The following is a 57,671-nucleotide window of genomic DNA, read 5'->3' as shown; positions in this document are numbered from 1 at the left end:
GACGCTGGTGTTCAGCGACTTCACGACCACGGTGCTGCGCTACGTCGCGCCGTGACCGCGCGGGGCGAGGCGCAGGGCCGGGGTCTCGCACCCGGACGGCCCGCGCCGCGCCCGGCATGTCCGAAGAGACATGCGCCCGTCGCGGGCGGCTCAGCCCGGATCGAGCTGCACGGCCGGGCCGTCGGCGGCGACGACCTGCAGCGACGGGGTGTCCTGCTCGTCGCTGTAGGCGAACACGTGCACGAGCCCGCCGAGCGCGGGGGTGAGGGCGGCGCCGGGGACGTTCCACACCGCGTCCGGGGTCGCGTCATTGTCGATGTCGAGGCCGACCACGAGGTCCGAATCGGGCACGTCCGCGCTGCCGGAGGCCTTGAACGGGAAGTCCGGGCTCGCACCATTCGACGACGACTCGATCGAGTGAGGCGCGCGGCGGCGATTCGCAGGACTGGTCGACCCGACTGGTGGTCGACGGCTTGGCGCTCAGGAGCTCCGGCACCGTCACCGTCCCGGCGGGCGAGTATTCGTTCTCGATCTCGGCCGACGGCAGCCCGATCGAGGACGCGGTGTTCGAGGTGCCCGCATTGTCGTACGAGGCCGGCAAGGTCTACACCGTGGTCGCGCTCGAGGGACGAGTTCGGCACCTGACTCTCGGGGCGGAATGGCTCGGCGCCGCTGACGCGCATGGAACAGGTTTTCCATGTGCTCGCACCGTATTGCACGGTCGCGGCGGGTGGCATGCTCTCTCCTACTCGTCGCCGGCCCCGAGATTGATGTGACCCTAGGGGCGCCGCGCGCGCATTTGCGACCTACAGCGCCGAGTGTCCAATATGTGGGCTCTGAAGCGGAGCGATACCTCAGTCGGTCCAGTGAGCACGATGACGACCTTTGTAACAAGTTTCACTCGCAATGGGCGCGGACGCTCTGTACCCGCATGAGCAGAGCGAGGCGGCCCGGCCGCCAAGCGCCTCAGGTATCGCTGGACAGGTCGTGCGCGGGTCTCGTAACTTCCGGCCAGGGTTTTCATGGCGCTCACCTCGTCGACAGCAACCGATACGCTCACGCCAGAGCTCGCCGTGTGGGCGATGGAGATCGCCGGGGATGGAGTTTGGGAATTGCCGAACTCGATCCGGCGGACCCACTCGAGGATGACGCGCCCGCCATCTACTCGCCGCGCCTGCAGGCAATGCTGCCCGCCGGGGCCCCGCCCACCGTCGGCGCCTGGCTCGCGGCGATTCACCCGGACGACCGCGCCGGGGTCGAGGCCGCGCGAAAGCGACAGATGGCGGCCCCGGACGCGCTCGTCGAGCTGGAGTACCGCGTGTCGGTCGCAGGTGAGACGCGATGGTTGCACGAGCGCAGCCATGCTCGCCCCGCAGCTCATCCCGGTCGATGGCGGCTCCTGGGCGTCGTCCGCGACATGACGGAGCAGCGGCGGGCGAAGGAGCGAGCGCAGCGTGACACCGAGCTGATGCTGCAGACGCAGTCGGCCGCGCAGGTCGGCGGCTGGGAGATCGATCTGGTCGCCAACGAGCTCTACTGGACCGAGGAGACGCACCGCATCCATGAGGTCCCGCCGGGCTATGTGCCCGACCTCGCGCAAGCGATCGGTTTCTACGCCCCCGAGCACGTCCCCGTCATCAGCGAAGCGGTCGCCCGCTGCCAGGCCGGGGAGACGTTCGACGTCGAGCTCGACCTCATTACGTACACCGGCCGGCGGATCAACGTCCATGCGACCGGCCGCCCCTATTACACGGACGGCAAGCTCACGCGGATCTACGGGGCGTTCCGCAACATCACCGACATCAAGCAGCGCGAGAACGATCTGCGCGAGAAGCTGGCCCGCATCGCCCAACAGGACGAGGCCATTCGCGTCCTCTCCACCCCGATCATTCAGCTGTGGGACGACATCATTACCTTGCCGGTCGTGGGGGCGCTCGATCCGGAGCGGGCGACGCAGATCATGGACCGCCTCCTCCACGAGGTCAGCAACCTCGGCGCTCGCTTCGCCATCCTCGATCTCACCGGCGTCGACGCGATCGACACGACGACGGCCGACCAGATCCTGCGGATCACCCGCGCGGTCAGCCTGCTCGGCGCGCGGGGCCTGCTGTGCGGGGTCCAGCCCGGCATCGCGCAGACGCTGACCGAGCTGGGCGTCGACATGGCGGGCCTGCTCGTGTACCGAAACCTCCAGGAGGCCCTGCGAGGCTGTCTGGGCTCGTTGTCCAGGTCGTCGGGCCGACGAGCGCCGGAGACCGAATCGCCAGGCATTCGTCGATGACAGCGAGTCGAGCGCGACCTCGTCGTGGTCCGCCGCGGCGCGTCGCAGCGCCCGCGCCGCGGCAGAGCGCGTGTGGGCCGTAGGTCAGGACACGAGGGCGTAACCGTCTTCGGGGCAATCCTGTGATCGCTCGAGCGTATGCGCGAAGCCGAGGTCGCCCGCGCCCATGCCGCATTCGATCCATCGCACGGGTAGGTCTCGCGCGGGTGCCTTGTTTCGCGCTCGTCGGGGTGGTACCAAGAATAGTGTCGGTAATGTGATACACATCCCAGCGACCTCGAGCTCTACGCGGCAGGCGTGCTCGTGACGGTCTCGGCGGGCGGGTGCCACCCATTGTCGTTCCACTCCGCGGCGTCGACGCCATCGGCGCCTGGGATGACCTCCAAGCGGTTTGGCGAGCCAGGCTGGACAGCTGCGTAGCCTCTCAGCCCTGGGCGAAGTACGGCGGGCGATCGAGGTCTGCGAGCAGGTCCGGTTGTACCGGCGTCCAGCCGAGGGTCTCGCGCGTGCGCTTGCTCGACGCGCGGCAATCGAGCGCGGCGAAGTGGGCGAACCAGCCGAAGTGGGCGGCTGCTTCGGCCGGGGTCTTGCTGATGACGGGGACCTGCAAGCGGCGGCCGATCACTTCGGCGATCGCCTTGAATGGGACGCCCTCCTCGGCCACGACGTGGAACCGCGTGCCCGGGGCGAACGGCTGCGCGAGGGCGAGTCGGGCGAGGGTCGCGGCGTCGAAGCGATGCACCGCGGGCCACAGGTTCTGGCCCTCGCCGATGTAGGCGGAGGCGCCCTGTTTGCGGGCGAGGTCGATCAGCATCGGGACGAAGCCGTGGTCGCCTTCGCCGTGGACGGTGGGCGGGAAGCGCAGGACGCCGACGTGCACGCCGCGGGCGGCGAGCTCGTCGCAGGCCAGCTCGGTGGCGACGCGGGGGAGCGCGTCGGGGCTGGCCGTGGCGCGGTCCTCCTCGGTGACGCCGGTCTTGCGGCCGGGGAGGACGACGCCGGAGGCCACGAGCAAGGGCCGCTGCGTGCCGACGAGCGCGGCGCCGAGAGCTTCGATGACGCGGCGATCGGTGTCGCACACTTCTTTGTATCGAGTGAAGTCGTGGATGAAGCCGGTGTGGACGGTGGCGTCGCTCGCGGCTGCGGCCGCACGCAGCGAGGCGGCGTCCTCGAGGTCGCCGCGATGGGGTTCGGCGCCTGCTGCGGCGACTGCGGCCGCGGCGGCGTCCGAGCGCGCGAGGCCGAGGACGCGATGGCCTGCACGCAAGAGCTCCTGCACGATGGCGGAGCCGATGAAGCCGGTGGCACCGGTGACGAAGATTTTCATGGGACCACCATAGCGAGGCGCAGGTGGCCCTGGCTTGGCGGTTCTTGGCGATTTCTACGAGCCGCGCGCGAACTGCCCGGGGGTCATGCCGACGATGCGGCGAAAGTGACGGTTGAGCTGGCTCTGATCGTAGAGCCCGACGCGCGGGGCGATGTCCTTCGGCTTGGCGCCGGCGGCGAGCATCTCCTTGGCGTGCAGGATCCGCAGCTGGGTCAGGTAGGCGTGCGGCGGCATGCCGACCTGGGCCCGGAAGGCGCGACACAGATGGAACTTGTCGAGGCCGGCTTCACGCGCGAGCTCATCGAGGGTGAGCGGCTCGGCGAGTCGCTCGCGGATCAGCTCGAGCGCGCGGCGCACCGGTCGCGTGTGGGCATGGGCACGCTCCCTCGTCACGGACACGTCGGCGATGGTGTCGATCGCCTCCGCGAGCGCACACTCGAGCGCGAAGCGATCGGCGCCCCCGGCGACCGCGTCGTGCAGGCGATGGAGCGCGGCGGCCCGCGGATCGTCCGGTTCGAGGCAGGCCTGCAAGCGCACGCGCGAGGTGACCTGCTCGACCACGGCGGGCGAGAGGCGGATCATCTGGTACGTGACGACGCCGTGGCGCCGCACGTCGCGGTGGACATCACCGGGCTCGTGCAAGACGACCGCGCCGGGCCGACCTTCCCACGCGCGACCGTGGGTCCAGAACTCCGAGGTGCCCGCCTCGAAGCGGCTGATCATGTAGGTGTCCTTCAGGCCGGTGTAGGACTGATCGCTGTGCGAGCGCAGCGCGACGACACCGGGGACCGCGACCGGCAGCGGCTCGATGCGGTGGGTCGGCGCGGGCGTCATGCGCCGAGTGTACCGCGTCGGCCAGCGGTGACTTGGGCATTCTTGGCGCCGGGGCGCCGACGCCCGGGGCTCTCGTGGTTTGCCGACGGATCTGCCGCGCTGCTCCACTCGCGCCATCGCCTCCGGTGATGCGTCGCGGCGGGTTTTTTCGCCGGGGCGGTTTCGCGGCCCCCAAGGCCACGCCTGCTGGATCCCCTGCGATATCGCTCCGTCTGGGCCGCCTGACGGGGGCGCGAGGCACCTCGCAGGTTGGTGACCGTGGGCTTCGGTGATGCGGGGGCGGCGGCGCTTGCGGGGCTCCGCGGCGGAGGTGACACTGCGGCCGGTCATGCTTCGCTCCTCGCGCGGTCTCGCTGTGCTCCCGCTCGCCTTGCTCGCGGCGTGTCCGTCCAAGGACCAGGATACCGAGACCACGTCCGGGCCAGGCACCGCGAGCGGTGCGCCGGGCTCGACCACGGACGAGGCCATGCCGACGACCGGGAGCACCGGGAGCACCGGGCCCGTCGCCACCACCACGACGGGCGACGCGACGACGGGCGAAGTCACCACGACTGGCGCGACAGGTCCGGTCGATACGACCGGGCTCACGACGACCGGGTTCATGACGACCGGGTTCACCAGCACCGGGCTCACGACGACCGGGCTCACGACGACCGGGCTCGATACTGCTGGCACGACAGAGGATTCGGGCTCGAGCTCCGGCGACCCGGACACTGGCGGCGGTCCGTGTCAGCTCGATCAGGGCGGTAAGGACACCGCGTGGTGCCTCGAGGTCCCGCCGCAGGCTGCGGACATGGATCTGACGCTCACGTGCACGCTCCTCTCCTCGCAGGGAGGCGAACCGGAGGTCTCCGTCACCTTCTCCTGCCTCGTCCTCGGGGTCCAGGAGACCGTCGTGCTGCATTATGCGCTGCTGCCATTTTGGAACTATACGTGGCTTCAGGGCAGCCAGATGAAGATCGTCTATCACACCGAGCCGGCGCCGTGGGACCGCGAGTGGTTGCAGATCACCGGCGGCCTCACCGACTTCTGGGCAGTGCGGGCCGACGAGCTCGCGCCGCCGGGCATCTCGCCCGAGGAGTACTTCGGGCTCGAAGTCTTTTTGGAGATGAACGAGTCCGGCGGGCCGCAGCCCGATCCGTGCGGATCGCGGCAGGCCCTCGACCTGCACTACGAGCACTGGATCGGGGACACAAAGGCCTATGTGAAGGTCCAGAACGGCGAGAAGCACAGCTTCGGCTTCCCGGTACGGACCGACATCCGGCTCGGCCACGCGAGCGAGCTGCTCGAGCCGATCAGCTGCGACGAGGTCGCGCAGCGTAGCATCGACGTGGTGATCGTCCACGACGCCGCCGGCTTCTGAGCTGCGCCAGGCTCGTCGGTGCCGCGAGACCGTCTCCGCGGATGGCGCGAGCGTCGACTGGACGCACTGTGACGGGCCAGGTTCAGGCCGGCGGGATCCTCGCGGCTCGCCGCGAGAGCATCGGCGAGGAGCACGCCGCGGCTTCGCCGTGAGTCGCGGCGGCGGGCTCGTGGCTCGTCTCGAGACCCTCGGTGTCTCCGTCACCTGGGCGGCCGGCCGCGAGTCGATCGGCTTCAGGTCGACGGCGCGGACCCGGGCGCCGGGTCGCGCAGTCAACCTGGTCTTCGGGACAGTTTATTCTGCTCGTCGGAGCGATCTCGCAGGACGCTCACGGCGGACGGGCCGGCCGCCGGGACGTGCGCGGCTCCGCGGAGGCGCCGCGATGCTGGTACATTCGCGCCGCCGCTCCCGCCCGCATGACCCCGCTGATCCTCCCTACACCGACCCGGGCGACGTCGAGGCCGCCCTCCGCCGCGATGGTTACGCGATCGTGGCTGCCCGAACTCTGGCGTCCTGGCTGCCCCAGGGGCTCGGCGGCCTGCAGGCGCTGGCGCCGTCGTGGGACGAGCTCCCGCCCGACACGTACCTGCGCGACGGCGGGCGTTACCGCCGGCGCCGCCACTCGTGCTTCGTCGTCGAGGGGCCGCGGGTCGAGGCCACGCCCCACCGCGCGCACTGGCAGCCGCTCGAGTACAACGCGCTGCACGGCGGTCTGGAGCGGTGGTTCGAGCCGATGCTGCCGCAGGTGACGGAGCTGCCGGTGTGGTCGGCGTTGTTGCAGCGGCTGGGCGCGGTGTGCAGCGCCGCCGCGCCGGCGGTGCCGCGCTGGTACGTCGAGGCGCACCAGTTCCGCATCGACACCGCGGACGGCATCGGCCGCCCGACCCCCGAGGGCGCGCACCGCGACGGGGTGGACTTCGTCGCGGTGCTGCTGGTCGCGCGCGAGGCGATCAAGGGCGGCGAGACGCGCGTGTTCGAGGCCGAGGGCCCGCACGGCCTGCGCTTCATGATGAGCGAGCCGTGGACGCTGCTGCTCCTCGACGACGCGCGGGTGATCCACGAGGCCACGCCGATCCAGCCGCTCGGCGAGCCCGGCGGGCACCGCGACACGCTGGTGCTGACGTTCCGCGCCGGCGGATTTCAGGGCCCGGGCTGACGCGGACGGCTGGCTGGCCGAAAGGACAGATGGGTTCGCGGCCCTTCGAGACAGCAAGTCTCGGCGGCGAGTGATTCGCTCTTGCGGACAGGTCGCTCGGGACATGTCCACAAGAACACGTCAAGGCAGGCGCGGCGGCGTCGCCGGGTTGCGGCCGGTGGCGGTGTCGCGGGCGAGCTGGGCGCGGGCGAGGTCCTGGCCGGGGAGGAGGTCGGGGAGGCGACCCGCGAGGGCGACGGCCTCGGCGTAGTGGCGATGGGCCCGGCTGCGCTCGTCGGCGGCGGCGGCGAGGTCGGCGAGGGCGAGGTGGAGGCGGGCGAGGGCGGCCTCCTGGCCCGGCAGGGCGGTGCGGATCGCCAGGGCCTCGCCGAAGCGGAGGCGGGCCTCGGTCTTCTCGCCGAGGCGGAGGTGCAGGCGGGCCCGCTCCTCCAGCACGTCGGCGACGGCCGGGTGGCGCGGCAGGCCGGCGAGCAGGCTCATGGCCTGGTCGAGGTGGGCGCGGGCCTCGTGGTTGCCGCCCTGGAGGGCGAGCATGCGGCCGCGCAGCATCTCGATGCGGGCGGCGGTGGCCGGGCGGTCGGCGGCGCGGGCGAGGGTGTCGCGCAGCAGCATCTGGGCGCTCGTCGGGTCGCCGTGGGCGGCCAGCAGCTCGGCGCGCAGCAGGGCGACCTCGGTGAGCCGCCTCGGGTCGCGCAGGCGCTCGGCGGCGGCGCCGGCGAGGCGGGCGGTCGCCTCGTCGTCGGTGCACTCGGCGAGGAGGCGCTGGACGTCGGCGACGAGGTCGTCGTCCCGGTGGCTGATGGCGAGCTGGAGGGCGGTGGCGAGCTGGTCGCGGCCCTGGTGGGCGATCCCGCGCTCGCAGGAGATGTGACCGAGGAGGGCGGCCGCCTCGGCGCGCAGCGGGTCGCCGCCGACCTCCTTGAGGACGCGGTCGACCTGGCGGGTGGCGTCGTTGTAGCGGCCGGCGAGGGCGGAGACGCGCGCGTCGTCGAGGGTGGCGGCGAGGTCGGGCGGGGCGGGGCCGGGGCCGACCAGGTTACCGGGGTCGAAGCAGGGGGCGATGTCGGGCAGCGACTCGGCCATCCGCTCGGCGTCGCCCAGCTGCTCGGGGCGCAGGCGCGCGAGAGCGCGCGTGACGACCGCGAGGTCGCGGGTGCGCCGGTCGAGGCAGGCGCGGTGGCGCTCGCGCAGCGGCTCGGCGGCGAGCGGCCCCGAGCAGGCGGCGGCGCGGGCGTGGCCGAGGACGGCGGCGTAGCGGTCGATTTGCGCGCCGGCGCGCTCCGCGGTGGCGGCGGCGAACGGGACGTCGACGCCGGCGAAGGCGCCGGCCAGGCCGGCACCCGGCGGCGGCAGCTCGGCGGCGCCGGCGAACTCGCAGCTGTGGTCGAAGCGCGGCGCGGCGGCGGCGACGGCGACGGCGGCGAGCCCGGCCAGACCGGCGGCCAGGACCACGCCGACCCGGCGGCGCCGCGGCGGGGCGGCCAGGGCGGCCAGGAGCGCCTCCATCGACGGGTAGCGCTGGTCCGGGTCGGCGTGCAGGCCGCGGACGAGCACGGTGTAGACGCCGGGCGGGACCTTGGCGTCGCGCGGCGGCGGGGCGATGAGGCCGGTCATGATCCGGCGCTTGAGCTCGGCGCGGGTCTCGGAGGCGAACGGGTGCCAGCCGTAGAGGCCGCGGTAGACGGCGACGCAGAAGGCGAACTGGTCGCTCTTGTCGGTGGCCCGCAGGCCCTGGAACTGCTCCGGGGACATGTACGAGGGCGTGCCCATGAGCGCGCCGCTCTGGGTCAGCCGCGAGCTGCGCTCGAGGTCCTCGGCGGACACGTTCTCGCCGACGTCGGGCGGCGCGTCGGGGTCGGGGGCGCTGCGGACGAGGCCGAAGTCGACCACGCGGACCCGGCCGTCGTCGCCGACGAGCACGTTCTCGGGCTTGAAGTCGCGGTGGACCATGCCGCTGCGGTGGGCGGCGGCGAGGCCGTGGCCGGCCTGCAGGTAGGCGTCGAGCACCTGCCGCCAGGTCCGCGGGGCCGTCTCGAGCCAGCGCCGCATGTGGACGCCGCGCACGAACTCCATGGCGATGAACACCCGGCCCTCGAAGTTACCGGTCTCGTAGACCTGGACGACGTTGGGATGCGACAGCTGGGCCAGCGCCTGGGCCTCGCGGATGAGCCGCGACGAGGCCCGCTCGAGCCCGCTGTCGCGGTCGAGCCGGACCAGCTTGATGGCGACCTTGCGGTCGAGCTTGTCGTCGTAGGCGAGGTAGACCTCGCCCATGCCGCCGACGCCCAGCGACTGCAGGACGGCGTAGCGCGCGATCTTCTGCGGTTGAGCCCGGGCGTCCTTGCCGAACAGCTTCGCGTGCGCCGCGGTCTTGATCCGCCGGACCTCGCGCGCCGCGGCGGTCTGCGGCGCGCGCGAGGCGTCGTCCGGGTCGTCGCCGGGGTCGGGCATGCGCGGCAGGATAGCCGAAGCAGACCCGAGCGGCCCGTTCGCCGCGCCCCCGGTCCGCGCGTCCCAGCGCGAGCGACGCGGGCGGACCGCAATCGCGGCAAGATGTCTTTGAGGACATGTCCCAAGACGCCGGCGGTTCGCCTCGCGTGGCCCGGCTCGCTGGCGCGCCGCCGCGGCCGAGGCCATGCCCACCCCATGCGAGGGCTGCTCCCCGCCCGGGCCGGGTCGTCGCTGTTCGCGCTGCTCGGGCTCGCGGACTGCTACGGCCGCAGCGCGCCGCCAGGAGCGGCCGTGCCCAGCCACGGGGCGGCCAGCGAGGGGCCGGCGCGGCGCGACGACCAGGGCCGCTGGGCGACGGTCCGCGCGCTCGAAGAAGGGACGCTCGGGCCGCAGGACCGCACGCCGGTCGACCGGCTGCTGCTGGTCCTCGACGGCTACACCCGCGCCAAGCGCGAGGCGGCCGGGACGCCGGGCGACGGCCGACCCGACCGGGCCCTGTTCTACTGCGCCCAGCTCAACGCCGACTTCAGCCAGTGCGTGGTGTTCGACGGCTCGGACGAGGGCGCCCACCTGGCGGGGGTGGAGTACGTGATCTCGGCGTCGCTGTACGCGACGCTGCCGGCGTCCGAGCGCCAGTACTGGCACGCGCACGTGGGGGAGATCGACAGCGGGGTGGTGGTGGCGCCCGGGCTGACCGACGCCGCTCACACGGCCCTGACGGGCGAGCTGCGCTCGACGTACGGCAAGGGCTGGCGCACGTGGAACGCAGAGGCCGATCCGCTGCCGTTCGGGGAGCCGACGCTGATGTGGTCGATCGCGCCGGGCAAGCTCGAGCCGGTGACCCGCTCCGAGATGCGATCGCGGTGGGGCCGGACGAGCCGCGAGGAGTGACGCAGAGGGCGGCGCGTGAGGCCGCCGCGAGGAGCGAGCGAGGCAGCGCCGTGACGAGGCCGGACGATCCGCGAGGAGGACGCCGCAGGTGGCGGCGAGTGAGGCTGCCGCGAGGATCGAGCAGGGCAGCGCCGTGACGAGGCGGAGCGGGCGCGAGGCGGGACGCAGCAGGTGGCGGCGAGCGAGGGCTGCCGGGAGGAGCGAGCGGGGCAGCGCCGTGACGAGGCCGGACCAGGCGCGAGGCGTCCGCGAGAGGTCGTGGGGGTGAGGCCGGGCCGACGGCGGAGCGCGGGAGACTTCAGTCGCGCGAGGCCGGATTCCCCGCGATGCGTGTGCGGGAGAACGCGGGCCGTGCGGCGGTGGGAAACCCGGGGGACGGGTCGAGGCGGATCGAGGAGCCTCGGTCGCGCCCGGGGATGGTGGACCGGGGCGAATCACGATAGTCGGCCGGCATGTCGCTGCGCGCGCTCGCCGGGTGGGTGGTGTCGATCGCTTGGATGAGCGCCGCCTGCGGGGGCGAGCGAGGGCAGGCCGCGGGCGCGGTGCCGGCGACGAGCCCGGCGAGCGCGGAGGCGCCGGCGGCCGCGGAGGCGAAGGCGCCGACGTTGCAGCCAGGGCCGCAGGCGCAGTGGACGTTCACGTTCGCCGCCAAGCCGTCCCGCTTGAAGGTGGCCGGCGACGGGACAGTGCTGGCGCTGGTGAACAGCGAGCTGGTGGCGGTGCGGGCCGGGGCGATCGCGTGGAAGTTCGGGGCGAAGCTGCGGCAGGTGCTGGCGGTGGCCGGCGACGTGGTGGTGGTGGCGCAGAGATCCCGCCGTGCGGCGCGATCGCCTGGTGATGCTGGCGCTCGCCGACGGTCACGAGCTCGGCGCGGCGCTCCTACCCGCCGACGGCGAGGAAGACGAGTTCGCCGAGCCGATCCGGGCGGCGATCGTCGAGCCGGATCAGGACGAGCTGTGGGTCGGCGACAGCGTGGCGCGGTGGTTCCGGCTGAAGCCCGGCCGTTGCGTCAAGAACGGCTGCCTGCGCGCGGCCGGGCGCATGGCGGAGGAGACGTTCGACTCCGACGCGAAGCTGTCCTTCGGGCCAGACAATCGGCGAGTCTTGCGCGAAGGCGGGGCGGTGCGGGTGTTCGACGGCGAGTGGCAGACGCTGCTGTCGGTCCGGGCCCACGAGACGCTCGGCGGGGCGGCGCTCGGACCGGCCGGGCTGGCGCTGGTGGTCGACGACGACGTGGTGCTGCTGGCGCCGGAGGCCTGCGCGGGCCCCGAGTTCGCGCCGTCCGGGTGGCCGCAGCCGAAGCGGCTGTACTCGCGCGAGCTCGACGAGTGCCCCGATTGCCCGGGACCGCCGCTCGGCTGCCGGCGCTGGCGCTCGTACCAGGACGAGGTCCACAACGAGGCGCTGGCGCTGTTGCCCGACGGGGCGGTGGTGGTCCACGTCGACGGCGAGACGCGGGCGATCCGCGACGGCCGCCAGGCGTGGACGACGAAGACGGGGGGCGTGGGGGCGGTGGTGCAGGTCGGCGAGCGCGTGCTCGGTTTCAGCGGCGGGCTCGAAGAGGACGACCCGCCGGCCCTTTACGCGCTCGACCTCGAGGGTCGGCCGCAGTGGCGCACGCCGCTGGCGATGAAGGGGCCGGACGGCTTCTTCTTCACCGACGACGTGCTGCTGGCGAATGCCGGCGCGACGCTGCTGGCCGGCTTCGAGACGAACATCGCAGTGTTCGCCCTGCAGTGATTGGCGCGGACCGTCACGGGTCGACGCTGGCCCACGCGGGGTCGTCGGCGACCATCTGGCCGAGCCAGGCCTGCAGGTCGACGCCGCCGCTCGTGATCGGCAGCGGCGCGGTCAAAAGGACGTGGCCGACGGCGTCGAGCAGGAAGTAGCCGGCGTTTTCATAGGGGGCGACGTGGCTCTGCACGATCTCCGCGATCGCCTGCGGGAACTCTTCCAACGTGAAGCCGAAGTAGATCGGCACGATCCAGTCGCGGGTGTATGACAAGAGGGCCCAGCGCTGGGTGGTGTGATTCGCGCCGTAATAATCGTAGATCGCGCCGAACGTCTCGAGGCATTCGGGGCAGTCGGGCGGCAGCGAGGCGGCGAGGTTCCACTGGGCGCGCCAGGTGTCGGACAGCTCCTTGGCGAGGTACGGCGGATCGAGCGGCGGGCCGGAGTCGTCGACGAGGTCGACGCGCACGTCGCCGAAGGCCTGCTGCACGCGCCACCAGTTGAAGGTGCCGCCGTAACCGCCGGCGCTGGCGCCGACGAGGTAGACGCGCTCGGCGGCGGGGAAGGTCGGGACGAGCCGCGCGAGGTAGGCGACCAGGTTGGCGCCGCCGACGTGCATGGTGGTGCGCTCGCCGTAGGTGACGACGTTGTCGCCGCCGTGCATGTCGCCGGTGCAGTAGGGGACGTAGACGAAGCTCATGTCGCGGAACGGGTTGTTCGGGTCGTCGCGGTCGAAGATCTGCGCGGTCATGACCTTGGGCAGGTGCGGGTCGAATTCGGCGGCGAACTCGGCCTCGCCGTAGCCGTCGGCGACGTGGGCGCTGGCGTTCATGGTGTAGCAGGTGGCCTCGTCCCAGCAGGCGCCGCCGCCCTCGAGGTAGAGGACGACGCGATCGCTGCGGGTGGTGAGGTTGACGCCGATGCCGGTGGTCTCGCCGTTGGCACAACGCGCGTCGGCGAACGGGACCCAGGTCCAGGTCTCGGCCGGGGCGTCGATCGCGGCGCCGTCGGGCTCGCCGGTGGAGGTTGGCGCGTCGGTCGTTGCGGTGGTGTCTTCGGTGGTCGCGGCGGTGGTGTCGTCGGTCGTGGCAGCGGTGTCGTCGGTCGCGGCAGTGGTGTCGTCGGTCGTGGCAGTGGTGTCGTCGGTCGCGGCGGTGGACTGCGAGGCGGCATCGTCGCCGCAGGCGGGCACGGCGAGGGCGAGCGAGGCGGCGAGTGCGGCGATAGGAGAGCGAAGCATGGGCATGGGTTCGACGGTACTGCACACGGCGCCGCTGCGCCTGCGAGGGGCTCTCAGCGGGAATTCCGGGGTCGCACGAAAGTGTGGAGGATCGCGACAGTGGCAGATCGCAACAGCAGGAATCACCGGATGCGCCGGCGCGCGCGGACGAGTGGGCGCGGGTGCGATGCGGGTGTCCCGAGGGACGTATGGTGGCATCGCGGCGCGAGCGCGATGGACATGACTTGAGGGACATGCCATGGCCTGGCGCGACGGCGAACGCCGGGCGCCGAGCGGGCCGGGGCGATGACCGAAGGGACATGTCCCGGGTGCGTCGACGAGCGCGAGGAAGATGACCGAAGGGACATGTCATGGGCGCGCCGACGAGCGCGAGGGGTGTCCGAGGCGGCCGGGGGGCGATCGTTGAACATGTTCCAAGGGACATGCGGAGACCGGGGCGCACCTGGGCCGCGCTCGCTCGCGCGGGCGCTCGCTCACGCGGGCGCGAGCGAGGGGCTGGTGCGCCCGGGGTGGCAGCATGGGCTGGCGATGGCCGAATCGCGGCGCTCGGCACGCGACCCGGGAGCGCGGCCGACCGTGTCGGCGCCCCGGCAACGCCGCGGCGGCGCGCCCTGTCCTTGGGAACAGGCGAAAAAAGCGGCGCTCCGACCGGGTCCAGTGGCTGCGCAGGGCCCGGTCGAAGCGCTCGGGGTCTGTTCTGTTTTTGTAAAAAAAATGATCGGTCGGCGACGCGAGCGGGAGATCGTCCTGCGGGCGAGCATCGGGAGCTCGGCCCGTTTGGGTGCGAAGATCGACCTCGCGGGGCGGGCGAGCGGGAGACCTGGGGTCCGCGCCGCGCCGCCGACCGCCGTGTCACATCAAGTGACGGCGCGAGAACTCGGCGCGCAGCTTGGCGAGCGCGCCCTCCTGGAGCTGACGGATTCGCTCACGCGACAGCGAGTAGCCGGCGCCGATCTCCTTGAGCGTCATCTCTTCCTCGCCGTCGAGGCCGACGCGCTTGCGCAGGATGTCGGCCTCGAGCGGGGAGAGCTGGGAAAAGACTTCTTGAGCTGCTCGTGGAGCCGCTCGCGGTCGAGCACGTCCGACGCGGACTCGTGGTCGGGGTCGGCGACGGTGTCGACGAGGCTGGTTTCGCCCTCGCGCGAGGCGGGCAGGGCGAGGCTCAGCGGGGTCTCGATGAGCGACCAGCCCATGCGGGAGATCCGCTCGGGCTGACGCCGCTGACGGCCGAGAGCTCCTGATCGGTGGGCTCGCGGCCCTCGCGGGCCTCGAACTCGCGGCGGGCCCTGGCGACCTTGTTGCAGGCGTCGATCATGTGGACCGGCAGGCGCACGCTGCGGGCCTTGTCGGCGATCGAGCGGCTGATGGCGTGGCGGATCCACCACGAGCCGTAGGTCGAGAAGCGGCAGCCGCGGGCCGGGTCGAACCGGTCGACGGCCTTCATCAGGCCGAGGTTGCCCTCCTGGATGAGGTCCTGCAGCGGGACGTTGCCGCGGTGGAAGCGGCGCGCCAGCGCGACCACGAGGCGCAGGTTGGCGCGCACGAACGCGTTCTTGGCGGCCATCAGCGCGGCGTGCTGCTTGCGGACCTCGGATGCGTAGCGGGCGAACGGGACGCTGCCGCGGCGCGGCGGGTTGACTGCCAGCGAGATCTCGGCCTTGCGGTCGCCCTCGAGGCTGGTGAGGTCGGCGAGGATCGCGTCGGCCAGCTCGCCGTCGACGTCGGCGGCGATCATGGCCTTCGCCAGCTCGTCGCGCGCGGCCTGGAAGGCGTCGTGGTGGCAGCGCAGGTCGCGGTCGCGGACGGTCCGCGAGCTCTGCTCCAGCGTGTTCACGGCGGCGGCGGGGCACACGTCGACGTCCAGGCGCTGGCGCACGAGGGCGCAGATCGGCTCGACGAACGGGGGGTAGTTGAGGAGCGCCACCCAGAGTCCCTTGCGGAGCTCGTTGATCTTGCGGGCCGCGGCGGTCTCCTCCTCCTTGGTCATGACGTCGACTTCGGAGAGGTCGCGGAAATAAGCGGTGAGGGGGCGGTAGCCCGATCCCTGGGCCGGGGCCTGCGATGAATCAGCGGTGAGGTCGCGCAGCATGGTGGTCTCCGTTTCAGGGCCGGACAGGATCCGCATGGAGGGGCCGTGGACCGTAAGGAGTGTCCGTCCGCGGCTCGTGTCGAAGGGGTCGACGGGTCGGTGTCAGAGGGGGTCGCGGATCCTGCCCGGCTCCGGGCCGCACTGCGGGCCCAGGCGATCGTGCGAGGGTCGATGAGTCCAAGCAGGAGTCGAAGTCAGATCAATTCAAGTCAAGGATCGCCTGGCCGTTACTTGTCGGCCGTCTTGAGGTCGGTGCGCATCTCGACAGCCAGGTTGTAGTGGCTCTCGACGATCTTGCGCACCTCTTCGAGCTCGTCGCGCAGCTCGTCGGTCTGGGCGAACGGGATCATCTTGTTGTCGAGCGCGGACAGCCAGGTGGCGTGCACGTCGACCTGAATGTCGATGTAGGCCTTGTCGAGCGGATCGCCCTTGTCGATCTTGCCCATGGTGTCGAGCTTCTGCCGCGAATCCTGCTCGATGTCGCTGGCGAGCCGGCTGCTGGTGGCCGAGAGGTCGAGGGCGTCGCGGACCTTCTTTTCGCGCTCGCGCACGAACTCGTGGTCGTTGATCATCATCGCCGCGAACTCCTTGACCTTCTGGGTCTTGGCCCACTTCTTCATGTATTCGCCGTGGGCCACCGCCTCTTCGTTGATCACGTCGAGGACGCCGAAGATCTCGTCGTCGGCGGTGTTGCGCTCCGACGGCGCGGTCGCGGCCGGCGAAGGTTCCACGACCGGCTCCGGCGAACTGGTGTCCGGAGAGGTGCGCGAGCAGGCCGCGGCGAACACGAAGGAGAGCATGTAGAGGGTCTTGTTGCGGGGCTGCATGCACCTTGGCTGATCCAGGCCCGCAAGGCCGGCAATGAAAAAATCGTCAGAGGCCCAATGCCGCCCACCGCCCGGAATGTGCAAGGATTTCGGAGAACGCGGCGAAAACGGGGGTAGGAGGGCTTCTGGGGCAACTTGGGGGCCCCAGGCCTGGGCGAGGCCGCGCGCGCTTTTCTCCTGGACAGGTGTCCGAGGCGGTGCGCGAAGTGCGAAAAATGTTGAGACTGCGCACATTCCGCGGGCGAAAGACACCGGGCTCATGGGCTGTAAACGATGTTCTGGACGCGCCAGGCGCCGCAGACGGCAACCAGGCCGCGGGCGGGGAGCCCGAGATGGAGCCGCGGGCGACGACCCACACGCGAGGACGGTGGGCCGTCAACAAATAATAAGTGTGGGTCGGACATCAGCGGGCTCTGCCCGGCGAAATGGGCCGAGCCGGCAAGATGGGCCGGATGAGGCGGCTGATGGCAATGTAGGCAGTCGGAGATCGCGGCGCCGAGCCTCGTTCGTTCCGCCGGGATTGCTGCTGCAAATGATGGCAGGAGACGGCGGGTGCGCTGAAGCGAGGGCGAGGCGAAGGACCCATGTGGCCGTGGCCGGCATCCTGCCGGCGACGGCCGGGAGAGCTCGCGGTTCGGGAGGACGGACACGGACTCCAGCGCAGGGCCGCTGCCGTCGTAGAGGTGGACGGCGCTCCTGCGATGGAAGATCGATCCATGCGGGTAAGGCGATGCGCTCGTCGGGCCCGGCGGCGACATCGACGGAGACGTCGGGGCTGGGGACGCTCCAGGGCGCGAGGTCGGGTCCGCGGCGCTGCAGCGGGACGTCGTTGCTCGTCGGGCGAGCGCCGTCAACGATGTCGATTCAGCGCGATCATTATGTGAAGACGAGGACGCCGAGAGGCGCCCGGGACATGACATTGGCGGCGGCTGCCATCCATACGGCATGACCGATCGCGCCCGTATCGGTGCCCGAGTCGGCGTGCGTCGGAGCACTGCGTGCGGATCGGCTGCGGTCCGCCTCCGGCTCATGAGCGGTGAATACCGCCTGGGGGGCGCCGTTCCGACGATGCCCATGTCGCCGCGCCTGCGCCGCTCGCTCCTCGCCTCCGCCGGCGCCTTCGCCGGCTTCACGATCGCATGGATCGCCGTCTGCCTCGGCAACACCGGCGACGCGTTCCCGCAGGGCCCGGCGCAAGCGATGCTGCCGCTCCTGCTGGTCGGCCCGGGCCTCGGAGCGCTCGCCGGGAGCCGGGCGAGCTCACGCCTGGCCGTGGCGACGCTGCTCGCGCTCATGGCCCTGTCGCTGTCGTTCTGGGCGCTGGTGCCCGACGGCTGGTGGGCAGTCGGGGCGCCGCCCATGCCGGGCGCGAAGTAGCTCGAATGCCCGCGAAGCTGCGAGCGCGCGCTGGAGCGCGTCGGCGCGTCGGCGCATCGCCGTCATCGACGTCGGGCTCGTGGCGTCTTCATGCGGCTGCGCAGGGCGTCGGCGGCCTCGGGGAAGCGCTCGGCCCAGCGCCGCAGGGCGGTCGCGGTCGCGTCCTTCACCGCGGGGAGCAGGGGCGAGTGGATGAGCCTCTTCTTCGTATGGATGGGGTAGAGGGCATCGTCGTGCAGCACGCTGACCGCAGCCACGAGCCCCTCGAGGCCGGGGTCGCTGCGGACGTTTAAAATCGCGGATCGCCGCGAGCAGGCCGGGGACGTGCGGGCCATCCTCGTCGCGCTCGAGGTTGGTGTAGCCGAGGATCTGCGCCGGGCGCCCGTACGGCTCGGTGCGCCAGGCGAGGGCGACCTCGACGGTCGTCGGGCCGGCGTCCGTCACGTACTCGCCCTGGTGGTGCGCGGCGTCCTCGAGCGGTCCGCGGGCCTCGACGCGGACGCGTTCGACGAGCCCCGTCGCGCGCTCACCCGCGAAGCTCCACGTCAGCGCCCGCGGTGGCAGCAGGAATCCGAGGTCCTCGAGGCGCTGCGTCAGTTCGAGCCGGAGCACGCGCGGGCTCGGGAAGATCTGCGGGTCGGGGCGAAACCGGATGCGCGTGCCGGACGGCCGCGACGCCCCGCTCACGCGCAGGGGAACGCGCTGCACGCCGCCGGCGTAGGCGACGGTGGCCTGCTCGCCCGCGTGGACGCTGTCGACCTCGAACGGATCGCTCAGCGCGTTGGCCATCAGCAAGCCGGACTCACGGAGCCCGAAGTGGGCGCTCGAGCGGACGGGCGGGCGCTCGAGGAGGTCGACCAGCGAGCCGGCCGGGATGCCCGGGCCGTCGTCGGCGACGGTGACGGAGTCGTCGGGGTCGACGCGGACTTCGATGCGGGGGCAGCGGCCGGGCTGGCGCGGATCGATCGCATAAGCGACGACCGCGAGCAGCAGCTTCAGCGGGCCGGTGCCGTCGTCGAGCGAGCCGACGTACATGCCGGGGCGCTTGCGCACCGCCGCGCAGCCCGTGAGGACCTCGATCGTGTCGGTGGTGTACTCGCTCGCCATGGGCCGACGTTAGCGCAGGACGTCATCGCCGGTCACGCGCTTCCGCGCGACCGTAGCGTTCGGCCAGCAGGGGAAGATGCGCGTCCGCGAGGGCGACGGACCTTTCGTGGCGCGAGGCTCATGGCTCGGCGGTCACTCGACCTTGATGGGGGCGGTCATGCGGGTGAGCGGGAGGACGGTCCCGTCGTCGAGCGCGACCTCGGTCTGGGTCGGCTCGATGTAGACGAGCGCGGCGTCGTCCGTGCTGCGCTGGATCGCGGCGCCGCGTTGTTCGCCGGCGTCGTCGATGATCCAGCCGCCGATCCAGCCGTCGACCTGGCCCCAGTAGAGGCCCGCCTCGTCGCCGGCGACGGCGGTCCCGGTGAAGTCGTAGGGCCCGTTGGTGACGAGCTCGCCGCGGAGCGCGGCGCTGAATCGGTCGCCGTGGATCTCGAGGTCGACGGTGGCACCATCGGCGTTGGTGAGGGTGCCGGCGCCGTCGTCGAGCGGACCGTGAAACCATGCGCGGACGCCGAGCCAGTCGTAGCTGCCGTCGCAGGCGAAGACGGTGACGAGGTCGTCGGCGGCGACGACGGCGATCAGGACGTCTCCGGCCTGGCCGACGAAGATGCCCGCGGCGGGCCCGGCCTGCTCCGTGGTGTCGCACGCGCCCGCGGTCACGGCCAGCGCGGCCAGGCAGGCGCGGGTGAAGAACGCCCGCGCCGAGCGCAGCGCGGGACGGGTACACAGAGCAGGGAGCCAATGGGTCGTCATGGTCGCCTCGGGTCAGGGCGAGCGCGGCGGCGTCCCGCTCGCCCGTGGAGTCGCCGGGGCGGGCCGAAGAATTGCGGCGGGGGTCAGATTTTCAAAAGACGGCGGCTGGGTGCCTTGCGGCGGTTCCCGCGGGCGCCGGTGCGCTCTCGGGCTCCGACACGGACGCGCGGGGTCGAATCGCCGAAGGATCGCGGAGGCGACGATCTGTGGGGGGCGGAGTATGTTCTTTTGGACATGCCCTTCAGGGCATCTCAAAAATGAGATGTCCTGAAGGACATGTTTAGAAGAGCTCAGCCCGGGGTGAGCACGCGGCCGAACCACAGCAGCGTGTCGGTGCCGCGGTCGCGGATGGCGAAGAGGAACGGGCGGTCGGCGGTGAAGGCGGTCTCGGCGAAGACCCCGCCGCTGGAGTCGAAGACCACGATCGCGGTGGCGGCCGCGGCCTCGACGCCCTTCTCGTCCACCGCGACGACGGTGTTGTGATAGACGTCCGCGATCGCCATCTGCGTCTGCTCGGTCATGCCCGAGAGGTCGGCGGCGCCGAGCTGGAAGGTCTTCTCCATGCCGAGCGCGATCAGCACCTCGCGCAGCGCGAACGCGTTGGCGAACTCGAATCGGGGCACCCGGACCTCGAGGTTGGTCGGCGCCAGACCGCCGAGGACCTCGCCGAGCTTGACGCCGTCGAGGCCCGCGACGTAGGCGTCGAAGGTCCCGGCGTCGGGGAGGATGTACACCAGCGACAGCTCGCCGCCGCGCAGCGGCAGCTCGGCCGCTTCGACGCCGTCACCCTTGAAGTACGACGTACTCTCGAACACCCCGTACATCATCGGCGCCGTGAGCTCGACGCCGTCCTTGTCGTGGAACACGCCGTTCTCGTCGACGTTCTCGAACGGGTGATCCCAGGGAGCCTTGAGGTAGAGCGCGTTGACGAGGACGGCGGTGACGTCGGGGAAGATCGAGCCCGGGGGCAGCAACTCGTCGATCTTGGTGAACGTCTGGTCCGCCACCCAGCCGTTGATCGCCACGCGCGACCCATCGGGGTCGGCGGCGAAGTCGAGGAGGCGCATGCCGCTGCCGTAGTGGATGGCGAGCGCGTCGAGGAACGGCGCCGACCACTCGATGCCGATCCGGCCGAACACCTGATTGACGAGCGAGAGGCGGACCGAGTCGTCGCCCTCGACCTCGCCCGAGGCGGGGAGGTTGCGGGTCTCGAGGTCGAGGTCGATGCGGTTGAACGCGGTGTGGAGGCGCGGCTTGGCCAGCGAGAAGTGCAGCACGTCGGCGATCTCCTGCTCCGAGACCGTGCGCGCCCCCTCGTACAGCATGCCGAAGGCGATCCGCAGGCTGAGCGGCGAGATGGCGCGGTTGTCCGCGCTGGGCGGCAAGGCCTTGAATAGATCGAGGGCGAAGCTACGCTCGTCGGCGGCCATGGTGGCGAGCTCGTCGGCGCTGGCGTCCGGATCGGGGTCGCGGGGCTTGTCCGAGCCGGCCTCCTCGCCCGGCGGCTCGAGCGGCTCGCCGGTGGTGGTGGTGGGATCGCCCGTGGGTTCGGTGGTGCTGTCGGTGGTGGTCGTCGTCTCGCTGGTCGCGGTCGTCGGCTCGGTGGCGGTGGTGGTGGTCGTCGTGGTCGTCGTCGGGTCGGTGGTCTCGGTCTCGCTGCCGGTCTCGGCTCCACCCGGGCCCTGGATGGTGCAGGCGGTCGCGCCGAGGGCGAGGGCCCACGAAGTGAAGTGACGGTAGAGTAAGTTATCGCGCATGGTCTGTCTCCGGTGGCGCCTCAAAGGGCAAGCCATGTGCCAACCACCATTTGCCGCCAGATCGCCGCGTAGCGCCGGATCTGCGGCTCGCCGTGACGCCGGAGGCGCAGCGACGAGGCCGACCGCGACACGCCCGTCGTCGGGCGAATCACGAGTCGGGCCGGCGATGGCCGTATGGCTCTACATGTCTCGAAGGACATGTGACGCGAGGCGGGGGCGACGAGACCCCGAGAGGCGAGACGAAGGGGACACGGGGGCGCCCGTCATGTCGCTCGCGCCCGTCCGTCAGGGAGGCGGGATGATGTTGAGGTTGTTGCAGAAGACGGCGTCGAAATGGCCGACGACTTCACCCGTGAGGGCGCCGACGAGCCGCGGCGGGTCGTCCGGATCGGGCACGTGCCCTCGGTCGCACCCTCCTCCAGGGGCCGGGTGACGCAGGCGACGAGGACGAGCGACCCGACAAGACTGCTGCGCATCACTTGATGCGATACATCGCCGCACGCGACCAGTCAATGACGCGACCTCGCGCCTCGACGCCGCCGAAGATGCCGCGAGGCTCCACGTCGTCGGCAGAGTGCGGTTAGAATCCGCGAGTGCCGGCGACTTGTCTCACCGCTTCGACTCGACTCGGCCTCTTCCTCGCCCTTTCGGCGTGCGGGCCCGGCCCCGACTCGACCACCGGGACGGACGGCACGGACACGGAGACGAGCTCCGGCGCCTCGACGACGTCCGAGGGGATCACGGGCACCGGCGCGATCGAGCAGCCCTACGCCGCGGAATTGGTGTACGCCAGCATGGACTCGATCTCCGGGTGCAGCGTGGACACCAACGTCGCCCTCCGGATCCGCGTCACCGCCCCGGATGATCAGGCGATCGACACCGCTACGTTGACGTCCGTGAAGTTCACGGGATGGTGGAGCTCCGGCGAGCTCGCCGTCACCGCCGAAGACCTCCCGGTCGCCGCGGGCACGACCGCCGAGCTGACCTTCCGCCTGGCGCTGGACGGCGACGTCGTCGGCGTCTCCGACTGCGGCAGCAAAGAACTCCCGTCCCCTCCGGTCGTCGCTGCCTTCACGATCGCCGGCGAGGACCTCGAGCTGACCGCTTCCGGTTCGCTCGGCTGCGGCTTCGACGAGCCCCCCGACAGCGGGTGCTGAGCGGGCGGGTCACGGGGCGCCGCTGCGCTGGCGGAGGCCGCGGATGAGCCAGCCGCCCTTCGCGCGGCTGTCGAGCTCGCGCATGACTGCGGCGGCGCGGGCGTGGCTGATGCGGAGGCAGACGAGGTCGCGCATGACCTGGCGGGCGATGTAATAGCGGCGGGCGCCGTCGAGGAATTCGACGCAGCTCTCGAGCCAGCCGAGCCACTTGTCGTGGCGACCGCCGCGGGCGGGGCCGGCGGACAGGTCGGCGACGCGGGTCTGGTGGAGGGCGCGGGCGCGGCCGGCGGCGAAGCTCTGCAGCTCGGCCTCGCCGTCGTAGGCGATGCGCTGCTCGAGCTGGGCGGCGACCAGGCCCGAGTCGATGAGGCCGGGGTCGGCGGGCTGGGCGAGCCGCTGCAGGGCCTGGCGGCGCACCTCGGGCTCGGGGCTGGCGAGGGCGGCGAGGTTCTGCTGGGCGATGTCGAGGGCGGTCCAGCGGTAGACGAAGTCGAGGCCGGTGCCCTTGATGTTCTGGGTGCCCATGAGGATCGCGCGCACCCCGGGCGGGACGGCGAGGGCGCAGCGGAGGATGACCTGGTCGCCGGTGGTCAGCGGGTCGACGACGACGTCGATGAGGTCCATGAACAGGCTGCGATAGGCGTCGCGCACGGCGGCGTGGACGAGGCCGTGCGGCGTGCCGTTGCCCTCGGCGAAGATGGCCTCGACGCGGGCCTTGAGGCGCACGCACACGGCCGTGCGCGCGAGCTGGCGGAGGAAGTGATCCGCGACCTCCTGCGGGCTGGCGAGGCGCACGCACTCGGGCGGGTCGCTGTCCTCGAGGACATCCGCCGACTCGACCAGGCCGACCAGCCACGGGCTCAGCTCGTTGCGGACGATGGTAAGCACCTCGTCGAGCGCGATGCTGGCGCGCGGATCTTCGCTCAGGTAGGGCGCGCAGCGGCGGGCGATCTCGTCGCGCACGCCGGCGAGCGAGCGGCCGGCGCCGTGGCCGTAGATCACCAGCTGGCCGGGCAGGGCCTCGGGCGCGACCGGGCGCACGCGCGCGAGCAGGCGGGCCAGGCGCTGGTGGGCGCGCGCGGCCGGCTGGCCCATCGGACAGGTCGTCGCGCGACACGATCTCCTGGGCGGCGAGGAAGCCCTCGAGCGCCTCGCGGATGTAGCCGACCAGGCCCTGGGTGTTGGTGCCGATCAGGACGTGGCGGTCGGCGGCGACGTCTTCGACCAGCAGGCGGGCGAACACCTGCGAGCGGGCGACCCGGTCCTCGCGGTTGTTGACGACGGTGATGACGTAGTGGTCGGGCTCCTTCTCGAGGTCGAGGCGGTCGCAGCCGGTGCGGCGCCAGTTCGACAGGAAGCCGGCGCGCTCGTTGGCCGAGCAGCCGTTGATGAACTCGAGCGTGCGGCCGGCCATGCGCGCGGGGCCGTAGCGCTTGAGCACGCCGAGGTCGGGGACGACGTGCTCGGCCATGGTGGCGATCGCCAGGGTGCGGTCGAGGCCGAGGTGTTCGGCGAGGCGGGCGACCAGGGCGACGTTGCGCGGGTGCTCCTCGTAGGGGATGAGCGCGAGCAGGTCGGCCGGCAGCAGGTCGCCGGCGAACTCGTCGATGGCGTCGAGGTCGCTGCCGCGGCGGCCGGCGGCGTCGCGCAGGACCGGCAAGAAGTTGATCTCGCTGGTCACCGTGCGCGCGCCGGTCGGCACGAAGCGCGAGATCACCTCGGCCACGTCCATGCCCGCCGGGCCCTGGATGTCCTCGTGGTCGGGGTAACAGTTGGTGATCGTCGCCGCGTCGTCGCGCATCCAGTGGTGCTGCAAGATCTCCACGTAGGCTGGATTGAGCGCCATGCACTCCCACAGGAACACGTCGCTGCCGGTCTTTGCGGCCAGGTTGAGCAGCGTGCGCTGCTCCCAGATCGTCGCCTTGCCGTACGGGCGGAACGTGTAGATCTCCATGGCCTGGCCGCGCGGCTGGGCGTGGATGAACATGGCCTCGCAGCCGGTGGTCTTGGCGAACACGCGGTAGCCGAGGCCGTGGAACAGGCCGGCCTTGAGGCGCTCGGTGCCCGACTTGCCGCGGGTGCCCCAGCCGCCGATGACGAGCGGGATGGCGGCGCGGTCGCGGGCGATCGCGCGGGTGCGCAGGTAGGTGCCGACGAACAGCATCGCGGCCAGGGCGGCGAGGAACAAGGCGAGCGCGGTCTGGCTGCTGCCGCTCAGGGTGAAGATGTCCGCGAGGACAGGTTCGCCGAGCTCGGGGACCTCGAGCGGGACGCCGAGGAGGAGCGCGCCGAGGCCGGTCATCGCCGAGGCGGCGGCCGGCTGCGGGGCCGAGACGGCGCGCGCGACCTCGGCGGTGACCCGCACCGACTGGGTGACGGGGATGTCGACGCTGGTGTAGATGGGCTCGGCGCGGGCCTCGTTGGCGCCGAACAGCTGCAGCAGCTGCGACGGGGCGGTGCGGGCCAGCGAGGCGCCGGGGGCCGGGTGCGGCACGAAGTAGAGCTCGACGCCGTACTGCTCGCGGAGGACGCGGGCGTAGGCGGCGCGGGCGGCCGGCTCCTGGGCGTCGAGGGCCTGGCGGCGCAGCTCGGCGAGCTGGGCGTAGCGCAGGCTGAGGCGCAGGTGGGCGGCGATCCGCTGCCACAGCGGCCGGTGCCAGCGCAGCTCGGTGGTGCCCTGGCTGCTGACGACGCGGACGAGCCGCGGGCGCAGCACGGGCAGGCCGAGGAGGTCGTCGACCAGCGGGAGGTGACGGCCCCAGCCGCCCTCGCGCTCGCTGTGGACGCGCTCGCCGGGGACCTCGGTGGCGACGACCTCGTGCAGGCGGCCGGAGTGGGCCCGCAGGTCGCCGCGGAGGACCCGGCCGCGCACGTGCGAGAAGCCCTGGCGCTTGTTGGGGCCGGGGTGGCGCAGCTCGTGCCACAGGCGCCACAGGCGGGCGCCCCAGCGGTCGCCGCGGCGCAGGAAGATGCTGTCCTTGCGGACATGTGCGTCGACGCCCCAGTCCTCGCGGGTGAGGGCGGCGAGGATCCGCCCGAGCCAGGCGGCGTCGCCCGGCGGCGGCAGGTCGGGCCGCCGCAGCGACACGCGGACGGCCTTGCCGGGCGGGGTGCGGGCCAGCGCCTCGGCGAACACGCCGGTCCAGGCCCGGCGGGCGGGATCGAGGGCGCTGTCGATCGCCTGCAGCGCGGCGGCGGCGGCCTCGTGGACGACCGGCGGATGATCGTCGCGGGTGGCGATCCGCGCCAGCACGGCGCTGAGCTGGACGAAGTTGCCGGGCTCGGCGTGCCATGTCCCTTCGGCCATCTTGACGATCTCGGCGCAGGCGATCCGCAGCACCAGCGGCGAGGCCTCGTCGGCGAGGAGGGTGGCGAGGGCGGGGGCGTCGGTCGGGCCGCGGAGCAGGCCGCGGAGGGCCGCGGCGCGCACGCGGGCGCTGCCGTCGCTGGCGAGGATCGTCAGGAGGGCGGCGCCGCGGGGGTCGATGGGGCGCACCTCGACGGCGGCGGCGCACAGGGAGATCCGCACGTGCTCGCTGGCGTCGTCGACGGCGTTGAACAGGATGTCGACGCAGCGGATCGGGTCGCGGCCGCGGGCGGCGCGGCGGGCCAGGAACTCGACCACGAGGGCGCGCACGAGGAAGTCGCGCGGGCCGCCGCGCGGGGAGATAAGGCGCGCCTCGGCCAGCTCGAGCGCCTCGGCGGTGGGGGCGTAGCCGCGGTGCTCGCGGCGGGCCCCGGCGCGCAGGCGCAGCTGCGGGATGGCGAAGCGCGAGCCCTCGGGGGCGTCGAGCGAGACGCGGTCGAGCAGGGCGAGCGCGGCGGCCTGGACCCACGGGTGCTCGGCGGAGTCGCCGGCGCGGCCGCGGGCGGCGGTGGCGAGGCGGAGGTCGAGGTCGAGGTCGAGCTCGTGGGCCTGGCCGGCTTCGGCGAGGCGGTCGAGGATCGCCGCCAGGGCCTCGAGGCAGGCCAGGCGCAGGGTGAAGCGCGGCAGCCAGGTGAGCTGGCTGATCAGACAGGGAAACACCTCGGCGCGCTCGTCGTAGGCGACCTCGGCCGTGGCGGCGCCGACCAGGCGCACGGCCAGCTCGATCTGCTCCTCGAGCAGGGCCTGCTCGGCGGCCAGGCGCTCGCGCAGGGCGTCGTGGTCGAGCCAGCGGCCGAGCGCGCGCAGGTCGGCCTGGCGCTCGCGAAAGCCGCGGGCGTGGCGGCGGATCGCCGCGGCCAGCACCGCCTTCTGGGTGCCCGGGTCCTTGGCCGCCAGCGCGGCGGCCACCAGCTCGGCCTCGCGCGACTGCAGCAGCGCGTGCTCGCGGCGCAGGACAGTAATACAAAGACATGTCCTTGGGACAATGTCCTTGAGGGCATGTTCGGCGACGAGGGCGCGCCGGGCCGGGGCGCGGCGCAGGCCGGCGAGCTCGAACAGGTCGGGCCGCAGCTCGGGCGGGACGTCGGCGCTGGCCGCCAGGCGGGCCGCCAGGGCGGCGGCCGCACGGGCCCGCAGACGCGCGGTCAGGGGGTCGAGGGGGCGGAGGATGGCCTCGGTGATCGCGTCGATGATGGCGGTCATGGTGTCGGCTCCTGGCGCCACATGCGGTGCTCGCGGGCGGCGCGGAAGGGCATCTCGAGCGGTCCGAAGTCGCGCAGGCCACGACCGAGGGGCAGGTCGAGGCGCAGCCACAAGTCGAGGCCGTTGCGCGCCGGGTAGAGGGTGGAGAGGTAGAGGTTGTTGCGGACGCCGAAGGCCAGGCGCACGCCGTCTTTGAGCCAGATGCCGACGCCGAGGCCGGCGAGGATCCGGCTGCGCAGGTAGGTCTTGTCGCGGTCGGGGTCCTTGAGGCGGATCGAGGCCTCGTAGTCGAGCGCGAACTCGGGGACGACGCGGCCGTAGAGGGCGAGGACGCCGACGATGCCGGCGTGCATGCTGACCTGGTCGACGCTGCGGAAGTCGCTGTTGGGCACCATGTCGGCGCCGACGACCACGCGCGCGTCCTGCCAGGCGACCACGCGCAGGTCGAGGGTCGGCCGGAACACGAAGGGGTGGTCCTCGACGTACCACTGGTACACGCGCGGGTGCAGCTCGCCGCGCGGGAAGGCGTTCATGCTGTCCAGCGACTGGTAGCGGTAGGCGAGGTCGAGGCCGGGCAGCAGCTGCAGGCGCGGGGCCAGCCAGGTCGGGCGGTCGATGCGGCCCTCGCCGCGCAAGCTCCACGGCTGGACCTGGTGCTCGGTCTGGACCAGGCCGGCGGCGCTGACCCACGCGCGCAGGCCGGCGCGCGGGAAGAAGGCCTGGAAGCTGAGGCGGCCGCCGGCGACCAGGGCGGTGTCCTCGCGCGGGCGCAGCTCCGGGTTGACCTCGATCCACAGGCGGCGCGCCAGCAGCTCGCGGGCGTAGCCGAGGCGGACGATGCCGGAGGCGCGCGGGCGCAGGTCGTCGCTGTCCTCGAGGTCGTCGGTGCCGAGGTGGAGGTCGACGTACGGGGTGCCGAACTTCTGGACCTGGCGGTCGGGCGGCGGCACGGCGGCGGGCGGGTGCGGGATCGGTGCGGGCGGGGCTGTCTCTTCGGTCAGGCGAGGCACGCGTCGCCGCGGCGGCCGCGGCGGGACCGGCTCGGCCTCGGCGTCGAGGCGCTGGTGGACGCGCACCAGGGCCGGGCCGACGCCGGGGGCCAGGCGCATGCGCAGCGGGCCGGAGTCGGCCAGGGTCAGGACCTGGATCGGGGGGTGGACGGCGAGGTCGTCCTTGGTCTTTTTAGACAGGCCCGATGGAACATGTCCCGAAGGACTGCCGAGAGAGCGGGCCGGGCCGAACGGCTCGCTGCCGCGGGCGATGGCGACGCTGACATCGGAGGCGGGGCGGCCGTGGACCTCGATCTGGACGGTGGTGGGGCCCAGGACGATGAACTCGACCGGGCGGCGCGGGCGGGCGACGTGCCAGCGGTCGGTGCGCGCGACCTGGCGGGCCTCCGGGCGGCGCAGGCGGGCCAGGCACAGGTAGGCGTGGCTGGCGTCGTCGAGCTCGAGGGTGACGGCGTCGCGGGCGGGCACCGCGAACTCGGCGAGGGTCAGCGTGTCGGCGGCGACGGCCTGGGTGTGCAGCAGCTCCTCGCCCATCCAGAAGCGCACGGTCGGCGCGACGCCGCCGAGCTCGGGGCGGACCTCGCGGCACCACAGCTCGAAGCCGAGCGCGTCGTGACCGCGGGCGAGGTCGATCAGCACGGGCACGCCGGGGCGCAGCATGAGGGCGCCCTTGGTCGGGAACGGGGCGGCGAGCAAGGCGGCGCGGGCGTCGGCGGTGACGGTGGCGGGCGCGGGCTGCTTCGGCAGGTCGACGTGTTCGCGGCTGCCTCGCTCCTCGCTGAGGATCAGGTGCGACCAGCGACTGCGCTCGCCGGCGATGTTGGCCAGGCGGTCGAGGTAGGGCGTGCGGATCGCGGGGCGGACGCGCAGCGCGAGGCCGTACGCCAGGCCGGCGCCCTCGGGGCTGGTGGTCGGCTCGTCGAGCGCCGCGAGCGCGCTCTTGATGCCGGCGAGGCCGACCTGCCAGCGCTCGGTGGCGGCGTAGACGCGGTGCCAGGCGCGGAACGCCTCGGCCGGGCGGGCGGCGGCGTCGAGCAGGGCGGCCCGCAGCGCCAGCTCGGCCGGGTCGGCGGGGAGCCGCGCGGGTGTCTTGAGGGACAGGGCCTTCGGGGCAGGTGATTGGGGACCGCCGCTCGACGGCTTCTCCGACATGTCGCTTCGGACATGTCTTTCGTCGCCGGGGGCGCGGGGGGACGATGTCTTTGCGGACATGTCGATCGGGACATTCGTTCCATCGACGTGGGCCGGGGTATCGCCTGTCTTTTCAGACATGGCGCTGGGTGCAGGCGCGCCGAGGACGGCGGCCCCGACCGCGGCGGGCGACGCGGGCGCCAGCTCGTCGAGGAGCGCGAGGCCGGCGGCGGGCCCTGCCGCGCGGGCGCGGGCGGCCGCGGGGGCGAGGCGGGCGAGGGCGAGGTCGTCGAGGCCGGCGGCCGCCAGCGGCGGGGCGATGAGGGCGGGGACGTCGGTGGTGACGTCGACGTGGCTCGGGGCGCCGAGGGCCTCGATCCGGCGCCCGAGGGCGACGGCGCGGTCCTGCAGGCCGGGCGGCAGCGGGTGCGCGGCGACGCGGGCCCAGTCGGACAGGGCGTAGGCCCGCTGGTCGAGGTCGAGGAGGGCGCCGGCGCGGACGATCAGCAGCTCGGGGTCGTTCGGGCGCTCGAGCAGGGCGCGGCTGGCCCGCTCGAGCGTGGCGGTCGGGCTCTCGGGGCGCGGGCTGTCCGCGGGGCCGGACGGCATGTCTTTCGGGGCATGTCCTGCGGGGCCCGCGGCGGCGAGCGAGGTGTCTTTCGGGGCATGTCCCTCGGGACCTGCCCCGGCGGCGCTGCCGGTGACGCCGGCCGCGACGGTTGATGTGTCTTTCGGGGCATGTCCTTCGGGACTGGTCGCGGCGGCGCCGCCGGGGACGCCGGCCGCGACGGGTGATGTGTCTTTAGAGGCATGTCCTTCGGGACTGGTCGCGGCGGCGCTGCCGGTGACGCCGGACGCGCCGGGCGATGTGTCTTTCGGGGCATGTCCTTCGGGACCTGCCGCGGCGCCGCCGGTGGCGCCGGTCGCGGAGGGCGAGGTGTCCTTCGGGGCATGTCCTGCGGGACCTGCCGCGGCCTCGTCCGCGGGCACGGGCTCGCGCAGGCCGGGGGCGCGGACGGCCGCGGACACGGCGACGGCGGGGCCGCCCTTGGCCACGAGGACCTCGAGGGCGCGGGCGCGGAGGTCGAGGGGGATGAGGACGCTGGTCGGGGGGCCGACGCGGGGGCTGCCGTCGAGGGGGATCGCCGCCCCATCGACGGGGCGCAGTTCGACGCTGAATTGCCGGCGCAGGCCGGTGTCGGTCTTGAGGGTCAGGTCGACGCGGGTGGGGGTGTCGCTGTCCAGGGCGCGGATGTCGACGCGGGCGTGGGCCGGCTCGCCGGGGAGGGCGAAGCGGGCCGCGTGTTCGGCGTCGGCGCGCCACAGGCGGAGCAGGCGGGCGTCGGGGGCCCGCGGGGGCGTGGGCGCCAGCGACGACCACACCTCGCTGCCGCTGGTCCCGGCGACCGTGAGCGCGTGCGGCCCGGGCGGCAGCGCCAGCTCGAGCAGCTCGAGCCGGGCGAGCGGCAGGGTCCGCCAGCGCTCGTCGTCGACGGTCACGGTCAGGCTGGCGTCGGTGCGGGTGTACAGCCGCAGCAGCGCCGGGCGGCCCGGCGCCTCCGGCAGCGTCGGGGCCATGACCGTTTGCACATGTCCGTTCGGCCAGGCCCACAGCGACGCGCTGGTCGGCGCCCGCAGCGGGTCGGGCGGGAGGTGCTCGATCCACACCAGCGGCGACGGGCCCTCCTGGCTCGGCAGCAGCAGCGACCAGCGCGTCGCCTGCCAGTGGTCGCGGTAGGCCGCGCGCAGCTCGGCGTCGTAGGGGTCCTGCCGGCGGGCCCGCTCGAACAGCGCCAGCATCGGGCTCGCCAGGGGCAGCGGCGGGCCGTCGAGCATGCGGGCCGCGGCCGCCAGCGCGCGCGCCGGGGCCTCGCTCGGGCGCGGGCCGAGCAGGCGGCGGGCGAGGCCGGCGTCACCTGTCCCTTCGAGCAGCTCGATGCCGGCGGCGCGGCCACGGGCGGCCAGCTCGCGGTCCTTGACCATGTCGGCGGCGCGGGCGAGCGACCACGCGAGCTGGCGGCGGCGGGCCGGCGAGAGGTCGTCCTGCTGCGCCTGCAGCCAGTCGAAGGTCAGCGCCAGCGGGGCGAACCGGGGCGCTTCAGGCTCGGCAGCGGGCGGCCCGCGACCTGGGCCAGCAACGCGCCGACCAGCGCGGCCCGGGGCGAGCGCGAGCGGGCGAGGGCGCGGTGACCGGCGCGCAGCAGATCGTCGGCGCCCTCGCGGCGCAGCGCGGTGGCCACCCGCTCGAGCGACTGGCCGACGCGGACCTGCAGCAGCGCGGCGTCGCCTTCGACCTGCAAGCGGTAGGTGTGCTCGCCCGGGGCCAGCGGGATCGCCAGGTCGCGCTCGGGGCCGCCGACGCGGCACGGGGTGGCCTCCGGCGCGCACGGGGTCTCGGGGGCGAGGCGCTCGCGGACGAGCCGGCGGCCCTCGGCGTGCACGGAGATGCTGGCCTTCGGGTCCTGTCCCAGGAGCCTGGCGGAGATCCACGCGACCCCGGGGCCGGTCATGCGCAGGTCCCAGCTGCGGCCGCCGGCGCTGCGCTGGAACGGGCGGCCCTCGAGGTCGACCGCGGCGGCGCCGGGCAGCGGGCGCGGCGCGGTCTCGAGGGCGAAGGCGGGGCGCCCCGGCGGGCGCATGGCGGTGATCCGCTGGACCGCGGCGGCGCCGCGCCAGGCCGTGACGGCTGCCTGGAGGGACATGTCCTTCGGGTCACTCGCGCGCAGGGCCGCGGCGACCGCGGCGTCGGCGAGCAGCTCGCGGCGCAGGTCGGCGAAGCTCGGCAGGTCGGGCAGCGGCGGCGGTGGGCCGCCGCGGTCGATCCACTCGAGCACCGCGCCGATCACGTGCTCCCAGATCAGCTCGCCGGTGCGCGGCGCGGGGGCGAGGGCGGTGATCCGCGTCGGCTCGCCGGCGCTGACCAGCCACTCGCCGGGGCCGCCCGGCGGATGTTCCAAGAGCCATGTCCCCGGGGCCACCTCGAGCGCCGGCTCGAGCACCGCGGCGCGGCCGGCCGCCTCGGCGCCGGAGCGGCGCCAGAACTTCAGCGGCGCCGGTCGCCCGGCGCCGCGGACGGGCTCGGCGCGGACCTGCAGGACCGCGAGGGAGCCCAGCCGGATGATCGCGCCGGCCTCGGGCCCGACGACAGCGCTGGTGGCGGTGGCCGCCTCGGGGGTCGGCGAGGCGATCCACGGCGCGGCGCCGGCCAGCGCCACCGGCACGACCTCGACCGGGCGCCACTCGACGCCGGCGCGCACGGCCGGGTCGGCCAGCGGCGCGGCGGCGCGACCGGGCCGGGCGCTGGCGCCGTGGGGGAACAGCGCGACGGCGGCGAGGAGCCACGAGGCGATGCGGAGAGGGGTGGACACGGTGGTGCTCCTGGAGGGAGGGGCCCAGAGCGACACGAATGATGAGAGAATGATCAATGTCCCGAAGGACAGGTCTAGAGCGGGCGCTCGGGCGGGCCGAGGCCGAGGATCTCTTCGGGGTCGCGGAGGTCGGGGCGGAGCGCCTCGGCCAGGCTGGCGAGGGCCCTGGCGTCGCGCTGGATCCGCCGGCGCAGCTCGTGCGACAGCTCGAGGTGGACGAAGCGGGCCGCGCCGCCGCGGGCGCGGATCAGCCGGCCCTGCGCGTTGGCGGTGGCGCCGAGGCGGGTGCGGTCGTCGGGGAACAGGGCGACCTCGATGCCGAGGGCGCCGCGCAGGCGGTGGGCGACCTCGCGGGTGCGGCCGGTGGCGGCGACGCGGTCGCCGGCGCTGACGACCGCGGCGGGGCCGAGCGGGTCGTCGTCCTCGCTGAAGCCGTGGATCTGCACGACCTCGGCGCGCGGCATGACGTCGAGCGCGGCGGCGGTGGCGATCGAGAACAGGTGCTCGGGGTTGTGGCAGGGGTCGGCGGGGGCGGCGTCGCGTTCGCGGCGCTGGCCGTCGGTGTCGAGGTAGCGGTGGACCGTGTTGACGAACAGGGCGCGCGGCCAGGCGTCGCCGCGCAGGGCCAGGGCGAGGGCGATCCGCTCGGTCCCGAGGTCGTGGAAGGCGTGCGGGGCCTGCAAGATCACCGGGCGCTCCTCGGTCGCTGCGGGGCCGTCGGCGACGCGCACGAGGTAGGCGCCGCCGCCGGTCTGGCCCGTCCGCGGCTCGACCGCGGCGAGCAGCCGCTGGCCCGAGACGTACCAGGCGTGGACCTCGAAGCCGGCCGCCCACGCGACCTCGCCGAGCGCCTCGGGCTCGGGCGTGGGCGTGGCCAGGAGGTCGCGCATCAGCGCCTCGAAGGCGGCCGTCCGCTCGGGGGTCGGGGGGACGTAGAAGGGCGGCGGCGGCTCGGTCCACAGCCGGTATCGGAGCTCGGTGGGGTCGATCATGGTGTAGGCGTCGAGCGGCTGGGCCGGCGGCCGCGGGCGCCCGCCCGTGAGCGCGGCCGAGGCCGGCTGGTCTTCGGGACCTGCCCACGGGGGCATGTCCGAACGGGCAGGCGAGCCGGCGCGGGCGGTGTAGCGGGCGTCGTCGGCCTGGGGGTCGGCGCAGTCGCAGGCGCGGCCCTGACAGCCGGCCGACAGCGCGAGGAGGAGGGCCCAGCCGCGGGCGAGCGAGGCGGCGGAGGCGGGCTCCGCGGGCTGGGCGGCAGGGGCGGCGGGCGGACGGACGGGCTGGGCCGCGGGGGCCGCCGGCGGGCGGGCGGGCCGCGCCGCGGGAGCGGGGGGCGGGCGAGTGGCCTGTCCCGAGGGACATGCAGAGGTGGCAGGCGGGCGGGCGGCCTGCTCGACCGGAGCGGTGGGCGGGCGAGTGGCATGTCCTTGGGGACATGCCGGAGCCGCAGGCGGGCGAGCGACTTTCCCGGCCTGTCCCGAGGGACATGCAGGGACCGTGGGCATGCGGGCGAACACCTGCGAGGGGGCGGCGGGCGGGCGAGCGGCGCTTCTCGCCGGGGCGGCGCGCGCGGCGGCGGAGGGGGCGGCAGGGTCCGGAGGCGCGACGGGCCGCGGCGGCCTGGCGGCGTCGGCAATGATGTGTCCTTGGGGACAGGTGAACACAGGGACGGCGGGCGGGCGAGGGGCGGGTCGCGGGGCCTCGGCGGGGACCACGGCGAGGGCGCAGATCTGTCGCGCGTGCCGGACCGCGGCCGGAGACGCGGGCGGACGAGCGGCGGGTCGCGGGGCCTCGGCGGCGGCGGCCGAAAGGGCGTGGATGTAGCGGGCGTGGCGGGCCGCGACCGGAGGCGCCGGCGGGCGAGCGGCGGGGCGCGCAGCGTCGATGGGGTCAGGAGGGATAGGTCCTGAGGGACATGTTTCGAGCGCGCGGGTGGCCGACTGGGGCGCCGTGGGCGAGAGATAGGGGCGATTCGAGGGCGCTGTTTCGGGCGGGCGTGCGCGCGGTCGCGGGACCCCGGGGACGGCAGGCGCGAGCGGACCGCCGGCGGGACCGTCGGTGGCGCGAGGAGGGATAGAGCCCGAGGGACACGCCTCGCGCCGGCGCGCGGCCGGCTGCGGCGCGGCGGGCGGAGAAGCGATATGTCCTGAGGGACATGTGCTTTCGGGATCGCGGGTGCGGTCTTGATATGACCTGAAGGACATGTGTTCGATGCGTCATCGACATGTCCGTAGAGACATGTGCGACGAGGCGCCGCGAGCAGCGTGTCCTGCAGGGCGTGCTCCGCCAGACAGGGGGCGGCGCCCGGTTCGGAGGCGAGGGGTTCAGTCGTCATGGCCGGGCTCGAGGTCGGTGGCGGCGCCGTGGCTTTTCGGGGCCTCGCGGAACAGCCGCAGCCACACGGGGGCGCCGCTGTCGCGGGTGAAGGTGACGGAGTGGCGGCCGGCCGAGAGGTCGTCGCCGAGGCGGATGGTGAAGGTCGTGCGCTGGGCTTTGACGGGCGTGTCGCGGTCGGTCCGCAGCAGCTCGGCGCCGGAGTCGGGGATCAGGGCGACCGAGAGCTCGGCCTGCGAGACGTTGACGCCGCGGGCCGAGTGACGCTTGGGGGCGCCGCCGTCGATCGCCACCCGCAGCGAGGTCGCGGTGGTCGGCGCGCCCTCGAGCCAGTAGACGACCACGTGCAGCGCCTCGACAACGCCGGCGCGCTTGGGCACGTCCACGGTCATCGAGTTGTCGGCGAGGCGGTAGATCTGGCGCGCGGTGTAGATCGGCGCGCCGGACAGGGTCGGGCGGTTGACGAGCAGGCGCACCGGCTCCGGCCCCGAGTTCCACAGGAGGGACACGAGCCCGCCCTTGGGCCGCGCGATCCGGCGGGTCTCGGCGCGGGCGGTGATCAGCCAGTCGTCGTCGACGTCGTTGATCCGCAGGGCGATGTCCTGGCCGAGCGCGCGCACGCCGGTGCCGATGGCGTGGTAGCGCATGCGCGTCGGGCGGGCGAAGCCGCGGCGGAGGTCGATCTTCTCGACGACGCCCGGGCGCAGCACCGAGACCTCGCCGGGGCCCCAGCGGCGATGAACTCGTCGCGGCGCGACGGCGGCACGAGCTCGAGGATGTCGAGGCGCTGGACCCCGCCGCGCGGGTGCGCGGTGATCCACGGGCCCTCGGTGGTCGGGCGCGGCGGCTCGTATTCGCGGCGGATCTGCGCCTGCAGCGGCATCACCTGGCCGGCCGCCCGCCGCAGCGCGTGGTCCTCGGCGCGCAGCGGGAACCACCGGTCGCGCCGGCGCGGGGCGTAGCGCCAGCGCTCGTCGTCGACCACCACCTGGTCGTAAGGCCAGACCCACGGCGAGCCGCCGACCTCGTCGGCCGGCGGCGGCAGGACGGTGCGGACGTCGAGCAGGGCCGACGAGCCGCCGGTCAGCTGCAGGCGCACGGCCTCGGGCGGAGCCAGAAGGCGCAGCGAGACCGGCTCGCTGACCGGGCGCTCGGCGAGGGCGAGGCCGAGGGCGGGCAGCAGGGAGGGGACCTGGGCGTCGTCCTCGTCGCCGCCGCCGGCGGACTCGGCGAAGAACGACGAGGGCGGGCGCACCCGCTCGAACAGCGACAGGCCGGTCGGCTCGGCCAGCAGCTCCTCGACGAGGATCACGCGGCCGCGGGCGTCGAGGAACTCGAGGCCGAGGCGGACCGGGACGACGGCGCCGAACGAGCGCACGTCGAAGCGCAGGGTGCGGGTGTAGATGTCCTTCGGGCCAGTCAGGTTGAACGACAGCGGGGCGACGTCGGGGCCGATCCGGTAGAGCGGCAGGGTCCGCAGGTCGACGGGGATCAGCGCCGAGGGCGGCGGGGGCGGGGCGGCCAGGGTGCAGGCGGCGCGGTAGGTCAGGCGGGCATTGGCGCAGCCGCTGCGCTCGGTCTCGGCGGGCAGGCGCAGGGCGGCGAAGGTCGACTCGCGCGCCGCCTCGAGGCCGATCTCCTCGGTGGTCGGGTGGCGGGCGCCGTCGCTGGCGACGACCTGGACGTCGGCCGCGCCGACGGCGGTGGACAGCTCGATCGTGGTCCAGCCGGCGGTCAGCGGGACGGCCTGCTCCTGCCAGGCGTCGGTGATCGGGATCGACAGCAGGGACACCGGCGGGGCCGGCGGGGCCGGGTCGGGGCCGGCCGGGAACGGGCCCAGCCAGCGCGTGCGCACGGCTATCTCTTGGGGCATGTCCGTCGAGACAGTCGCGGTGCCGCGCGTGCGCACGGTCGCGGTGCCGGGTCCGAGCAGGTGGACCACCGCGGCCTGGCCGGGGGCGATCGCCAGCGCCGGCGGCTCGGGCGGCGGCGGCGCGGGCGGCGGGCCGGCGGCGACGTAGATGCTCTCGCCGCGGTAGTCGACGCCGGCGCGGCCCTCGGCGGGCATGCGCTCCCACGCCTCGGCCTCGGCGTGGGCCCGGTGGGCCTCGCGCAGCGCGTGCCACGGGAGGAAGGTGGAGGCCGCCAGGCGGGCCTTGCCGAGCGCGGCCTGGGTGGCGCTGCGCCGCAAGCTCTCGCCGGCCAGGCCGAGGTCGACGCGGCGGTGGACGCGGACGAGCGCGCTCGGGTTGTTGAACGGCACGGCGATCTTGTTGCCGTCGCTGCCGAGGATCCCTGTCTCTTCGGACAGCCGCAGCTCGAGCGTGGAGGACGGCGGGCAGCTCGGCAGCGACAGCTCGAGGCCGGCGCTGTCGGACAGCTCGTAGCGGTGGTCGGCGGCGAACGCCGCCTCGTAGATCCACCCGCCCTCGCTGAAGCCGGCCTTGGTCTGATCGGTCCGATCGGACAGGTGGCGGCGCCACAGCACCTCGCCGTCCGGGGCGCGCAGGGTCGCCTCGATGCCGAACGCGTAGCGGCGGGTCGGCACGTAGGTCTGGCCGCTCGGCAGCACCAGGTGGGCGCTGACGCGGACGAGCTCGGGGCCCCCGGGCAGGCGGAAGCGCGGCCCGTGCTCGGGGGTCAGGACGTAGGCGATCATGCGCTCGCTGGTCGCGGTGAGCATGTCGTCGGCGGCCTCGTCCTCGACCGCGGCCGGACCGCGCGTGGCGAGGACCACGGCGGTGAGCAGGGCGACGAGGGTCGGCAAGGCCAGGCGACGGCTGCCGTGGGCGGCGCCGGGGGGCCGCAGGGCGGGGTCGAAGTGGGTCATCGCTCCTCCCCGTCGACCAGGAGGGTCCGGTTGCGCCGCCACAGCGCCGGGCCGACCGCGCGGATCTTGCTCGGCACGACGGTGCGGCCGGGCAGCGCCGGGCCGAGCCAGACGAGCGCGCAGCGGCGGTCGGCCCCGGTCTCGCACAGCGACAGGAAGCCGCGCCCGGTGGTCCGCCCGAGGCCAGCCTGCAGCCGCAGCCCGGGCTCGGCCAGGACCAGCCGCAACCAGTGGAGGTTGTTCGACTCGGCGTAGGCCTCGACCTGGGCCAGCGCGGTCATGAAGTCGGCGGCGCCGGTGGTGACCGTGGCGGTGCCGGGCTTGCCGCGCGCCTCGGCCTCGCGCGCCTCGGCCCGGCCCGACTTGCGCGCCGGCGGCTCTTCCTTGACTGTCCCTTTGGACATGACCGTTCGGACATCCACGACGCCGGGCGCGGCGCCGCCGAGGGCCATCGCCGCCTCGTCGCGGACCCACGCGCCGCTGCGGCCGGTCGGGACCAGGTCGAGCGCCGACAGCCGGCGGAGGTCGAGGCACGGGTCGCCGAGCGCGTAGACGCGGCGCAGCGCCGGCGGGAACCATAGGATCGCCGCGGCGTCGGCGGTGAAGGCGGCCGAGAAGGCGATCAGGGCGTCGCGCACGCCGACCAGCGCGGCCAGCTCGGGGGCGTCCTCGAGCAGGCGCCAGCGCGGCACGAACGACAGCGGGCCGGACATGGTCAGCATGTCCGAGAGGACAGGCGGGAGCTCGCCGACGCCGGCGCGCGGGCGGCCGATCGCCAGGGCGTCGGCGGGCGCGCCGGGGCGGGCCCCGAGGCCGCGGATCTGCACGATCGTGCGCGGGGCCCCGGCCTCGTCGGCCGACAGCGCCTGGTGCAGCGCCTGCGCCGGGGTGAACGCCGACATGCCGGCGCCCGAGCGGCTGATGGCGATCAGCAGCGCGCGGCCGCTGGCGGCGCTGAACAGCTCGGCGGCCAGGCGCCAGGTGCCGGCCTCCTCGGGCACGCGGATCGCCTCGATCACGAGCTTGGACGGACCTGTCCCGAGGACCAGGATCTCGCCGCCGGCCACGAGCGCGCGGCAGGGCCGGCGCGAGCCGCAGTCGCGCAGCTGCCACACCTCGGCGTCGACCAGGCGGGCGAAGCGGGCCGCGAGCGCGCGGTCCTCGGTGAAGCCGTGGATCAGCGGCTCGGCGACGTGGCGCTCGAGGAAGGTCAGCTCGGCGACCGACGGCGCGGCCAGGCCGCTGTCCGGCCGCTCGCTCCACGCCCGCACCTGCTCGGCGAGCCACGGCATCAGCGCGGGGGCGCTGCGGATCTCGGGGGCGCCCTGCAGCAGGCTGGCGCGCATCGTCTCGGGGTGCATGCGGACGACGGCGCGGCGGCCCTCGCCCCAGGCGGCGCCGAGCAGCAGCGGCGGGGCGCCCTCGGCGAGGGCCATCGGCGGCAGGCCGGCGCCGCCGCGCGGGGCGGCCGGCTGCAGCGCGGGCAGGCCGATCGGCGCGGCGGCCTCGAGGTGGACGAGCGGGCGCCCGGGCGGGGCGTCGAAGTCGGCGCGCAGCTCGACCGCGCCTTCGGGGGCGAGGCGCGCCAGCGCGGCGGAGAAGGTCGTGTCGATCACGCCCGGCACCTGATCGCGCCCGGCGACCAGCACCAGGCGGCACGACAGCGCGGCGCACAGCGGACCCGCGGCCTCGGCGGCCGGGGCCTCGGCGACCGGCCGCGGGACCACGATCGCCGGCCCGCTCGCGCCCGGCACCACCAGCGCCGAGGGCCAGCTGGTGTGCACGACGCCGCGCTCGATCGGTGAGATGGCGTAAGAGACATGATGGAAGAGACCGGTCGGAGCGCTCATCGCGTGGATGCCGAGGTCGGCGCGCGCGGCCGCGTCGCGGGCGGTCGCGGCCGCGTCGTCGGTCGGCGCGGCGATCCAGGCGGCCAGCGCGGACCAGGCCTCAGCGTGGGCGATGAGCGCGGACGCGGGGGGCGCTTCGAGGCGCGGCGGGGCGAGTTCGGCGCGCACGTGGCCCAGCGCGAGCGCGCCCGCCTCGCTGCGCAGCAGGCGATCGCTGGTGTTGCGCGGGTTGAAGGCGGGCACCGGGGTCGGCACCGGCGCGGCGACGTCGAGGCCGAGGCCGAGCGCGCTGCCGATGAGCCACCCCGCGAACGCGGTGGTGATCGTCGGCAGCAGCACCCGCCGCGTCGCCTTCTTCGGCAGCATGCGGATCGCCAGCAGGGTCGACAGCAGGTAGCCGAAGCCGAACAGCTCGCGCGCGCCATGCCGGGCATCGTCACGCTGACGATCAGCGACAGCATCCACTTGAGCGCGACGCTGAGGCTGAACACCAGCGCCAGCTTGCGCGGGCCCTCGAGGTTGTAGCGCTTCAGCGGGGTGTAGCGCAGCAGCAGCTTGGTGATGCTCCACAGGATGCAGGCCTCGGCCAGCGTCACCATCATCTCGATCGGCGTGAACCACAGCAGGCCGAGCAGCGCCGGCACGAGGATGCCGCCGAAGTCCCAGCCGAACCGCAGGTTGAAGCGGGCGGCCAGCGTGGCGGTGGTCAGCAGCAGCACGTAGGCGCGCGCGTGGCCGAGGAAGTCGATCGCGCTGTCCTCGTAGAGCAGCTCGAACGACGACAGCGACAAATTAGTCAGCGGCAGCAGGACCAGCTCGAGGATCGCGTAGGTCAGGCCGACGACGACCGCGAGCGGGCCGAGGCCGCGGACCAGGCCCGGCTTCCACAGCATGTTGGCGGTCAGCGGCACCAGCACCAGGCCGATGCTGTAGAACTCGCGCACGGGCGGGAGCTCGGTGCCCATCTGCAGCTCGAGCCAGGACGACAGGGCCGGCAAGATCCACAGCTGGTCGTGCTGACGGACCAGCACGCTGGCGAGGACGATCACGAAGAAGCGGTCGCGGCCGAAGAACGGCGCCCACACCCCGGTCGGCGCCAGCGCGTAGGCGAGGCCGCGGGCCAGCAGGTAGGTGACGATCGCCTCGAGCACGATCACCGCGGCGGTGGTCGGCTGCAGCGCCAGCACCGAGGCCAGGTAGCCCGGCACGACCAGGCCGACGAACACCCAGCCGAACGTCTCGGTGAAGAAAAGGGCGACGTAGACCCCGACCAGGACCGGGATGAGGATCGATTGGTCGAGCCCGCCGTGCGGGAGCACTTCGAAGGGTGTCATCGCGCATCTCCCCGGAGGTCACGTTCCACAAGACAGGCCGAAGTCGACCTGCCTCAGCGCTGCGCGCGGGCTTTGGGCCCGCGCGCGGCCTCGGGGATGGTCGCGGCCAGGGCGGCGACGTCGGGTGCGCCGAGGCCGGTCGGGTAGTCCCAGCCGACGCCCGCCGGCCAGTACTTGGTCGCGCCCTTGGTGATGTCGCGGAAGGTCGCGCGCGTCGGGCCGTGGAGGTAGATGAGCGGGTTGAGGTAGCCGACGCGCGGCTTGCCGTGGGCCTTGCGGTAGCTGTTGATGACCGCGACCATCCCGGCGAACGCGGGCGAGGCGAACGACGTCCCGCCGTAGGCCTCCCAGTTGGTCCAGCGGCGCATCCACATCGGGTTCTCGGGCGAGGCCGAGAGCGCCACGTCGCACATCGAGCGCGTCTTGCTGTCGACGTCGGCCTCCTGCCAGTAGGGCCGCGCGAACGACTTCGACTGGCCCGAGCCGGACAGCGACCACGCCACCTCCGAGTGGATCACGCCGTCGACGCTGGCGACCAGGTTGGTGCCGCCGACGCACGTCACGTACGGGCTGCTGCACGGGGTGTCGGCGCCGGCCGAGTCGCCGCTGGCCGACAGCAGGGTCATGCCGATCGCCGCGCCCATCAGCGCCGATTCGTCGTACTGGTGGCGCAGCGTCTTGGCCTCGGCGTCCTCGCGGTGGGCGAACGAGGTCGACAGCACGTCGACCTTGTTGTCGCCGATCGCCTCGTTCCAGGCGAACAGCAGCGCGGTGTTGCGCGCGTCGGGGCCCTCGTAGACGTACGAGTCGGCCCCGGGCGCCAGTGACGACGACCACTGGGTGTCGAGCACGGTCTCGGTGACCCGCTCGAACACCGGCTCCATCAGGTTGACGCGGATCGGCAGCGCGCGGTCGATGCCGAACGACTTCCAGAAGATCTGCAGGTCGATCGAATGATAGGTGCCGGCTCCGACCACGCCGACCGCCGAGCCCTCGCCGGTGATGCCCTGCTCGAACAGCGGCAGCATGTTGTAGGCGCCGAAGAACGCCGGCGGCCCGTAGGCCTGGTCGCCCGGGTAGTCCTCGATCACCTCGCCCACCTCCTTGACCAGAGAGCCGGTCTCGGCCGGCAGGTCCGCGGTGGCCAGGCCGTTGGTGCGCTCGGCCACGGACTGGGCAGGGTGAAGCTGTCCAGCGTGCAATAGACCGGGAATGGGTCGCCGCTGTGCAGCGGGTTCTTGCGCATGCAGATGTGCAGCTCGGTGGCGAAGGTCTCGTTGAAGTCCTTGACCGTGCCGGAGAAGTGGACGAGGAGACGGTTCTTCGCCTCGAAATTGATGGTGAAATACGCGACTTGAGCCACGCCTTGACGACCTCGACGTCGGCGTCGAGCGGGGCGTGATCGGCCAGCCACTCGTCGACGCTGAGGTAATCGCGGAACTCGGGGCTGTCGGGGTCGTAGATCCGCGCCACGCGCTCCTCGAGCAGCTCGCGCTGGCGGTTCGGGAAGCCCATCAGCGAGCGGAACCCGTTGTCGAGCGGCGCCGGGCCCTGGTCGTCGTAGACGCCGGGGAGGGGCTCGGCAGGCCGTCCGGCTTCGGCGTGGGTTCGTGCTCCTCGGGCGGGATGCCGCACAGCGGGTCGGCGCCGCACGGGCCGACCGGGTCCGTGGTGCCCGTGGTCTGCCAACCGGTGAGGTCGTCGCCCATCGAGCCCGATACCCCTGAATAGGTGGTGGGCTCGGCGGCCGTCTCGGTCGCCGGCGTCGAGGTGTCGCCGGTGCCGGGGCCACCGTCGGTCGCGCTGCCGATCCCGGTGTCGTCGGTGGGACAGCCGCCGACGAACGTCAGCAGCGTCGCCCAGGACACAATCCTACGAGTATACGCAACCGTGCTTCCCACTCTTGACGGCATACAATGCCCCCCTGTACCGCCTCCGAGCGTAGGAAAGGCCGCCGACGCGACAAGCAACCTGTGTCACGCGGGCGGCCTCGTGTGCGGTGGAGCGGCCGAAGTGCCGCGTCCCGGGGCATTGATGGGCTATTGATGCATCTGTCACAAAGGACAGGTGTGCGGTGCGCGTAAGGCGCTACGCACCAGGGCGAATGCGCTCAGTTCAAGTGCGAATAGAGCTGGTGGAGCGCGACCGTGCGCGCCTGCGTGGCGGCGCTGGGGTTGCCGGGCTCGTTCGCCTCCTTCTCGTCGGAGTCGAAGCCGTGGCCGGCGCGATCGTAGACCTCGATGTTGTAGCGGTCGTCGACGTCCTTGGTGGCGGCGACCTCCGCCGACTGGATCTCGCGCTCGCCGCTGGCGCCCTTCACCGAGTCGTCGACGGTGCAGATCTGCGCCAGCTTGTCGCGCGAGGCGTGCAGGACGTAGAGGTCCGCGCTCGGGAAGTACTTGTCCTTGATGTCGACGCCCTCGCCGGTCTCCTTGGGCAAGAAGCCGTCGGTGCCGCAGCCGGGGTAGTAGGCCACGCCGACCTTGAACTTCGGGCGGTCCGGCGAGAGGTCCGGCATCGCGAAGTCGACCACCTTCCCGTCCTCCGACCCGCGGAATCGCGTGAGCGCGTGATCCATCTGCCAGTGGAGCGCGAGCATGGCCATCGTCGCGCCGTGCGAGAAGCCGAGCACGCCCATGCGCTCGCAGTCGACCCCGTCCATCTCGCAGAGGTAGTTCGCGGCCACGTCCATGTCGTAGAGCCGGCTGACGATCGCCTCCGGGCGCTCGTTGAAGCTCTTCGGGATCCGCCCCTCGTCGGTGTGCATGTCGCAGAAGCCGCGCGCGGTGTAGCTCGCCGGCATCAGCACCACGTAGCCGCGCTCGGCCAGCTCCTGGCCCCAGCGGGCGTACTGATCCTCCAGGTCGCGGCTGCACGCGCCGGCGTCGTTGCCGTTCGGCATCTTGTGCAGGCCGCCCGAGCCGTGCATCACCAGGATCGCCGGGCCGGGGCCCACGTCCCTGTCGAACTTCGGCCGGAACACCTTGGCCGGGACCGCCAGGCCCTGCGCGTGCTCGTCCGCCGGGAGGACGATGTCGGCCTCCTCGACGCTGACGAACTTCGGCGCGGCGGCCTCGCCGTCGATCTGGACGACGCTGTCGGTATCGTCGGTCTTGCCGGTCTGCGACGGCTCCGCCCCGTATGCGGTCTTTACACCGGTCATACCGAGCCCAAGCATAGTGGTGACGGCGATCGTGTGGATCTTGGCGGAATTCATGCGAGCACCTCTGCCGTCAAGATTTCGTCAACATCAAGATCATGTCAACGCGGCGAGGCGCCCGCTGCGGACTCGGCTGGTTTGGCGCTCAATGCACATATGTTCTATTAGACATGTCTTTTGGAACATGTCTTTATGTTTCTCTGATGTGTTAACAGAACATCAGGGCGGCTCTGAGGCGGCGGATCGTGCGCCGACTGTGATCCCCATGTGCGCAGGGGGTGAGTAGCGGTTTGCGCAGTGTGCGTTTGCTCGTGAAAAAATCGTCGCAGCGGCGGCGCCGCAGGGTGGCGCCGACGTCCGGGCGCCGGGGTCGCAGTCTCGCGGGCGGGTCGGCGCGGTTCGGGCCGAAAGCGCCGGCGAGGCCGCCGGAGGCCGCTCGGGGCCGGTTGGCACGCACTGTGCTCAAGGGGCCGCATCGCCGCGGAGACCCCCGGCGCCCATGACCTGTCAAAGACGCGGCCGCCCTGGCCGCGCCCCATCTGGAGACCTTCCTTATGTCCCGCCCCTTCGCCCTTGCGCTCCCCGCCTTCCTGTTCCTCGGCGCCCTCGCCACCGGCTGTTCCGACCAGGAGCAGCCCGGCGGCAGCGACCTCAACCCGCGCGTCCTCTACGCCTTCGACAGCTGCGACGACCTGCTCGGCTACACGAAGGGCGAGGCCAAGGCGCTGATCGAGAAGTACGGCAACCTCGACGGCTACGACTACGGCGGCGGCTGGTTCGGCGACCCGGTCTCCGGCGGCGAGAGCACCGGCGGCCTGACCGGCAGCGGCTCCGACGGCGCCGGTGATTCGGGCGGCGACGGCGAGTCCCCCCCGCAGGACGGCGGCAACGGCGAGGGCGAGGGCCCCGGCAACGACTACTCCGGCACCAACGTGCAGGAGGCCGGCGTCGACGAGCCCGACATCGTCAAGACCGACGGCGAGCGGATCCTGGCGTTCGCGCGCGGCAAGCTCCACTTCGTCGACGCGTCGGGCGCCTCGCCGACGCTGCGCAGCTCGCTCGAGATCGGCGCCGACCTCTACGACGTGCAACTGTTCATGCACGAGGACCGCGCGCTGCTGCTGGTGCGCTCCTGGCCCTACTACTACGGCGACTGGGAGGGCGCGCCGCAGCCGTCCGGCGTCGACCTGCAGCAGTACTTCGGCCCCGACTTCTACAACAGCATCACCCGCCTGATCGAGGTCGACATCTCGAACCCCGACGCGATGAAGGTCGTGTCGAACCTCCACATCACCGGCGAACTGGTCAGCGCCCGCATGGTCGAGGGCGTCGCCCGCGTGGTCGTGCGCTCGCAGCCGAACGGCCTGAAGTTCAAGGACCCGTACGAGTTCTTCGACTACGCGGCCTACGAGCAGGGCGGCGCCGGCGAGGCGCTCTACAACCACTTGTGGCAGATCGCGCTGTCGCAGTCCAAGGTGCACAACACCGCGGTCATCGACGGCTCGACGATCGAGAACTGGCTGCCGCGTTATGTCCGAGAGGACCTGTCCCAGGGGCAAGCCGAGGTCAGCTCCGGCGTGCTGCTCGCCTGCGACGACGTCATGCACCCCGGCGTCTACTCCGGCCTGTCGACCCTCGGCGTGCTGACCGTCGACCTCGACGGTCACCTGAACCCGACCGGCGGCGTCGGCGTGTTCTCCGCGGGCGAGACGGTCTACGCCTCGAAGCAGAACCTCTACGTGGCGACGACCCCGTGGAACCCGGCCGACTCGGACCCGGAGGCCTCGGCCGAGGAGCAGGGCCGCACCACGTACATCCACAAGTTCGACATCCAGGACCGCACGCGCGCCGCCTACGTCGCGTCGGGCTCGGTGCGCGGCTGGCTGCTCAGCCAGTGGGCGATGTCGGAGTACGAGGGCGACCTGCGGGTGGCCAGCACCGACATCCTCGGCTGGGACAACGCGACCTCGGAGAGCTTCGTCAGCGTGCTGCGCCAGGAGAGCGACGAGCTGCAGCAGATCGGTCAGGTCGGCGGCCTCGGCAAGACCGAGCAGATCCAGGGCGTGCGCTTCATCGGCGACAAGGGCTACGTGGTCACGTTCCGCCAGACCGACCCGCTCTACACCGTCGACGTCAGCGACCCGGCGAAGCCCGTGGTCGCCGGTGAGCTGAAGATCCCCGGCTTCTCGGCCTACCTCCACCCCGTGGGCGAGGACCTGATCCTCGGCGTCGGCCGCGACGGCACCGAGGAGGGCCAGCTGCTCGGCATCCAGCTCAGCCTGTTCGACGTGTCGGACGACGCCGCGCCGAAGCAACTGCACAAGACCTCGATCGGCTCCGAGTGGGGCTGGTCCGAGGCGCTGTTCGACCACAAGGCGTTCCTGTGGTGGGGCAAGACCGGCCTGGCGATGCTGCCGCTCGAGTGGTCGAGCTACGACGACAACCTCGGCTACACCTGGGAGCAGGGCGCGTTCGGCTTCCGCGTCGACGAGGCCGACGGCATCTCGCTGGTCGGCGAGGTCCAGCACCCCGAGCCGGTCGTCGACGAGTGCTGGGACGAGTACTACGGCTGCTACTACTCGCCCATGCTGCGCCGCTCGATCGTCATCGGCGAGCAGGTGTTCACGCTGTCCGACGTGGGCCTCAAGGCCAGCGCGCTCGCCGACCTGAGCGACGCGCACTGGATCGAGTTCCCGCAGGACTGAGCGCGCTCGCCGGCCCGCGGGCGTCCCGTCGCCGGGGCGCCCGTGAGGCTGCGCATTTCGTGTCGGGCGCGCCCGCGCCCGCATCGCAGGCGGGGCGCGAAGGGCCTCGCTCGCGCCTTACCGCAGCGTAAGAACGCTGCTACTCTCCGCCCCCTCCGGTTCCCGTGCAACGCGCTCTCGACTGGCTCTACCGCAACCGCTGGCCGCTCGTCATCGTGCTCGGCGCCTTCCTCGTCCGCCTGCACTGGAACCTGCTGGTCCACCCGCTCGGCGACTATGTCTCTTCGGACATGAAGGGCTACGTCTCGCGCGCCGACCAGATGATCGACAAGTTCGGCGCGCCCAACGAGTACCACGCGTTCTTCCCCTACGGGACGCACTTCATCCTGGCGCTCATCAAGTACCTGTTCGGCAAGGACAACTTCACCGCGATCGGCGTCGCCTACGCGCTGATGGGCACCGGCATGGTCGCCTACGCCTACCGGATCGCCGCGCGCATCAGCCCGCGCAAGTGGGTGCCGCCGCTGCTCGGCACGCTGCTGGTGTTCTACTACCCGCTGATCTCGCTCGGCGGCTACACGCTGAGCGAGATCCCGTTCGGCGTGTTCATGATGGCGTCGATGTTCTACCTGGTCCGCCTGGTCCAGGAGGGGCGCTCCCGCGACGCCTGGCTGACGGGCGTCACCGCGGCGCTGGCGACGGCCTGCCGCCCGCAGATCCTGCTGTCGATCGCGCTGTTCGGCCTCATCTGGCTGGTCTGGCGCAAGGCGCTGCCGAACGTGCGCTGGCGCCACCTCGTGTTCGCCGGCATCCCGCTGATCGCGGTGCTCGGGTTCTCGGCCGCGCGCATGCACCACCACACCGGCCGGCTCGGCCTCGTCAGCGAGAACGGCAAGTTCAACCAGCTGTTCGGCCGCTGCCACAACAAGAAGGCCACCGCGACGCCGACCGAGCCCGGGCGCGGCAAGATCCGCTTCGGGCCGCCGCCGCTGATCCAGCTCGAGAAGCGGGCCAAGACGGCGCCGCGCTCGTGGGTCCAGCTGGAGCCCGCGCTCGGCCCGGAGCTCGACTACCGCGGCTACATCGCCGACGCCGACGCCCTCGACGCGCTGATGGCCAAGTGCATCCGCAAGACCGGCATCCTCGGCCAGATCAAGTACGGCATCGTCAACATGCTGCTGCTGGCCGGCTACAACACGCCGTGGCCGGACTCCGGCCGCGAGATGTGGCGCCCGCGCGCGATCTGGTGGCAGGGGCTCTACACCTCGATCGTCACCCTGCCGGTCGTCCTCGGCCTCGTCACCCTGTTCATGCGCCGCACGATCGCCAGCTACGGCCTCATCGCCATGCACGTGCTCGCGCTCATGATCACCGCCGCGATCTACTTCGGCGACACCCGCCTGCGCGCGCCCTACGACCCGCTGCTGCTGCTGCTCGCGCTCGAGGTCTACGTCATCGCCGGCACCTGGCTGTGGCGCCGCGGCAAGACGCTGTGGGAGCGCCGGCGCGCCCGCCGGGCCTGAGGCTCGCAGTGAGGTGTTCTTCGGGCCATGTCCTTCGGGACATGGCCCGAAGTCCTTTCACCAGCAGCAGCCGGGGCGGGCCTGCCAGCGGTGCCACAGCGCGTCGTCGGTGCCGCGGACGAAGGCCTCGAGGCGCCCGTCCTGGTTGGCGGCGACGGCCGGCGGGTCGTTGAAGCGCCCGCCGAGCGTGGTCCACGGGGTCCAGACGCCGCCCGGGGTGACCTGGGCGATCCGCCACAGCGCGAAGTCGAGGCCGCGGGTGAAGACCTCGAGGCGGCCGTCGGGCGCGGTCATCGCCATCAGCTCGCCGGGTGCGCCGCCGAGCGAGGCCCACCGCGACCACGGGCCGCCCGGCGCGGTCTGCCACAGGTGGCGCAGGTCGCCGGCCTCGCCGCGGACGAACACCTCGAGGCGGCCGTCGCGGTTGCGGGCGACCGCGGGCGCGCCGAGGAGGCGCCCGCCGAGCCCGCGCCAGTCGCCCCACGCGCCTTCCGGCGCGAGCTGGCGCCGCTGCACGAGCTCGCCGTCGTCGCCGCGGGCGAACAGCACGAGGCGGCCGTCGCCCTCGCGCGCGGCGGCGACGGGGCCGACGGGGCCGGGCAGCGCTTGCCAGGGCCTCCACGCGGGGCCGGGCAGCTCGCTCAGGTGAAGGACCGAACGATCGGGGGCGCGGACGAAGATCTCGAGGTGACCGTCGAGGCCGCGCACGACCGCGGGGCGATCGCCGGGGTGGAGCTGTCCGCCCAGCCGCGTCCACGCCGGCCAGCCGTGCTTCGGCCCGCTCTGTCGCAGGTGCCACAGGGCGCCGTCGCTGCCGCGCGCGAACAGGTCGATGTGGCTGTCGCCGTCTTCGCCGACGACCACGCCTCCGGTCACCCGACCGCCGAGCGAGGTCCACTCCGACCAGCCGCTGTTCGGATCCACCTGATGGATGTGCCACACGGCGCCGTCGCGCCCGCGCACGAACACCTCGAGGCGGCCGTCCGAGCTCAAGGTGACGGCCGGATCGGCGATCGCTCCGCCGAGCGAGTGCCAGGCGGGGAGGCCGGCCTCCGGCTCGGGATCGTCCTCGTCGTAGGGCTGCACCGTGGGCGGGTACTCGTCGTCGCGCGGGGCGATCGTGTCGGCCGACGGCGCGCAGGCGGCGAGCAGGCCGGCGAGCGCGAGCGACAGGAAGGAGAGGCGCGCCACGCCTGCAGGATGCCGGGCATGGGCCGGAGGCCGCGGGCCTGGGCGGGCGAAACGTCACTCGCAGGGGCAGGCGCGCGGAGGAGGCCGCTGGCCGGCGAGGGCGGCGCCGCGGCGGGCGGGCGGTCGACCGCTGCGCAGCGAATGTGCTTTGGGACATGTCCTCGAGAGCAGCATCGACGCTGGCGCGCGGGCTCGTCGGCGTCGAGGTCCTGGGGGGCATGTCCTCGACAGCAGCAGCGCTGCCGCGCTCCTGGGCGCGAATGTTTCGAGGGACACGTCCTCGGGGGCAGCATCGCCCCGCGCGCTGACTTGCAGCGCGTGAGGGGCGGTTCGTCGCGGCGCCGGTGACAGCGGCAGCGCTCGCTCAGCGCCGCGCGTGCCGGCGATGATGCATCAAGGGACATGTCCCCGAGACCAGCATCACTCCTGCGAGCGTGCGAGCGCGGGGACAGCGTGTCGCGGGGCGCCGTTGACAGCGGCGGCGCTCCTTCAGCGCCGCGCGTGTCGGCGATGGTGCATCCAGGGACATGTCCCCGAGGACAGCATCACTCCTGCGAGCGGGCGAGCGCGCGGGCTCGCTCGAGCTCGGCGGTCAGCTCGTCGCGCTGCTCGGGGGACAGCGGCAGCGCGGCGAGCTCGGCGCCGAGGGCGTCGGCGCGGGCGGGCTCGGCGAGGACGACGGCCAGCTCGATGCGGGCGGCGAGGGCCCGGGCGCGCTCGAGGGGGTCGCCGGGCTCGGGGCGGGCGAGGGCCAGGTCGAGGACGCGGGCGGCCGCCTCGTCGTCGTTCTTGAAGTCGCGCAGGCGCGCGGCGAAGCGGACCCCGTGGGCCAGGCGCGACTCGCCGGGCCGGCGCTTGACGGCCTCGAGCGCGTCATCGTCCTCGCTGCCGCCGGCGTCCTTCCTGATGAAGATCAGCGAGTTGCCGGCGACGTCGACGATGGTGAAGCGGGTCTGGCCGGGCTTCATGCGGGTGATCCGCGGGATGCCGGCGATCGGCAGCTTGCCGTAGCCGCCGCGCAGCGCGTCGGCGAAGGTGGCGTGCAGCTGCTCGACCTCGGGGACCATCACCAGGCACGTGCTGTACGCGTCCTTCGGGTCGAGCTCCTTGATGCCCATGAAGTGGACCTCCATGCCGCCGCGGCGGGTGGCCGCGTAGACGTAGGGCTTGTGCTGCTCGTAGGTGACCTCGAAGCCGAGCAGGCGGTAGAAGGCGAGCGTGGCCGGGAGCGACACGCTCGGGAGCACGGGGATCATCGTCTCGGACGACATGCGATCTTTAGTCCTTTCGGCGGCGACGGCCGCGCGGCGGGGGTGTTTGAAGTAAAGAGGTGGCGTCGCGCAGGGCGGCGACCGTGGCTCGCAAGGCGCGGAGGTCGACCCGCGCGGCGAGGCCCTCGACCCACACGGCGTGGCGGGCCTCGACGGCGCGCAGGGCCCGGCGCCCGGCCGTGGTCAGGGCGATCCGCCGGGCCCGGCGATCGTCAGGGTCGTCGACGAACACGAGGAAGCCGTCGCGCGCCAGCGCGTCCGCGGTCTGCTGCACGCTCTGACGCCGCAGCCCCATGGTCCGCGCGACCTGGGCGACCGACACCGGCCCGTGATCGGCGACGCCGAGCACCTGCCAGCGCGCGCTGGTGAGGCCCGAGGGGCCGCCAGCCGGTCGCCCGCCTCGAGCAGGAGACCGTTGAGCCGGAACACCTCGAGGATCAGGTCGGTGAACGACCGCCCCGCTTCCGTCCATCGTGCCACGGCGGCGACTTTTTCGCAATTGACAGGTACCTGTCAATTTTAATGAGCGAGCCCTCCAGTGACCTCGAGGAGGAGAGCACGGGCAGGCCGCGCGGAACAGCTGCGAGCCATACCCACGCGTGCGCTGTACTGTCGCCGTGGGGCGCACCTGCGAGAGAGGGGCCGAGACGCGGTTCGGACCGCTCACCGGCGACGGACGGGAGGCCACGCTCGGGCGCGGCGGGACACGATCATCCCGACGCGCAAGTCCGGTTTGGCGCGGCGCCGTTCTGGAGCCCGGGCGGGGATCGTCCTGGTGACGCACGACGCCCGGGCGACGCGCTTCTCGCCGGCGCGGGGGATCGCACTCGCGCGAGGACCTGGCGCGGTGCATGCTGTCGAGCATGAACTACTTGTGCTTATGGCTCGCGGTGGGTGTGCAGGCCGCCCCGGTGCAGGAGGGGCCGCAGCCGCAGGTCGTGGCGGCCGAGCCCGCGCCCGCAGCGGAGCCGTCGCAGGGCGTCGCGGCGGGGGGCGGCGACGAGGGGATACGCCTGGCGCGGTACTTCGCCGGCGAGCAGCAATACGCGGAGCGGCTGGGGCGGGCGCTCGGACAGGACTTGAGCGCGCAGTGGGCCGACTATCAGGAGGACCAGAAGGACCGGGCCGAGGCGCGCGCCGACGGCGACGACGACGAGGACAGCGAGGTGCAGAGCTTCGCGCGGTACATGGACGACAAGTATCGCCGGCGACTGAAGCTCGGGGGCATCCTCCTGGGCGTCGGCTTCGGCCCGCTCGGGGTCGGGCTCTACATCGGCCTCACGCTGGGCGAGGGCGGCGACGTGATGCTGGGTGTGGCCGGCGTCGGCGGGGCGCTCATCGTCAGCGGGGCGGTGCTGCTGGGCGTCCGCGGGGCGCATGCGGCGCCTCCGCGACGTGCAGGCCGGGCTCGCCATGGGGCCGGGGGCGCGGCTGCGCTGGCGAGGACTGGCGCCGCTGCACGACCCGCAGCTCCGCACGTACGGGGCGAGCGTCGGGTTCTCGTTCTAGCGGCGCGCACGCCCGGCGTGAGCGCTTCGGCCGCACTCGTCTCTTCGCGGTCGCAACACTATGTGAGGGCGCGCCGGCTTTCGGACATGTCCCTTCAGACACATCAACGAAGCGATCGTGCGAGCGGCTCGGACACCTCGCCGAGCGCCTCGGGGCCATCGTCTCCGCGATGGGGACGAGCCGCGATCGAGCCGGTCTTTCGGACATGCCCTATCGGACATGTCCGTGATGCAGCGCGGCCCTCGTCACTGCGCGGCGAGCCAGCGGGTGCGCAGCCAGCCCGACACTTCGCTGAGCGCCTCGGGGCCATCGTCTCCGCGATGGGGATGAGCCGCGATCGAGCCGGTCTTTCGGACATGCCCTATCGGACATGTCCGTGATGCAGCGCGGCCCTCGTCACTGCGCGGCGTGCCAGCGGGTGCGCAGCCAGCCCGACACTTCGCCGAGCCTCGGGGGCCATCGTCTCCGCGATGGGGACGAGCCGCGAGCGAGCGGGTCTTACGGACATGTCCCATCGGACATGTCCGTGATGCGGCGCGCAGGGCCCGTCACTGGGCCGCGGGCCAGCGGGTGCGCAGCCAGCCCGACACTTCGCCGAGCGCCTCGGGGGCCATCGTCTCTTCGATGTCACCGTACTCGGCGGGGGAGCCGGTCTTGGCGTGCTGGAACAGGTGGTTGAGCCCGGGCAGCGCCTTGACGGTGGCGTCCTTGTTGCCGGCCTTGGCGAGCGCCCCCTCGAGCTCGGGGAGGTTGCTCTCGGCGGGCACCTGCAGGTCGAGCGTGCCGATCAGCGCCAGCACCGGGGTCTTCTTCAGCTTGCGCAGGTCGCCGCGCGGGTCGGCCTTGAGGAAGTCGTGGAACCACGGGGTGGTGAGCGACGACAGCGAAGCGCCGACCAGCGCCTCGACCTGCTCCGGCGTCGCGCCCTCGGCCTGCAGGGTCACGAGCTTGCGCAAGATCGGCTCGACGTCGGCGCGCTTCTTCTTGGCGATCAGGGCGTCGAGCAGCTGCTTCTGCAGCGCGACCTGGGCGTCGATGTCGGCCTGGGCCACGCCGCGGGCGCGGGCCATGGCGACGAGCTGCTGGATCAGGATCTCCTTGCCCGTCACGCCCGGGCCGGCCAGCATCACGACGGCGCCGACGCGCTTGTCGACCCCGCCGGCCCTCGCCGCGATCCATGCGCCCTCGCTGTGGCCGACGAGGCCGAGCCGGGTCTTGTCGACCTCGGGCTGCTGCGTCAGCCAGTCGAGCGCGCCGCGGGCGTCGCCGACGAGGTCGAGCTGGGTCGCCTGGTCGAGGACGCCCTTCGAGCCGCCGACGCCGCGGTCGTCGAAGCGGAGCACGGCGAAGCCGGCGCGCGTGAGGTGGTCGGCGAGGACGAGGAACGGGCGGTGGCCCATCAGCGCCTCGTCGCGGTCCTGCGCGCCCGAGCCGGTCAGCAGGACCACGGCCGGGAACGGACCTGGCCCTTCGGGCAGGGTGAAGCTGCCGGTCAGCGCGACCTTGTCCTTGGCCGCGCTGACGAACGCCGCCTCGCGCGTGGCGTACGGGAACGGCGGCTTGGGCTCCTGCGGCCGCTTGGGCGCGATGTCGGCGGGCTCGCCCGGCTTCAGCTTGCGGGCCGTGGCCGGCAGGCTGCGGCCGGCCTGGCTCAGCGTGCCCTTGACGTCGTCGGCCCCGCTCTCGCGGTCGAAGCTGAAGATCGCCCACTGATTCTCGGGCGCCCCGGGCGGAGCGAGCACGAAGTCGAGGCCGTCGACGGCGACGCGCACGTCCTGCAGCGGGAAGTCCTTGACGCTCTGCGCCGGGATGTCGAGCCGCCCGCTCCACGCCGACTTGGGATCGTCGGGCCGCGGCGGATCGAGGCGAGCGATGAACCGCAGCTTGCCGTCGCCCGGCAGCTCGACCGCGCCGACCCACGTCTCCGGGCCGCTGGTCGCCGGGGTCGGGGCGGGCGCCGGGGCCGGCGCGGCGGCGCCCGGCTCGGGCTGCGCGGGGGCTTGGCTGGTCTTACAGCCAGGTACCAAGAGACAGAGCGCAACGGACAGGGCGATTCGGACAGGTCGCTTCATCGGTTCCTCGGCGAGCGCGTCGTGCGTCGTGGGCGCCCTGCTGCCTTCATACCCCGGGCCTCGCGCGGTTGTCGAGGCCGGCCCCGCGGGCTGGCGCGACGCCCGGCTGTGCGAGAGGACAGGTGTTTGCGGGCAGGCAGACGACGCGCGACGAGGGGGTGCGGACCACGGTGCCGGAGAGGCAGGACCGGGACGAGGACCCACGAGAGCCGGGCGACGCTCACGAGGGCGGGGACGCCTGTCGCCGATCTCGCCGAGGCCGGGATGCGAAGAGCGAGCGGCTCACGGCGCGGAGGAGCGGGGCGACCGAGGATGGGGAGGAGCCGAGGCTGACGCTGACTTCGACGGGCCGACGAGGTCGCGCGGTGGAGCGGCGAAGAAGAAGGAGCCGCAGCGGACGAGGACGCGAGCCAGACGGCAACTGTGAAGAAGGAGGTGGCGGCCACGCGAGGCCGACTCGACGGCGTGCGTGGGAGAGGACCCGATGGGAGGCGGCAGCTTCGGCGGGCCGACCAGCGCGTCGGGGAAGCATGAAGAAATTGTCGTGAGGCGCCTGGACCTCGGGCTCGCGGAGCGCCGCGCGGACGGGCTTTCGCGCGGCCGTGACGAATTTCGGGAACCTCCGGCGCGGGCCTCCGTGACACGGGGGCATGCGAAAGAACATCAGCAAGATCCTCCTCGGTCTCACCGCCATGATGGGCGTGGCCTGCGGCGACGCGCAGGCGACTCAGGGCTCGCTCGACGACGAGCTGATCCGCCGGGTCGTGCGCGCTCACAGCCCCGAGATCGAGGCGTGCTACGCGACGGCGCTGACGCGCGACGCGGAGGCCAACGGGGTCGTGCTCGTCACGTTCACGATCGGGACCACGGGCGAGGTGACGGCGGCGAAGGTCGGCTCCAGCGACATCGGCGACGAGACGCTGCACGGGTGCATGCGCGAGGCGGTGCAGGGGTGGCTGTTCCCGCGGCCGGAGGGAGGCTCGGTCGAGGTGGATTACCCGTTCGTGCTGGTCCCGCAGATCCTCAAGTGACGCCGGTCGGCGCTGCACGCGACACGAGTGACGGCGAGCGGCGAACGACCGCGCTCGCTGCCAGGGTGCGTCACACGTGCTCGACGAAGCCGAGCCCCGGCGCCGCGATCACCGGCACCAGGTGATCCTCGATCCGGCGCGCCGGCAGGCGGCGCGGATCGACGCTCACCACCCCGAGCCACGCCTCGCCCGCGCCCGCGAGCGCGGGGGCAGTCGCAGCGGCGCGATCTGGTTGGGGTCGCGCAGCATCGCCGCGATCGCGGCCTGATCGGCGGGCGCGGCGGGAGCGTCGCGCAGGGTCAGCAGCGCTGTCGCCACGGCGTGGAGGTAGGTCGCGTCGAAGCGGTGCGGGGCGTCCACGGCGAACACCACCAGGGCCGGGAACGGCACGTCACCCGGCTCGAACAGGGCCGGGTCGGCGCGCAGCACCCGGCCGAGCGCCAGCGGGCCCTCGGTCAGCGCCTTGAGGCGGGCCGGGCCGCTGCGGGTCTGGGCGGCCGCGCTGAGCACGAAGCCGCCGATCAGCAAGCCGGCGAAGACGACCATGAAGCCCATGCCGAGGTAGCCGAGGTAGCCGAGCACGCCCGACACCAGGACACCGAGCGCGCCGAAGCCCGAGATCGCGTCGCCGAGGCAGCCGCGGTCGCCGCGGGCCATCCGCTGCAGGTCGTCGTCGAGGTTGCGCGGGGTGGCCTCGTAGCGGCGCCGGGTCTCGGCCAGGGCGAAGGAGCGCGGGAGCGGGTTGGCGGCCATGGCCGATCGGACCTGTCTCGAAGTGCCTGTACGAAGGGACCTGCGCGTTCGGACCTGTGCCGAACGACAGGCGCCCCGTGACGGTCACGGGGCGGCGGAGACCGGACCCGGGCGCGAGGCTCGAGGTCCGGTCGGAGAGGGCGCGCACGCGGGAGCGGTCGGAGTCGCTGGTGCGAGGGTCGGACCCGAAGGGCCCGGGAGCGGGAAGACGCGGTCGAGAGAGCAGCGTCGCGTGCGCCCGCGGAGGCTCGCACGCGACGCTGCGGCTCGTCAATCCGAAGTCGCGACCTGGGCCTCGTCGTCCGCCGCCGGCTCCTCGTCCGTCAGCGGCTCGTCGTCGTCGGCGTGCGCGCCGTCGTCGGCGTGGGCGCCGTCGTCGGCCGCGCCGTCGTCGTGGGCGGCCGGCTCGGGGTCGTCGGCGAGCAGCTCGTCGCCGTCGTCCTCGGGCGCCTCGGTGTCCTCCGGCGAGATCTCGAGCTCGGCGGCGGGCTCGGCGGCGACCTCCTCGGGCGGAGCCAGGCCGCGCTCACGCTTGCACTTGAGGCACATGCGGTCGGGCGCGAGCTCGCCGTCGGGCACGTGCATCAGCTTCTGGCCCGGCATGTAGACCCAGGTGCCGTCGCACGCCGGGACCACGCACGGCATGATCTCGGCGCCCTCGGGCAGGCCGGCCTCCTCGATCGTCTTGGCGAACTCGCCCTTGGCGCACTCGTCGCACAGCTTGAGCGGGTCCTGCAGCCGACCGGCCAGGAAGGCCTGCAGCTGGGCGCCGGTCTTGTACATCCACACCGACTCGCAGCCGGGGCGGCCGCAGTGGATCTCGCGGTCGGGGTGCTTGCGGCAGAACTCGCGGCAGGCCTCGCACATGCGCTTGGGCGCCGGCGGGTCGAAGTCGACGTCGTCGCTGCCCGACTGCACCCACGCCCGCAGCTGACCGGCGCGGTCCCACGTCCACGTGCGCACGCAGCCGTGCACCTTGCACGGGACCTCGCGCGCGACCAGGCGCCCGAGCTTCTGCGCGCACAGGCCACACATGCGCTGCGGCGGGCCCTCCGGGTCCGGCACGGCGCGCACGTGCTGCTTGCGCCGGCGCCGGCGCTTCTTGCCCGCACCGGCCTTGCCCTCGCCGGCCTCGTGGGCCTCGCCGCCCGCGGGCGTCGCCTCGTCGGTCGGCTGGGCGCCGGCCTCGGCGATCGGCGCGGTGCTCTCGGCGGCTGTCTCTGCGGACAGGTCCGAAGGGGCAGGCTCGGCGGCGACCGCCGCGGCCTCGGCGGCGGCCGACTCGTGGGCCCGGTTCTCCAGCGCGCGAGCGCGGCCCGCTGGCGCAGGACCCACAGGCGGTGGCGCAGCGGGCGTCGCGCGACCAGATCCACTTGCGCCGGCAGCCCTCGACCTTGCACGGCATCTCGGCGTCGTGGGTGTCGTGCTCGGCGGCCACGCACTCGTTGCACAGGCGCGCCGGCTTGCGCAGCTTGCCGTGCCGCTGCAGCTCGGCGAGCTGAGCCCCGCGCTTCCACAGCCAGGTGTTGGGGCAGCCGGGCGTGCGGCAGTGGACCTCGCGGTCGGCGAGCTCGCTGAACTGCGCCAGGTGCGGGTCGCACATGCGCTCGGGCGGCCTCTGGCCGAAGCCGCGGATCTGCTGGGCGGCGAACCACGTCCAGGTGTTCTCGCAGCCGGCGATCCGGCACGGC

Annotated in this window: 43 protein-coding genes and 1 pseudogene (1 of these 44 only partly in view); 12 read left to right on the top strand and 32 right to left on the bottom strand. The window is 73.2% G+C overall.

The window, feature by feature from the left end; all coding sequences use genetic code 11:
- Positions 1 to 55, top strand: partial view of a hypothetical protein gene (locus OV079_RS26275; protein ID WP_267771657.1) — the final stretch only. 656 nt of this gene lie to the left of the window's left edge; only the last 55 of its 711 coding nucleotides appear in the window; the start codon falls outside the window, past its left edge; it ends in the stop codon at positions 53 to 55.
- Positions 56 to 150: 95 nt separating this feature from the next.
- Here the strand turns inward: OV079_RS26275 and OV079_RS26270 are convergent, their stop codons facing one another.
- On the bottom strand, positions 151 to 351 hold the full coding sequence (locus tag OV079_RS26270) for a hypothetical protein (RefSeq protein WP_267771656.1): 201 nt from the start codon (positions 349 to 351) through the stop codon (positions 151 to 153).
- Between the two features lie 122 nt (positions 352 to 473).
- Here OV079_RS26270 and OV079_RS26265 point away from each other — a divergent pair, with 122 nt between their 5' ends.
- On the top strand, positions 474 to 776 hold the full coding sequence (locus OV079_RS26265) for a hypothetical protein (RefSeq protein WP_267771655.1): 303 nt from the start codon (positions 474 to 476) through the stop codon (positions 774 to 776).
- Complete coding sequence (locus OV079_RS56235) at positions 731 to 2,281, top strand: STAS domain-containing protein (protein WP_267771654.1); 1,551 nt, start codon at positions 731 to 733, stop codon at positions 2,279 to 2,281. The genes OV079_RS26265 and OV079_RS56235 overlap by 46 nt, the downstream gene beginning before the upstream one ends.
- Before the next feature lie 424 nt (positions 2,282 to 2,705).
- Here the strand turns inward: OV079_RS56235 and OV079_RS26255 are convergent, their stop codons facing one another.
- The gene (locus OV079_RS26255) at positions 2,706 to 3,608 is read right to left on the bottom strand and encodes an SDR family oxidoreductase (RefSeq protein ID WP_267771653.1); all 903 of its coding nucleotides are present in this window, start codon (positions 3,606 to 3,608) and stop codon (positions 2,706 to 2,708) included.
- A 54-nt stretch (positions 3,609 to 3,662) separates the two neighbouring features.
- Positions 3,663 to 4,442, bottom strand: coding sequence for an AraC family transcriptional regulator (locus OV079_RS26250; protein WP_267771652.1), 780 nt, complete (start codon positions 4,440 to 4,442; stop codon positions 3,663 to 3,665).
- A 466-nt stretch (positions 4,443 to 4,908) separates the two neighbouring features.
- On the opposite strand from OV079_RS26250, the gene OV079_RS26245 reads away from it, so the two are divergent.
- Positions 4,909 to 5,805 carry a hypothetical protein gene (locus OV079_RS26245; RefSeq protein ID WP_267771651.1) on the top strand — a complete coding sequence of 299 codons (897 nt, stop codon included), beginning with the start codon at positions 4,909 to 4,911 and terminating at the stop codon, positions 5,803 to 5,805.
- Positions 5,806 to 6,187: 382 nt separating this feature from the next.
- Positions 6,188 to 6,961 carry a 2OG-Fe dioxygenase family protein gene (locus OV079_RS26240; RefSeq protein WP_276602806.1) on the top strand — a complete coding sequence of 258 codons (774 nt, stop codon included), beginning with the start codon at positions 6,188 to 6,190 and terminating at the stop codon, positions 6,959 to 6,961.
- A gap of 120 nt (positions 6,962 to 7,081) precedes the next feature.
- Here OV079_RS26240 and OV079_RS26235 read toward each other — a convergent pair whose 3' ends face one another.
- Positions 7,082 to 9,412 carry a serine/threonine-protein kinase gene (locus OV079_RS26235; RefSeq protein WP_267771648.1) on the bottom strand — a complete coding sequence of 777 codons (2,331 nt, stop codon included), beginning with the start codon at positions 9,410 to 9,412 and terminating at the stop codon, positions 7,082 to 7,084.
- 195 nt (positions 9,413 to 9,607) lie between these two features.
- Between OV079_RS26235 and OV079_RS26230 the strand changes: the two genes are divergently transcribed.
- Positions 9,608 to 10,303 carry a DUF1264 domain-containing protein gene (locus tag OV079_RS26230; RefSeq protein WP_267771647.1) on the top strand — a complete coding sequence of 232 codons (696 nt, stop codon included), beginning with the start codon at positions 9,608 to 9,610 and terminating at the stop codon, positions 10,301 to 10,303.
- Positions 10,304 to 10,601: 298 nt separating this feature from the next.
- Here the strand turns inward: OV079_RS26230 and OV079_RS26225 are convergent, their stop codons facing one another.
- Positions 10,602 to 10,943 (bottom strand): hypothetical protein, encoded by a 342-nt coding sequence (locus OV079_RS26225; protein WP_267771646.1) that lies wholly within the window; start codon positions 10,941 to 10,943, stop codon positions 10,602 to 10,604.
- Positions 10,944 to 11,119: 176 nt separating this feature from the next.
- Between OV079_RS26225 and OV079_RS26220 the strand changes: the two genes are divergently transcribed.
- A complete protein-coding gene (locus OV079_RS26220; protein WP_267771645.1) occupies positions 11,120 to 12,043 on the top strand; it encodes a hypothetical protein in 924 nt (307 codons plus the stop codon).
- 13 nt (positions 12,044 to 12,056) lie between these two features.
- On the opposite strand, the gene OV079_RS26215 is transcribed toward OV079_RS26220, so the two are convergent.
- The 8 genes from OV079_RS26215 to OV079_RS26180 form a co-directional block, all read right to left on the bottom strand.
- Positions 12,057 to 13,280, bottom strand: coding sequence for a pectin acetylesterase-family hydrolase (locus OV079_RS26215; protein WP_267771644.1), 1,224 nt, complete (start codon positions 13,278 to 13,280; stop codon positions 12,057 to 12,059).
- A gap of 846 nt (positions 13,281 to 14,126) precedes the next feature.
- Positions 14,127 to 14,279, bottom strand: coding sequence for a sigma factor-like helix-turn-helix DNA-binding protein (locus tag OV079_RS26210; RefSeq protein ID WP_267778644.1), 153 nt, complete (start codon positions 14,277 to 14,279; stop codon positions 14,127 to 14,129).
- Positions 14,240 to 14,467: a sigma-70 family RNA polymerase sigma factor gene (locus OV079_RS26205; RefSeq protein WP_267771643.1), complete on the bottom strand. Its 228-nt coding sequence runs from the start codon at positions 14,465 to 14,467 to the stop codon at positions 14,240 to 14,242. Before OV079_RS26205 ends, OV079_RS26210 begins: the two co-directional genes overlap by 40 nt.
- Complete coding sequence (locus tag OV079_RS26200) at positions 14,437 to 15,399, bottom strand: sigma-70 family RNA polymerase sigma factor (protein WP_267771642.1); 963 nt, start codon at positions 15,397 to 15,399, stop codon at positions 14,437 to 14,439. The genes OV079_RS26205 and OV079_RS26200 overlap by 31 nt, the downstream gene beginning before the upstream one ends.
- A 191-nt stretch (positions 15,400 to 15,590) precedes the next feature.
- Positions 15,591 to 16,190, bottom strand: a complete 600-nt coding sequence (locus OV079_RS26195) for a DUF4142 domain-containing protein (RefSeq protein ID WP_267771640.1) — start codon at positions 16,188 to 16,190, stop codon at positions 15,591 to 15,593.
- Positions 16,191 to 17,450: 1,260 nt separating this feature from the next.
- Positions 17,451 to 18,674 (bottom strand): DNA topoisomerase IV subunit B family protein, encoded by a 1,224-nt coding sequence (locus tag OV079_RS26190; protein ID WP_267771639.1) that lies wholly within the window; start codon positions 18,672 to 18,674, stop codon positions 17,451 to 17,453.
- Positions 18,675 to 18,806: 132 nt separating this feature from the next.
- Positions 18,807 to 19,427 carry a hypothetical protein gene (locus OV079_RS26185; protein WP_267771638.1) on the bottom strand — a complete coding sequence of 207 codons (621 nt, stop codon included), beginning with the start codon at positions 19,425 to 19,427 and terminating at the stop codon, positions 18,807 to 18,809.
- A gap of 290 nt (positions 19,428 to 19,717) precedes the next feature.
- Positions 19,718 to 21,184: a serpin family protein gene (locus tag OV079_RS26180; RefSeq protein ID WP_267771637.1), complete on the bottom strand. Its 1,467-nt coding sequence runs from the start codon at positions 21,182 to 21,184 to the stop codon at positions 19,718 to 19,720.
- Between the two features lie 593 nt (positions 21,185 to 21,777).
- Between OV079_RS26180 and OV079_RS26175 the strand changes: the two genes are divergently transcribed.
- Positions 21,778 to 22,341 (top strand): hypothetical protein, encoded by a 564-nt coding sequence (locus OV079_RS26175; RefSeq protein ID WP_267771635.1) that lies wholly within the window; start codon positions 21,778 to 21,780, stop codon positions 22,339 to 22,341.
- Here OV079_RS26175 and OV079_RS26170 read toward each other — a convergent pair.
- The 12 genes and pseudogenes from OV079_RS26170 to OV079_RS26120 form a co-directional block, all read right to left on the bottom strand.
- The gene (locus OV079_RS26170; RefSeq protein WP_267771634.1) at positions 22,256 to 26,911 is read right to left on the bottom strand and encodes a hypothetical protein; all 4,656 of its coding nucleotides are present in this window, start codon (positions 26,909 to 26,911) and stop codon (positions 22,256 to 22,258) included. The two genes, OV079_RS26175 and OV079_RS26170, sit on opposite strands and share 86 nt — an antisense overlap.
- Complete coding sequence (locus OV079_RS26165) at positions 26,908 to 31,035, bottom strand: hypothetical protein (RefSeq protein ID WP_267771633.1); 4,128 nt, start codon at positions 31,033 to 31,035, stop codon at positions 26,908 to 26,910. Before OV079_RS26165 ends, OV079_RS26170 begins: the two co-directional genes overlap by 4 nt.
- Before the next feature lie 86 nt (positions 31,036 to 31,121).
- Entirely contained in the window at positions 31,122 to 32,420 is a 1,299-nt protein-coding gene (locus OV079_RS26160; protein WP_267771632.1) for a hypothetical protein, read from the bottom strand.
- A gap of 74 nt (positions 32,421 to 32,494) precedes the next feature.
- Positions 32,495 to 33,922, bottom strand: coding sequence for a hypothetical protein (locus OV079_RS26155; protein ID WP_267771631.1), 1,428 nt, complete (start codon positions 33,920 to 33,922; stop codon positions 32,495 to 32,497).
- 819 nt (positions 33,923 to 34,741) lie between these two features.
- Entirely contained in the window at positions 34,742 to 35,398 is a 657-nt protein-coding gene (locus OV079_RS26150; RefSeq protein WP_267771630.1) for a hypothetical protein, read from the bottom strand.
- Positions 35,311 to 37,581 (bottom strand): hypothetical protein, encoded by a 2,271-nt coding sequence (locus OV079_RS26145; RefSeq protein ID WP_267771629.1) that lies wholly within the window; start codon positions 37,579 to 37,581, stop codon positions 35,311 to 35,313. Before OV079_RS26145 ends, OV079_RS26150 begins: the two co-directional genes overlap by 88 nt.
- 1,846 nt (positions 37,582 to 39,427) lie before the next feature.
- Positions 39,428 to 40,765 carry a poly-gamma-glutamate biosynthesis protein PgsC/CapC gene (locus OV079_RS26140; protein WP_267771628.1) on the bottom strand — a complete coding sequence of 446 codons (1,338 nt, stop codon included), beginning with the start codon at positions 40,763 to 40,765 and terminating at the stop codon, positions 39,428 to 39,430.
- Between the two features lie 53 nt (positions 40,766 to 40,818).
- Entirely contained in the window at positions 40,819 to 41,934 is a 1,116-nt protein-coding gene (locus OV079_RS26135; RefSeq protein WP_267771627.1) for a S53 family peptidase, read from the bottom strand.
- A complete protein-coding gene (locus OV079_RS26130) occupies positions 41,853 to 42,128 on the bottom strand; it encodes a hypothetical protein (RefSeq protein ID WP_267771626.1) in 276 nt (91 codons plus the stop codon). The genes OV079_RS26135 and OV079_RS26130 overlap by 82 nt, the downstream gene beginning before the upstream one ends.
- Positions 42,129 to 42,172: 44 nt before the next feature.
- Positions 42,173 to 42,280, bottom strand: a pseudogene (locus OV079_RS58595) (hypothetical protein); the annotation flags it as partial.
- On the bottom strand, positions 42,280 to 42,633 hold the full coding sequence (locus OV079_RS26125; RefSeq protein WP_267771625.1) for a hypothetical protein: 354 nt from the start codon (positions 42,631 to 42,633) through the stop codon (positions 42,280 to 42,282). The pseudogene OV079_RS58595 and the gene OV079_RS26125, both read right to left, overlap by 1 nt.
- Before the next feature lie 242 nt (positions 42,634 to 42,875).
- Positions 42,876 to 43,982 carry a dienelactone hydrolase family protein gene (locus OV079_RS26120; RefSeq protein WP_267771624.1) on the bottom strand — a complete coding sequence of 369 codons (1,107 nt, stop codon included), beginning with the start codon at positions 43,980 to 43,982 and terminating at the stop codon, positions 42,876 to 42,878.
- A 497-nt stretch (positions 43,983 to 44,479) separates the two neighbouring features.
- Here OV079_RS26120 and OV079_RS26115 point away from each other — a divergent pair, with 497 nt between their 5' ends.
- Both OV079_RS26115 and OV079_RS26110 read left to right on the top strand, forming a co-directional pair.
- Positions 44,480 to 46,630, top strand: coding sequence for a beta-propeller domain-containing protein (locus OV079_RS26115; protein ID WP_267771623.1), 2,151 nt, complete (start codon positions 44,480 to 44,482; stop codon positions 46,628 to 46,630).
- Positions 46,631 to 46,794: 164 nt separating this feature from the next.
- Positions 46,795 to 48,153 (top strand): ArnT family glycosyltransferase, encoded by a 1,359-nt coding sequence (locus tag OV079_RS26110; RefSeq protein ID WP_267771622.1) that lies wholly within the window; start codon positions 46,795 to 46,797, stop codon positions 48,151 to 48,153.
- Positions 48,154 to 48,210: 57 nt separating this feature from the next.
- Here the strand turns inward: OV079_RS26110 and OV079_RS26105 are convergent, their stop codons facing one another.
- The 4 genes from OV079_RS26105 to OV079_RS26090 form a co-directional block, all read right to left on the bottom strand.
- Complete coding sequence (locus OV079_RS26105) at positions 48,211 to 49,344, bottom strand: PLL family lectin (protein WP_267771620.1); 1,134 nt, start codon at positions 49,342 to 49,344, stop codon at positions 48,211 to 48,213.
- A gap of 545 nt (positions 49,345 to 49,889) precedes the next feature.
- Positions 49,890 to 50,615, bottom strand: a complete 726-nt coding sequence (locus OV079_RS26100; protein WP_267771619.1) for a VOC family protein — start codon at positions 50,613 to 50,615, stop codon at positions 49,890 to 49,892.
- 7 nt (positions 50,616 to 50,622) lie between these two features.
- Positions 50,623 to 50,964, bottom strand: a complete 342-nt coding sequence (locus tag OV079_RS26095) for a MarR family transcriptional regulator (protein ID WP_267771618.1) — start codon at positions 50,962 to 50,964, stop codon at positions 50,623 to 50,625.
- Positions 50,965 to 51,493: 529 nt separating this feature from the next.
- Positions 51,494 to 51,994, bottom strand: a complete 501-nt coding sequence (locus tag OV079_RS26090; RefSeq protein WP_267771617.1) for a hypothetical protein — start codon at positions 51,992 to 51,994, stop codon at positions 51,494 to 51,496.
- Here OV079_RS26090 and OV079_RS26085 point away from each other — a divergent pair.
- On the top strand, positions 51,993 to 52,124 hold the full coding sequence (locus OV079_RS26085) for a hypothetical protein (protein WP_267771616.1): 132 nt from the start codon (positions 51,993 to 51,995) through the stop codon (positions 52,122 to 52,124). The genes OV079_RS26090 and OV079_RS26085 overlap by 2 nt on opposite strands.
- Before the next feature lie 548 nt (positions 52,125 to 52,672).
- Here the strand turns inward: OV079_RS26085 and OV079_RS26080 are convergent.
- Positions 52,673 to 54,151, bottom strand: coding sequence for an alpha/beta hydrolase family protein (locus OV079_RS26080; RefSeq protein ID WP_267771615.1), 1,479 nt, complete (start codon positions 54,149 to 54,151; stop codon positions 52,673 to 52,675).
- Positions 54,152 to 54,846: 695 nt separating this feature from the next.
- Between OV079_RS26080 and OV079_RS26075 the strand changes: the two genes are divergently transcribed.
- Positions 54,847 to 55,227 carry an AgmX/PglI C-terminal domain-containing protein gene (locus tag OV079_RS26075; protein ID WP_267771614.1) on the top strand — a complete coding sequence of 127 codons (381 nt, stop codon included), beginning with the start codon at positions 54,847 to 54,849 and terminating at the stop codon, positions 55,225 to 55,227.
- 165 nt (positions 55,228 to 55,392) lie between these two features.
- Here OV079_RS26075 and OV079_RS26070 read toward each other — a convergent pair whose 3' ends face one another.
- Positions 55,393 to 55,980: a hypothetical protein gene (locus tag OV079_RS26070; RefSeq protein ID WP_267771613.1), complete on the bottom strand. Its 588-nt coding sequence runs from the start codon at positions 55,978 to 55,980 to the stop codon at positions 55,393 to 55,395.
- Between the two features lie 270 nt (positions 55,981 to 56,250).
- Entirely contained in the window at positions 56,251 to 57,315 is a 1,065-nt protein-coding gene (locus OV079_RS26065; RefSeq protein WP_267771612.1) for a hypothetical protein, read from the bottom strand.
- Positions 57,316 to 57,671: the final 356 nt, after the last annotated feature.

The organism is Nannocystis pusilla, assembly GCF_026626665.1.
Classification (GTDB): domain Bacteria; phylum Myxococcota_A; class Polyangia; order Nannocystales; family Nannocystaceae; genus Nannocystis; species Nannocystis pusilla.
The sequence above is the reverse complement of the archived record's forward strand: the minus strand, read 5'-3'. Positions and strand labels throughout refer to the sequence as shown.

Excerpts from the sequence above, each read along its gene's own strand:
- OV079_RS26115 (WP_267771623.1), top strand. The coding sequence starts at position 44,480 with ATGTCCCGCCCCTTCGCCCTTGCGCTCCCCGCCTTCCTGTTCCTCGGC.
- OV079_RS26150 (WP_267771630.1), bottom strand. The coding sequence starts at position 35,398 with ATGCGCTACCACGCCATCGGCACCGGCGTGCGCGCGCTCGGCCAGGAC.
- OV079_RS26085 (WP_267771616.1), top strand. The coding sequence starts at position 51,993 with ATGCGGCGCCTCCGCGACGTGCAGGCCGGGCTCGCCATGGGGCCGGGG.
- OV079_RS26235 (WP_267771648.1), bottom strand. The coding sequence starts at position 9,412 with ATGCCCGACCCCGGCGACGACCCGGACGACGCCTCGCGCGCGCCGCAG.
- OV079_RS26180 (WP_267771637.1), bottom strand. The coding sequence starts at position 21,184 with ATGCGCGATAACTTACTCTACCGTCACTTCACTTCGTGGGCCCTCGCC.
- OV079_RS26140 (WP_267771628.1), bottom strand. The coding sequence starts at position 40,765 with ATGACACCCTTCGAAGTGCTCCCGCACGGCGGGCTCGACCAATCGATC.
- OV079_RS26170 (WP_267771634.1), bottom strand. The coding sequence starts at position 26,911 with ATGACCGCCATCATCGACGCGATCACCGAGGCCATCCTCCGCCCCCTC.
- OV079_RS26165 (WP_267771633.1), bottom strand. The coding sequence starts at position 31,035 with ATGGTCAAGGACCGCGAGCTGGCCGCCCGTGGCCGCGCCGCCGGCATC.
- OV079_RS26230 (WP_267771647.1), top strand. The coding sequence starts at position 9,608 with ATGCGAGGGCTGCTCCCCGCCCGGGCCGGGTCGTCGCTGTTCGCGCTG.
- OV079_RS26090 (WP_267771617.1), bottom strand. The coding sequence starts at position 51,994 with ATGCGCCCCGCGGACGCCCAGCAGCACCGCCCCGCTGACGATGAGCGC.
- OV079_RS26255 (WP_267771653.1), bottom strand. The coding sequence starts at position 3,608 with ATGAAAATCTTCGTCACCGGTGCCACCGGCTTCATCGGCTCCGCCATC.
- OV079_RS26245 (WP_267771651.1), top strand. The coding sequence starts at position 4,909 with ATGCCGACGACCGGGAGCACCGGGAGCACCGGGCCCGTCGCCACCACC.
- OV079_RS26075 (WP_267771614.1), top strand. The coding sequence starts at position 54,847 with ATGCGAAAGAACATCAGCAAGATCCTCCTCGGTCTCACCGCCATGATG.
- OV079_RS26100 (WP_267771619.1), bottom strand. The coding sequence starts at position 50,615 with ATGTCGTCCGAGACGATGATCCCCGTGCTCCCGAGCGTGTCGCTCCCG.
- OV079_RS26200 (WP_267771642.1), bottom strand. The coding sequence starts at position 15,399 with ATGCGGATCCTGTCCGGCCCTGAAACGGAGACCACCATGCTGCGCGAC.
- OV079_RS26215 (WP_267771644.1), bottom strand. The coding sequence starts at position 13,280 with ATGCCCATGCTTCGCTCTCCTATCGCCGCACTCGCCGCCTCGCTCGCC.
- OV079_RS26240 (WP_276602806.1), top strand. The coding sequence starts at position 6,188 with ATGCTGGTACATTCGCGCCGCCGCTCCCGCCCGCATGACCCCGCTGAT.
- OV079_RS26195 (WP_267771640.1), bottom strand. The coding sequence starts at position 16,190 with ATGCAGCCCCGCAACAAGACCCTCTACATGCTCTCCTTCGTGTTCGCC.
- OV079_RS26205 (WP_267771643.1), bottom strand. The coding sequence starts at position 14,467 with ATGGGCTGGTCGCTCATCGAGACCCCGCTGAGCCTCGCCCTGCCCGCC.
- OV079_RS26070 (WP_267771613.1), bottom strand. The coding sequence starts at position 55,980 with ATGGCCGCCAACCCGCTCCCGCGCTCCTTCGCCCTGGCCGAGACCCGG.
- OV079_RS26120 (WP_267771624.1), bottom strand. The coding sequence starts at position 43,982 with ATGAATTCCGCCAAGATCCACACGATCGCCGTCACCACTATGCTTGGG.
- OV079_RS26190 (WP_267771639.1), bottom strand. The coding sequence starts at position 18,674 with ATGGCGAGCGAGTACACCACCGACACGATCGAGGTCCTCACGGGCTGC.
- OV079_RS26145 (WP_267771629.1), bottom strand. The coding sequence starts at position 37,581 with ATGACCCACTTCGACCCCGCCCTGCGGCCCCCCGGCGCCGCCCACGGC.
- OV079_RS26250 (WP_267771652.1), bottom strand. The coding sequence starts at position 4,442 with ATGACGCCCGCGCCGACCCACCGCATCGAGCCGCTGCCGGTCGCGGTC.
- OV079_RS26155 (WP_267771631.1), bottom strand. The coding sequence starts at position 33,922 with ATGCCCACGGTCCCTGCATGTCCCTCGGGACAGGCCGGGAAAGTCGCT.
- OV079_RS26185 (WP_267771638.1), bottom strand. The coding sequence starts at position 19,427 with ATGACGACCCATTGGCTCCCTGCTCTGTGTACCCGTCCCGCGCTGCGC.